This window comes from Nocardia miyunensis NBRC 108239 (assembly GCF_001613065.1).
Classification (GTDB): Bacteria; Actinomycetota; Actinomycetes; order Mycobacteriales; family Mycobacteriaceae; genus Nocardia; species Nocardia miyunensis.
This window is the reverse complement of the sequence record NZ_BDBQ01000100.1, coordinates 1-57,249: the sequence shown is the minus strand read 5'-3', so window position 1 is coordinate 57,249 and position 57,249 is coordinate 1. Positions and strand designations below refer to the sequence as shown.

Below are 57,249 nucleotides of genomic sequence, written 5' to 3'. Positions count from 1 at the left end.
GATTCCGGTTCAGGAAGGCATCGAGCGCGGGCTGATCCGCGTTCGCGATCTGCGCCACGCGATCGACCACCCGGGAGAGGTGATCCACCGAGCCGAGCAGCGAATCCTTGTTCCGTTGCAACCCTTCGAATATCCCGCGCGTCGAATCGATGACGGTGGTGAGATTGCCGCTCTGCGCGGCGAGGCCGTTCACGATCGTGGTGAGGTTCGTGATCACCTGTCCCAGAACCTGATCGGGTCCGGCGAAGGATCGCGCGAGCTCGGTGGTCTCGGCGACCAGGGCGGTGAGCGATCCATTGTCGCCCTGCAGCGCCTTGATCAAGGCCTCGGTAATGTTGTCCACCGCGCTGCGGTCCAGGGTGCCGAACAGCGGCTCGAATCCCTTCAGCAGCTTGGAGATGTCGAACGACGGTTCGGTGTTGCGCGCCGGGATCACCGCTCCCGGGCGAAGCGCCGCCGGGGATCCGCGCGTCCCCCGGGCCAGACCCAGATACCGCTGGCCGATGAGGTTCTGGTATGTCACCGAAACGACAGTCGTGCCGAAAAGCTTTTGATCACGCTGGATTTCGAATCCCACCCGGGCGAGGTTGCCGTCGAGCTCGATCGAGTCCACCCGGCCCACCCGCACCCCGGCCATCCGGACATCGTCACCGGTGCTCAAGCCCGAGACGTCGGTGAACATGGCCGAGTATTTCGCCGTCGCACCGCTCACTCCGCGTTCGAGCGTGACGATGACCGTCCACGACAGCAGCACCGACACGACGACGAAGACGAGCAGCACCAACAGAGACCGTCGGTAACTCACCGCGAACCTCCGCTCGGCTCCGGGGCCACCGCGACGGTCGTCCCACGTGCCAGCGGCCCGAACAGGATGTCGGCGGCAGCATTGGGCGGCCCGCCGAGTATGTCGGCGATCTGCCGCTGCTCCGCCGCGCTGCCGACCGGACCGATATCGGTCACCGCCCAGTTGGCGGGCCGGAATCGATTGGGCTGCAGGATATTCGGTAGCTGGCCCGGGGCAGGAGCCGTCACCGGCGCGGTCGAGCAACTAGCCCCGGCCAGACTCCCGTAGCGCGGGCAGTCGGCCCGGGTGTACTGCCGGTTCGGGGTCAGCTGGACGATCACCTTCGCGGTCACCCGCTGGACGCGCTGGTCGAAGGTCTGATCGAATTTCCCGCTCATCCCGATGACCGATCTGCTGATCTGCGGGAAATGACTCGCGCCGTCCCCCAGGACGTCGAGTGCGGGTGACAGGTGGGTGGTGATGAAGATCAGCCGATCACTGTTGTGCTCCAAGGCATTTCCGACCGTGTCGAAGGTATGTGCTCCGCCGGTGAGCAGATCGGTGAGCTGCCCGCGCTCCCGCGCGACGGTCAGCATCGGCCCGATGGCGTGGTGCAGCGTGTCCAGCAGCTCCGGCGCGGCCATCTGTACCTCGCGCAATGACGTCGACAGGGCGTCCAGAGTCGACGGCGCCGCCTGTACCGAAATCACCTTGTTCAGCTCGATGACGATCTGGCGTAGCTGAGCCCCCGCGTCCTCGAGCGACTTTCCTCGCCCCGAGGTGGCCTCGGCGAGGGTTTCCAGCATTCCGACGGCGGTATCGGTCTGATCCCGGCCGACCGCGGCCAGGATCCGGCGCAGCTGATCCAGCGAGGTCTGCAGGCGCACGGTGGCCTGGCTGTGATCCTGCTGGATCCGCGCGTTGCTGGTCACCGCCGCCGCCGACCCGTTGTAGAGCAACTGGATCGACGGCACGGCGAACACATTGCTCGGCACCACGCGAGCGGTCACCGAACGCGGAATCTGCCCGGCGTACTGCGGACTGAGCTGGATATGCACGTCGTTCATCCCCGACTCGGCAGCCGGACTGACCCCGGTCACCAGCCCGACTCGAACGCCCAGATATTTCACATCCGATTTCGCCGGCAGCCCGTCCCCGACGTCGGCCATCACGGCGGTGATGGGCACGGTCCGGCGGAACGCACCGCGCGAGACCGCGACCATCGCCGTTGCCACAGCCGCCACGACGACCAGGAAACAGATGCCGCTGAGCAACAGGCGCGATGGCGATGGCCCCCGCCCGTCGGGCTCGAACAGGATGGACACCGCTCACTCGCCCCCGTGCCCGCAACACCCGATCATGACGCCGGCCCCCCGAGCGAAATCGCCAGTGTCGGACAGGCATCCACGGCCATGTGCACCTTCGGTTCGATGTCCTCGGCCGGACTCGAATCCACGACCGTGGCCAGATCGTCGTCGCCGACCTCGAATACGGTCGGCGCGATACTTGCGCACAGTGCGTGACCTTCACACCTGTGCCGATCGATATGTATCTCCATTACTCCTCCGAATACCGATCCGCCGGCCGCTCAGATGTACAGGCCACCGTTGACGCCGATGAGCTGTCCGGTGACGAAACCCGCACTCTCCGAACACAAGTAAGCGCACGCGGCCGCGACATCGTCGGGTGTGCCGACCCGCCGCACCGGTGTCATCGGTGCGATGACCTCGACGCCGGGGAAGAATCCCGCGTCGGTCGCCTGCTGCGCCATCGGCGTATCGATGATCGAGGGCGGAATACTGTTGACCGTAATGCCTTTCGGTGACAGCTCGGCCGCCAGCGCCTTCGTCAGGCCGATCACACCGCCCTTGGAGGCGACGTAGTGCGCCATATTCTTGGCTCCGGACTGCGCACTGGACGAGGAGATCGTCACGATGCGCCCCCAGCCCGCCGCGACCATGTCCGGAACGGCCGCTTGAATGCAGGAGAACGTCCCGTTCAGATTCACCGCCAGCACACGATTCCACTGTTCCCGGGTGATCTCCTCGAAAGCGGTGTACTGCTCCACTCCGGCACTGGTGACCACGATCTGGATCGGCCCGAAATCCTTGCGCACCAAGCGAACCGCCGCATCCACGGAGTCGGCGTCGGCCACGTCCACATGATAGGCGACCGCGCGCAGACCGGCCGCGACCAATTCGGCGGCCGCTTTCTCCGCGGCCTCCCCGCTCAGGTCGAACAGCGCTACCCGGTGGGATTCCTGCGCAAGCTTTCGCGCAATCGCCAGACCGATGCCCGAAGCAGCACCGGTAACAATTGCCACGCGTGACGGAATTTCGCTGCCATTCGTCTCGACCATCCCTGTTCCTCGCTCGTCATCTTCTCGCTCAGCCGACCGGAGTGAATTCGATGTGCAACGAGCTCAGGCCCCGCAGGACGTAGGTCGGCTCGTATTCGAAATTGCGTGCGTCCGCCGGGCCGTGCTCGGTCTCCGAAACTCGGATGTCCCGCATCCGATGCAGGATCCGTTCGAAGCTGACCCGAGATTCCATACGCGCCAACGGACCTCCCGGACAGGTGTGGATACCCCGGGCGAACGAGATGTGCTCGCGGGCATTGGGACGATCGAGGACGAAATCGCCCGGATCGTCGAACCGGGACGGATCGCGATTCGCGGCCCCGGGCAGAACCATCACCATGCTGCCCGCCGGAACCTCGACACCGCCCAGGCTGGTGTCCTGGCACGCCAGCCGGAAATCGGTTTTGACCGGCGCTTCCAGGCGCAGGCATTCCTCGACGAAACTGCCGATGCGTTCGGTGTCCTCGCGCAACGCCTGCTGAATGTCCGGGTTCTCCGCGAGCACCCGCAGACCGGCGGTCATCAGCTTGGCGGTGGTCTCCTGCCCGGCGGCGAACAGGAAGGACGCCAGGTGCACCAGGTCGGCGACCTCCGGCAGCGAGCCGTCCGGGAATCGCGCGGAAGCCAAGGCGGACAACACATCTCCGCGCGGAGCCCGGCGGCGTTCCGCGAGGTAGCCGGTGAAACGTTCGGCCAGGAATTCCAGCGGATTGTCGACCATCACCTCGTCGTCGATCGCGCCCGGCGGCGTGGTGTTGGACAGCACCCGCCGGAAATCGGTGTAGTCCTCCTCCGGCACGCCGAGCAGATTGGCGATCACCAGCATCGCGAAGGGCTGCGCGTAGTTGCGCAGGAATTCGGTCTTGCCCTGCTCGACGAATTCGTCGAGTAGGCGGTCGGCCTGCACCCACATGAACTCCTCGTTCTCCCGCAATCGCCGCGGCGTGAACAAAGCTTTGAGCAGGTCACGGTGCATGGTGTGCTTCGGCTGGTCGAAGGTGACCATGTGCTCGTGCAGCGGGAACGCCTCGCGATGTTTTTCGATCAACGCGCCGATATCGCCGTCGGCGGGATCGAACGGCAGGCCTGGAAACGGCCCGGTCGGGGCGATGCAACTCGAGAATGTCCCGTGATTGCGGTAGACCTCCACGGCGGCGTCGTACCCGGTCACCGCCAGCACACCATGGTGCGGCTCGCGCGCCACCGGACAGCGCGACCGCAGCGACTCGAAGTACGGGTAAGGGTTGTCGACAATCGATTTGTCGGTGAAGAAGTCGATCTCATCGAACATGCTCACGACGGACTCCTGGTGAAGAGGCAGCATCGGCACGGTCGCCGGACGTCGCGGTCTGCTTCGCCTCGGACGCTCCCCGCGCCCTGATGCTAATCAAGTGCTCAGCAATGCTGAGCACATGCTTAGCACACCAGGGAATAGGTGGTCAAGGTCTCGAGCCCCGACCAGGGCCTACGCCGGATGCGCGAAAGTTATTCGTCCACAACAGTTTCCGCTGGTGGGTCGCCCAGACGGGCCAGATGCTCACGCACGAAGGACAGCGTTTCCGCGTGCGCGGTCGTCATCCCGAGCGCGCCTTCCAGAGCCATCGTCCGGGACACTCCCGCCATCACGAAGGCGACCACCTCCGGGGGCCAGATGTCCGGATCGATGCGGTATCGCGGCAGTACGGCCCGCACGATTTCGATCTCCGTCTCGCGAAAACGGCTCGAATAGTCGACCAGCGCGTCACGAATCACCTTGCGGTGGTTGGCGAGTGCGACGAACTCCATCGTGAGCGCCCCGCTGGAGGCCGCGTCGAGGTCGAACTTCCATAGTGCGCGCAGCGGATTCTCCGCCGCCAGGATGGTGGCCTGGCGGCGGAGCCCCTCCTCGGCCCGCCGCTGGAAGACCGCGAGGAACAGATCGTCCATGGTCCGGAAGTAGTAGTAGACCAGCTGGTACTTCAGCCCCGCCTTACGCGCGACATTGCGCGAACTGACCGCGGCATAGCCCTCCTCGAGCATGAGCTGTTCCGCCGCATCCAGCAGCACCGTCCGGTTCTTCGCGTCCGGCGAACCGATCCGCCGTGTCGATGCCATCATCCGACCTCCGAATTCCACGTCACCGCAGTCCATGATCGCGGCGCACACCCGACCGCGTTCAGCCGGGCACCCGACAGCCACATTTCCGGCATGGTGTCTTATCCGTCGTAGCACGGGCCGGCTGCGCGGTGGTGATGTCGGCAACGCCGTGTCCTGGCCTGCGCGACAGGTACTCGGACACTGCCGAAACATCACCGGCGTCGGAGATCAGCCCGACGTAACCGTCCGGCCGGATCAGCACGAGGGTACGTTCGCCCGCGCCATAGGCATCCGTGAGGTGGCCCTCGGTATCGGTGATGTCATCGGGCCCGTTGGGCTGTCCGGCAACGTGGAAAATCCTGAGGTCGAAGTGGGTGTCGATCTCGCGCTTCCCCGAAGCTCAGCAGCGTGAAGCGGCCGCCGCGCGTCAGGTCGAACAGCCGGTGTGTGCCGTTCATCGTTCGTAGCCCGGTCGCATCGGGCGCGCGGTCACCTGCGCGAAGTCCGGCGGTCTCGTCACAGTCCTCGCGCGGCAAGGCGGAGTCGCGGTAGCCGATGGCGAGTTGCATCGTGTCCGCATCGCCGCGGGTGACCAGGCCTTTCTGCGCGATCGTCTGCCCGAGCCGAGTGCTTGAGAGCGCGAGCACACCGGCCGCGACCGGACGCAGCAAGTGCGTCTACGCAACCGCTGCGGGCATCGAGCTCATCACCGGTCTCGATTCCGCACTGGCCGAGCTGAACGAGACGATTTTCGCTCCGCTGAGCAAGGCCGAAAGAGCCGCTCTGCGAGCCTTGCTCGACAAGATCGACGCACAGCTCGCGTAGTCGCCCAAGCAGTGAGCTCGCGCCACCGGCCTGCTCAGACGAGATCCGCCGACGGCACGGGGATTTCGGAGCGGGCGGGGTCCCCGTCAGCGCCCGTTCCCGGCCACAGCCCGGCGCACGGGAGCGGCGGCAGGTCGGGATTCAGGTCGTGATCGATGGTGACCGACGCGTCGGGATGGGTGCGCATGCGCTCGGCGAATTCCTCGGCGACCGCATGGGGGCATTGATAGTCCAGATGGATTCCCACCGAACCGAACTCGATGTGCACGTGCCGCCGTGAGGTGCTCAGCACATAGCGGCCCGAATCGACGAGCACCTGCAACGCCGATTGCCGCGCCGCGCATTCGGTACCCGCGCAGGTCCGGTGCCGCTGCATGACGAGGTGGGCATCGTCGACGGTCAGATCATCTCGCAGGATCGCGCAGGCGATCCCTGGCCCGGGCAGCGACTCGAGCGGGTCGACGTCCGATCCGTCCTGCACGCCGACAGGCGTGGCGACGACGTCCGCGTGCTCGATCGTCGTGGCGGTCGTCCGCGGCACGTGCGGGCTTCCCGAACTTTGATGACTCATATCGTTCTCTGGCAAGGTGACCGGCTCTGCACACTCCGCGGAGTGTGGTCCCGGCAGGTATAGCGAAGCAGGCTACACCGGTGCCGTAGAGCTGTCCAGACAGGAGTCCATCAGACTTTCGCCCCATTGGCGGACCGGTTGGTATCGAACCGAACCCACAATACCCACATCATCCCGGATCCCGACAACCGCATCCCACTCCGTGGAACGGAGAGCGTCGGCAGCCCGCGGTTCTACAACTTCCATCCCCGAAAGGTCGGGCACGCCATCCCCGCCGCCTGGGAGGCCGCCTCCCCCGCAGATCCTGCACCGCATCCTGGGTGACGAGATCCACTCGCCCGCAGTGGCCGAGGCCGCGGAGCTGGCGCGCACGCACTCCTGGCAGGCGGCCTCGATCCCTGCGAGGCCCTGGTCCTATTCGCGGCCGACGGCAAAGTCACCCCCGAGCGCGTCCCGCCGCACGCAGCTGGACCGAGCCGGAGTGGCATTCGGCCACCACCAGTCTCCACCACCGCGGCCTGCTCGACGACTCCGGCGCCCTCACCCCCGACGGCCACGCCCTGCATGCCTGGGTCGAGCACCGCACCGATCAAGCTTCCCGGCAGCCACGGACCACCCTGTGACCCACCGAAACCGAACGCCTGGCGGATCTGATCCACACCCCCTCGTCCCCACCATCGCCAACAGCGACGCCTTCGCCGAAGACAACCCCATGGGTCTGCCGAAGCCGGCCTGAACCAGCCCCCACAGCACCAGCGCGGCCGCGGAATACCCCGCGCCGCACCAACAGCAGCCCACCCAACCCCATATTCCGTATGCCCAAGTGGTACTGATTGCGCCGAGAGCGGAGCCGAGGGAATAGCAGGCCATATAGGCCCCGATGACACTACCGGCACGATTCGGATGCGCACCGGTCACCATGTGCTGGCTGCTGACGTGGACGGCCTGAACGGCGAAATCGAGCAGGACGATACCCACGACGAGCACCCATAGATTCGTCTCGGCTTTCGCGATGAGCACCCAGGAGAGCGTGAGCAGTGCCAGCGCCGCACCGGTAATCGCCTGTGCCCGACCGTAATCGGCCCATCGGCCCGCGCGGGCGGCCCCGGCGGCTCCGGCGAGACCGGCAAGACCGAACAAGCCGATCCGCGCGGTACCGAGGTGCCAGGGCGCCGCGCCGAGTGGAAGAGCCAGCCCGCTCCAGAGCGTCCCGAAGGACGCGAACAACAGTAAGGCGACCGCCCCTCGGCTCAGCAGCAGATGATCCGCGCGCACCAGCCGACCCATCGATGCCATCACCCCGACGTAGCGCAAGCCCGAAGTCCGCCGGTCCGCGTCGAGCATCACGCGCACGATGACAGCCAACGCCCCACAGAGCACCGCCAGCAGTGCGTACACCACCCGCCATCCGAGGACCTCCCCCAGGAATCCGGCCACCACGCGCGCCCCGAGAATGCCGATGACCACGCCCGAGGTGACCGCACCGATAGCTCTCCCCCGCTCACTCGGTTCGGAGACAGCGGCGACATATGCGACGGTCACCTGCACCACGACCGCGAACAACCCCGCGACCAGCAGGCCCGCCATCGCCACCGCAGCGTTCGGCGCAACGGCCGCGATCGATGCCCCGACAGCCGTGAGTACCAGATGCACGGTGATGAGCCGACGACGATCCGATACGTCACCGAGCGGAACCAGCAGCACGAGACCAGCGAGATAGCCGATCTGACCGACCGCGACCAGCCAGCCAGCCGACCCGCGCGCCATTCCGAGGGCATTGCTCGCGACCTCGAGTACCGGCTGGATCGCGTAGATCGTCGACACGGCCACCGCGCACACCAGCGCCAGGACCAATCGCTGAGATCGCGTGATTCCCACCGCCACCACACCTCCCAATTAAGTAGCAAAATGCAACTTTTCGAGAGAGTAGGGCATAATAGTTTCAAATTGCAACTGATTGAGAGGTTGTCGATGATCGCAGCGCTCGGTTCCGACCGCGAGTGGACCGATCCCACCTGCCCTGTCGCGCGGACCGTGGACCTGGTGGGGGACCGGTGGAGTCTGATGATCGTGCGAGAGGCCATAGACGGAGCCGCATCCTTCACCGAATTCCATCAGCGACTCGGCATCGCCCGGAACATTCTCACCGATCGGCTGCGCCGGCTCGTCGAGTACGGAATCCTCACCGCGAGCGCCACTTCCGGTGGCAAGCGGCGCACATATGCGCTCACCGAGGCCGGACAGGACCTGTTCACCATCGTGGTGGCATTGCGTCAGTGGGGAGAACGGCACACCTTCACCGACGACGAAGCCCGCTCGACACTCGTCGACGACGAGGGCGGCCCACTCGACGAACTGCGCCCCCGGAACCGCGATGGCAAGCCCGTCACCGCTCTGACCAGCCGAGTCCGGAAGGCAGGTGCGGACTCGACCGGTCAGGAAGGGGCGTAATCGGCTGCGCGGCGGCCGATTCGGGCGGGACTGTTACTGTCCTGCCGTCGCCACTGTGCCGCCACTTCCCTAATCTCTTGTGGCACAATCGAAGCCGGGCTTCCTAGGCTGGGGGAAGAGTTCTAGGGAGTCGATGGTGAAGCAGCGGTTTGCATTTCTCTTGATAGCGGTCGTCGTCGCTGCTTCGACATTCGACTACAGCCGCAGCTCGGGGCATTACGGGCTGGTGGTCGTGGGTGGGTTGTTCGCCCTGTTCCTGTTGGTGGACAAGGTCACCGGCTGACCGGTTTCTAATTCTCGGTCTCGAACAGCTGGGGAAGCCCATCGGACACGCGGTCGGGGAACTGCGGAACACGTTTGGACAGAAACGCATCCACTCCCTCGCGCACATCGTCCGAGACACCGCGCACGTAGATGCCGATCGACTCGGCGCGATGGGCGACCTCCGGACTGTCGGCGCCGAGCATGCGCCACATCATCTGACGGGTCAACGCCACCGATACCGGCGCGGTGCCCTCGACCAGTTCCCGGGCCACCTCGATCGCGCGATCGAGCACCCGTTCGGCGGGCACGACCTCGCGGACCAGACCGCGTTCCAGAGCCTCGGCCGCGGGTACCATCCGGGCGCTCAGCGTCCACTCCAGAGCCGTGGACACACCCACCACGCGCGGTAGGAACCAGGTCGAGCACGCCTCCGGAACCAGGCCGCGCCGGGTGAATACGAACCCGAATTTGGCTGTGTCCGAGGCGATTCTGATATCGGCGGGCAGCGTCATGGTGACGCCGACACCGGCGGCGGGACCGTTGATCGCGACGATCACCGGCTTGTGCGAGCGGTAGATCCGCAGCGACACCCGGCCGCCCTGATCGGCGGGCGCGCCACCGGTACCCGGATCGCCTTCGAGGACGAAGGTATCGCCTCCGGCGGCCAGGTCGGCCCCGGCGCAGAATGCGCGCCCGGTGCCGGTGATCACCACCGCGCGCACGGTGTCGTCCGCGTCGGTCTCGTCGAATACCGCGATCAGGCGTTCACCCATCTCGTCGGTGAACGCATTGAGCCGGTCGGGCCGATTCAGCCGCACGACGGCGATCTCGCCGTCCCGCTCGAGCAGCACCGGGTCGCTGTCGGCCTGCACGCTGTTCTCCGAACTCATCGCACCTTCTCGAATCGTATTGTGACATCACGGTATTCGTCGCGGATCGCGGTCTTGGCCAGCTTGCCGCTGGGTAGCCGCGGCAGCGGTTCGTCGCGGATCACCACGTAGCGCGGCACCTTGTAGTCGGCGACCAGTTGGTTGCAGTGCTCGACGATCGCCGCCACGTCCACGTCACCGCTGACGGTCACGATGGCCGCCGGAGTCTCACCGAACCGCTCGTCGGTCGCGGCGATCACCGCCACCTCCTCGACGCCGTCCAGATCGGCGATGACGCGCTCGATCTCCACCGGCGAGATATTGATCCCACCGGTGATGATCAGGTCCTTCATCCGGTCGACGAAGGTGACCCGGCCGCCTTCGTCCCGCTTGCCCAGATCGCCGCTGTGCAGCCAGCCGTCCCGCAGCGCTTCCGCCGTGGTCGCCGGGTCGTTCCAGTAGCCGGGCGTGACACCCGGTCCGCGCACGACGATCTCGCCCTCCTCGCCCGGATCGGCCGCACTGCCGTCCGGACGTACGACCCGCACCTCGGTGAAGATCGAACCCGACCCGCAACTGTCGGGATGGGTGAACGCCTCGGCCCGGGTGGTCGCGGTGGCCACGCCGCCCGCCTCGGTCATGCCGTAGATCTGACGCAGCGCGACCCCCTTGTCCGCCCACGCCTTCAACAGCGCGGGCGAGACCGCGGCCCCACCGATGATGGCGGTGCGCAGCGAGGACATATCGGCTTCCGCGAATTCCGCGCTCCTGGCGACAGATTCCCACATCAGCGGAACCCCGAACATCGCGTTGACCTGGTGACGACCGATCAGTTCGGCCGCGCGGCCGGGCTTGAACTCCTTCTCCACGATCAGCGTGTTTCCGAGCACGACGCTCATCAGCACGCCCCAGACCAGTCCGGGGGTGAACACCAGGGGCAGCAACAGCAACGAGGTGCAGCCGGGCCGGAACCCCTCCTCGGTGAGCGTCGCCTCGAACACGATGCTCAGCAACGTTCGGTTGGTGCAGATGACGCCCTTGGACAGTCCGGTCGAGCCACTGGTGAACAGCAGAGCGACGGGCTCCTCGGGCCCGACGTCGATGCGGAAGTCGTCCCGCTCGCCCGAACGCAGTTCGGCGAAGTCGTCGAAGCTCAGGGCGCGGAAATCCGAGCCCAGCTGCCGAGTCTGCTCGATCCGCTCGGCGAACTCCGCGGGCGCGATCGTGAGCACAGCGCCGGAATCGTCGAGCACCTTGCGCAGTTCGGCCGGGGTCAGGCGCGGGTTCAGTGGGACGACCACCGCGCCCGCCTTGAGCACACCGAGAGCGAGCACGGGCCAGGTGAGCGAGTTCGGGCCCAGCACACCGACGCGGTCCCCCGGCGCGATCCCGGATTCGGCGATCCGGCGCGCCACCCGGCTCGACCAGTCCTGGAGCTCCCGATAGGTGAGCGTCTCGTCGTCGACGATCAGCGCGGGCCGGCTCGGTTCGGTTTCGGCCCACCAGTACAGGGCCGAGGCGATTGTCGCAGCCATCGTTGTCCTTCGCGTAGTGAAATGGCTTCGGGCATGGTGGGTTTCGAAAAGTCCGGTACGCCACCAGCCGGGACGGCCGGCGATCCGGCGTCGGGATTCTGGATGATTCGAGATGTGTGGACATCGGGTTCCGGCGAAGCGGTTTCGCGGCATGCCCGAGTGTGACCCACACTACATGCGCTTACATATTACGTCAATCGTTATTTGTCTTATGTTTCACGCAGGATTGCCGCGGCCCGGCGAATCCGGCGCACCACCGTCACTGCCCGGTCCACTTCGGCGCCCGCTTGGCGGCGAAAGCCCGCGGCCCCTCCTTCGCATCCTCACTGCTCATGACGATCCGAGCGGCGTCGCGATTGAGTTTCCAATCCTCCTCCGCCCATCCGGTGTGCGCCGCAGCGCTCTCGTGCATCACACGTTTGCTCTGCTGCACCGCCACGGGCGCGTTCGCGGCGATGACCGCGGCCAGCTCGCGCGCGGCGGCCAGGGCTCCCCCGGCCGGGGCGACGGAATTGACCAGGCCGAGTTCATAGGCTCGCGCGGCCGAGATCGGCTGTCCGGTCAACGCGATCTCCGCGGCGATCTTCGGCGGCACCTGCCGGTGGATGCGCAGCACACCGCCCGCGGCGGCCATCAGTCCGCGCCGGACCTCGGGCAGCCCCAGCGACGCCTGCTCATCGATGACGGCCAGATCCGCCGTCAGCACGATCTCGGTGCCACCGCCCATCGCGAATCCGTTCACCGCCGCGATCACCGGCTTGGAGATCCAGTGCCGCACGATCCCGGCGAAATCCCACTCCCGGTGGTCCGGATCGTGGACCTTGCGCCCGGCCGCGATCTCCTTCAGGTCCGCGCCGGCGCAGAACGCCCGGCCCGCGCCGGTGATGATGACGACCCGCACCTGCGGATCCTGCGCCGCTCGTTCGAGAGCCGCGCCCGCCGCAACGGAAACGGCCGCATTCACGGCATTGAGGGCATCGGGGCGATTCAGGGTCACCACGGCGACGTGATCGCTCACCTCGTACAGGGCGGCGGGTTCGGCTTGGGACAACAGTGTCTCCTGACGTGTGGGCTGGGGTGGTGGTCTACAGATCCAGGATGATCCGGGGTGTGCAACTGCGCGAGACGCAGATCATCATCGCGTCGTTCGCGGCCTTTTCGTCGTCGGTGAGCACGGAATCGCGGTGATCAGGCCGACCGGCCAGGACGGCCACCTCGCAGGTTCCGCAGGTGCCCTCCCGGCAGGAGAAGTCGACATTCACACCGCGACGCTCCAGCGCGTCGAGCACGGATTCGGATTCCTCGACCGTGACCACCTCTCCGGTACTCGCCAGTTCCACCTCGAACGAGGTCACCGGCGCGTCCGGATCGATTTCGCGTGGCGTGAAACGTTCGACGTGCAGCGTGAGATCGCGTGCGCGGCAGGCATTTTCGATCGCCTGCAACAGCGGCTCCGGGCCGCAGCAGTAGACCGCGGCACCGGGCTCGAGCGCGTCGAGCGCCGCGTCCAGGTCGAGCAGTCCGTATTCGTCCTGGGGGCGTACGTCGACCCGGTCCGGATGGGTCGCGGCCAGATCACCGGCGAATGCCATGCTCGTGCGCGCGCGACCGCCGTACAGCAGCCGCCACGGACGGCGCTGCTGGTCGACCGCGCGCAACATCGGCACCAGCGGGGTGATGCCGATCCCGCCCGCGACGAACAGGTAGGACTCGGCCGTGGACAGCCCGAATGCGTTGCGCGGCCCGTCGATCGGGATCAGGTCGCCGACCTCGAGCTTGTCGTGGACGTAGGCCGAGCCGCCGCGACCGTTCGGGTCGTGCAGGACGGCCACGGTCAGCGACCGCCGATCGGCCGGATCACCGCACAGCGAGTACTGGCGGGTGATGTCGCCCAGCACGAGATCGATGTGTGCACCGGGTTCCCATTCGGGCACCTCGCCGCCGTCGGCGTCGGCCAGCGTCACCGCGACCACACCGGCGGCCACGGACTCCTTGCCGATAACCCGCATCCGGCGGGGTGTCCGATCTTCGCTCATCAACCCTATCCGTCCACTGGAACAACAGTCACTAAATCTTAAGCCATTAGATTTACTGAGTGCAATACCCAGCTAGACGGCTGCAGCAACCTGCCTATAGCATGTATAAACCTACAGTCTTTAGCTAGTTGGCGTTGCGAGGAGGAGCTACCGCATGGACACCACGGACCACCCCGCCGGATCGGTGCTGGATCTGTTCGGACTCACCGGGCGCGTGGCCGTGGTGACCGGAGCCGGGACCGGGCTCGGAGCGGGCTTCGCCCGCGCGCTCGCCGAGGCGGGCGCGGACGTCGTGATCGCGGCCCGCCGCCGCGACAAACTCGAGCAGGTCGCCGAAACCGTCACGGCCGTCGGCCGCCGGTGCCTGGTCGTGCCGACCGACGTCACCGATCCCACACAGTGCGACGCGCTCGCGCAGGCAGCCGTCGACGAGTTCGGCCGCCTGGACATCCTGGTCAACAACGCCGGGGTCAGCCATGTCGCTCCCGCCACCCACGAGGATCCACAGGACTACCGAAACGTCCTGGAGGTCAACCTGTTCGGCGCGTACTGGGCGGCGCAGGCGTGCGCCCGGGTCATGCGGCCCGGATCCAGCATCGTGAACGTCGCGAGCATGCTCGGCCTGATCAAATCCGTTCTGCCGCAGGCCGCGTACGCCTCGAGCAAGGCCGGGCTGATCGGGCTGACCCGCGATCTGTCGCACCAGTGGTCCGGACGCAAGGGCATCCGCGTCAACGCGATCGCGCCCGGCTTCGTCGAAACCGACATGATCGGTGAGATGTCCGAGGCGACCCTGGCCGAATTCCTCCGGAACTGTTCGCTGGGCCGGACCGGTACCCAGCGCGAGATCGACGCGGCGGTGGTGTTCCTGGCTTCACCCGCATCCGGATATGTGACCGGATCCACCCTCGCCGTCGACGGCGGCACGTCCGGGCACTGACCACAGGAGAACCAATGAGCGATCTCACCACCGTCGTCCGATTGCCCGGTGACGGCGTCACCCTCGTCGCCGACCGGCGTCCCGCCCAGCGCGCCGACGCGCTGGGCACCGTCCTGCTGCTGCACGGCGGCGGCCAGACCCGCCATTCGTGGCAGCGCACCGGAACGCGGTTGACCGAGCACGGATGGCACGCGGTGAACGTGGACGCGCGCGGGCACGGGGACAGCGATTGGGCCGCCGACGGCGATTACTCGCTCATCGCGCACGCGCGCGATGTGGTCGCGATGGTCCCCGAACTCGACGGACCCGTCGTCATGGTCGGCGCGTCGATGGGCGGCATGGCCGCACTGCTCGCCCAAGGGGGGCATCCGTACCTCGCGCACGCGCTGGTCCTGGTCGACATCACTCCCAAATCCGAACCCGCCGGGGTCGACCGGATCACCACGTTCATGCGCGACGGACTGGCCGGATTCGATTCCCTCGAGGCCGCCGCGGCGGCCGTCGCCGCCTACAACCCGCACCGGCGGCGGCCACCACGCCCCGAGGGGCTGCGCAAGAACCTGCGCCTGCGGGAGGGCCGGTGGTACTGGCACTGGGATCCGCGCATGATCAACCATCGCGACAACGCCCCCGACCGCGCGGCGACGCGGGAGCAATGGGCGAGCACGGCCGCGCGCCGTATCACGGTGCCCACCTTGCTGATTCGCGGCGCGCAATCCGATGTGGTGAGTTCCGAAGGAGTGCGGGACCTGCTGACGCTGATTCCCGGCGCACGTCATATCGATGTCGGCGGAGCCGGGCACATGGTCGGCGGGGACGACAACGATGTACTCACCGAGGGCCTGCTCGAATTTCTCGACGAGGCGGTGGTGAATCACCGTCCGGGACCGGTCACCCGATACCATCGACCGTGAAGGCACCAGGGTGATCACCCTGGTGCGAACCGACTGGAAAGCCGCAAATGCCCCGACCTTCACAACCTCTGATCAGCCGCTCCGCAGTGATAGAGGCATCCATCGAGATCATCGACTCGGAGGGTCTCGAGGCATTCAGTCTGCCCAAACTCGCCAAATACATCGGCGTGAGCGCGCCCTCGCTGTATCACCATTTCGCGGACCGGTCGGCCATTCTCGCCTCCGTGGCACGCCATATCGCCGGCGCCTGGCCGACCCCCCGCCGCAAGCCCGGCCCGGACTGGCCCGAATACTTCGTGCAGCTGGCGCTGAATTTCCGCCGGTCGATTCTGCGCCATCCCAACGCGGCACCCATTCTGCTGCAATACCTTCCGCGTGATCTGCTCATCGGCACCTACGAGGAGACCGCTCGTTTCCTCGAGGCATCGGGCGTGCCGACGCATCTGCACGTGCAGATCCTGGACGGCATGGAACGGCTGAGCCTGGGCACCGCCCTGACCGATGCGATGCGCGGCCCGAGTACTCGCACCACGATCTTCCCCAATGTCGATCCCGCCTCGCAGCCGATCCTGGCCCGCGCGCTCTCGGAGAACACACTGACCTCCAAGGGCCTGTACGAGGAGATGGTCCGCAGTTTCCTGTACGGCGTGATGCGCCACGAGAATGCGCGAGCCGCCGAGCAATCGGACGACGCCGCCGTCCCCGCGGTATAGGGCACCGGTCCGAGGCCGCACCGCACCGGAATCGGGGTGCGTCAGCCGTACGATCCGAAACGCAACTGCCGGTGCCGGTCGGTAATCCGACCGGCACCGGCAGTTCGTATCTGCGGGATCCGTCGACCTGCTACTGCGCCGGAGCGGGCATGTGCACCGTCTTGGTCTCGAAGAACTCCTCGAGCCCCTCGACGCCGCCCTCGCGTCCCATACCGGACTGCTTGTAACCGCCGAACGGCAGGGTGAAGTCGATCACCGCACCGTTCACGCTCACGGTTCCGGTCCGAATCCGTTGCGCCAGAGCGTAACCCCGGTCCAGGTCCTCGGTGTAGACCGCGCCGGACAGACCGTAGACCGATTCGTTGGCGATCGCGACGGCCTCGTCCTCGTCCTCGTAGGTGATCACCGAGATGACCGGACCGAACACCTCCTCCTGCGCGATGCGCATATCGTTGCGCACGCCGTCGAGCAGGGTCGGCGCTACGAAGTAGCCCTGCGAGACGCCCTCGGGAGCCGCTCCCCCGACCACGATCCGCGCGCCGTCCGCGACGGCGGTGTCGATATAGCCCTGCACCCGGTCGCGGTGCCGCGCACCGGCCAGCGGGCCGAGGAAGTTCTGCGGCTCCCACGGATTGCCCATCGGCAGCGCACCGTAGGCGGCCGCCAGCGCCGCGACCACCTCGTCGTGCCGCTGCCGCGAGACCAGCACCCTGGTCAGCGCGATACATGCCTGACCGGACTGCATGCAGCCGCCCATCGGCAGGGATTGCAGGACATGGTTCAGATCGGCGTCGTCCAGCACGATCGCCGCGGACTTTCCGCCCAATTCCAGCGAGACGCGGGCGATCCGGTCGCTGGCCAGGGCCGCGATGCGCCGCCCGGCGGCCGTGGAACCGGTGAAGGTGATGTGATCGACGTCCGGATTGGTGACCAGGGTCTCGGAGACGTCCCGATCGGCGATCAGCACGCTGACCACGCCCTCGGGCAGACGGCCCTCCGCGACGAGTTCGGCGATCACGTCGGCGAACACCGCCGGTGACAGCGGCGCGTCCGGTGCGCCCTTCAGGATGACCGAACATCCCGCGGCCAGGGCCGGGGCGACCTTGAAGGCGATGGTGCCGATCGGGCCGTTCCACGGAATGATCGCCGCGACGACGCCGGTGGGCTCGCGCAGGATCCGGGACACCCCGCCGTCCGCGCGGACACGGTCCTCGCGCTGTTCGAAGCCGCGCGCCTCGGCGGCCACCGCGTGGAACAGCCCCGCACTCATCTGCTGGGTCATGCCGCTGACGGTGACCGGGACGCCGACCTCGATTACGCCGATGGGGGTGAGCTCATCGATGCGCTGTTCGAGCCGGGTACCGATCTCGTCGACCACATCGGCTCGTTCGGCCATGGTCTTACCCGACCAAACGCCGGAATCGAAACTGCGCCGGGCGGCCTCGACCGCGCGGGCGACGTCTTCGGTTGTGGCGCTACGGATTCGGGCGGCACGCTGTTCGGTCCACGGGTCGATCAGATCGATCCATTCCTCGCCGGTCGAGTCGACCCAGCGGCCTCCGATGAAGACCTGTTCGCGGTCGGCGACCGCGGGTGTGGCGACAGCCGTGTCGGTGGTGGTCATCGAGATATCCCCTTTTTCAGCGGTTGTTGTAGCCGGCGTCGACGGGCAGCGTGACTCCGGTGATGTATCGGGCCTCGTCGGAGGCGAGGAAGGCCAGTGCGTTGCTGATGTCGATCGCCTCGATCAGCTCCACCGGCATCGGGTTCTTGTACGCCTCGTCGTTGGCGACCTCGGGGTGGGAGTTCACGAACGCGCCGTATTCGGCGTTGGCGACCATCGGGGTGTTCACACCGGTCGGGTGGATCGTGTTGACCCGGATGAAGTGCTTGGCCAGCTGCTTGGAGTACAGCCGCATCAGCCCGACGACACCGTGCTTGGCGGCGGAGTAGCCCGCCTGTCCGGGAAAGGTGTTCAGGCCCATACTCGTCAGTCCGGCCGCCGAGCTGGTGATCGTGATCGAGCCGCCCTTGCCGCGCTCGACCATCGGCGGGGCGGCCACCTCGAGGGTGTGCCACACGCCGGTGAGCATGGTATCGACGGCGTCGTGCCACGCCTGCGGTTCACTGCCCTGGTCGATCACCGGCATGATGCCCGCGTTGGCGACGACTATGTCGACGAATCCGAACTGCTGCACGCCCGCGTCGTAGGCCCGCTGCACGTCGGCCCGGTCGCGCACGTCGCCGATCGTGGTGACGATGCTCCCGCCGGCCTCCTTGACCAGGCGAGTGGTCTCGGCGAGGTCCTCTTCGGTGGCCATCGGATAGAACACCGACGGGATCTGCGCGCAGATGTCCATGCCGACGATCGCCGCGCCCTCCTGCGCCAGGCGCACGGCGTGCGAACGGCCCTGCCCACGTGCGACACCGGTGATGAAAGCGACTTTGCCTTCGAGACGTTTCATGAAATTCCTTCTCTAACTGACGTTTCCGAACGCCCGCCGGATTCGCCGCGGGAATGCCCGGGAAGTCGAGGCGTAACCGTGCGAAGCGGTTCGCGTCGACCGTGGACCCGGCTCGGCCATGCCGAGCGGCTGTGAATGGCGTCACACCACCGTAGCGTCCACACGCCTTCAGGTCAACGATTGACAGATATCGTCATTTATATCTTGTATCGCTTAATCCTGACGACCTATCGAGCGCCTACCTGCACATATACCGAAGCAAACCTATTGCCTATCGATACTCGACAGGCCATAGGTTTGCCTAGGATAAACCTATCTACTGTAGTTTTTCCGCGGTTTCGGCCAACAGCGCCGGATCATCGGCCGGTGGTTGCAGGACTCCGTCGCGAACCAGTGCGTCGATCTCCGCTTCGGACATGCCGAGCAGCTCGGTACAGATCTCCCGCGTCTGCTGGCCCGGCAGCGGGGCCGGGCGGGTCGGTGGGTCGGCGATCTCCGCGAATCGCGCGGCACGGGCCGTTGCGGGCAGATCCGTGGTCAGCAGGTCGTGCTCGACGAGGGTGTAGGTCTCGCGGGCGGTCAGGTGCGGGTCGGTGAGCAACTGCGGCAGTCGCAGCATCGGGCCCGCCGGAACACCGGCGGCCTGCAACTCGGCGGCCGCCTGCTGTGGATCACGCGTGCGCGCCCACTCCGCCAGCGCCGTGTCCGCCTCGTCGCGGTGCCGGATCCGTTGCGCCACAGTCGAGAAGCGCTCGTCATCGGCGAGATCGCGGCGGCCCAGGACCTCGCACAGGCTCCGCCACTGCGCGTCGTCGGCGATGGTGACCACGCACCATTCGTCGTCACCGGCGCAGGCGTAGACACCACTGGGGGCGCAATACGGATCCGCGTTGCCCGGCGCTACCACCGACCCCGGTTCGAGCCCCTCGGCGACGAGCTGGGTGCCCAGTTGGACGAGCGCGGTATCAGCCTGTGCCACTTGGATATTCGCGCCGCGGCCGCTGCGGCGGCGGGCGATCAGCGCGGCCAGGACCGCACCGGCGGTGATATGCGCGGCGATGTGGTCCGGATAGACGGTCTGCCCGTCGCACAGCAGTTCCGCGTTGTCCGGATAGCGCCACAGCGCCGACACCCCGCACGAGGCGCGAACCAGCGGACCGTATCCCAGCCGGGTGTGCCACGGCCCGGTCGCGCCGAAGGCGCTCGATTCGGACACCACGATGCCCGGATTGATCTCGGACAGGGATTCGTAGGACAGACCCATCGCCGCGAGGGTGCCCGGCTTGAAGTTGGCCAGCACCACATCCGCCTCGGCGGCCAGCCGCCGGAACAGCTTCGCGCCCTCCGGCCGCCGCAGGTCCACGCCCAGGCTCCGCTTGTTGCGATGCCCCCAGGCCACCGAGGCGGCCAGGGCCGCACCGCGTTTGGATTGGCGCAGACCGTCCGGGAAGTTCGCGTTCTCGATCTTGATCACGTCCGCGCCGTAATCGGCGAACTGCCTGCTGAGTTCCGCGCCGAAGACGATCACGCCCAGATCCAGCACCCGCAGACCGGCCAGCGGAGCGGCCGAGGGGTCGCCGGTACCCGTGCTCGCGGCCGGGCCTCGCGGCGGCACGATCTTGTCGTGCTCACCGGGTTGCGGTGCGCGCGTGCGGATTCCGGCTCGCACACCGCCGATGCCGACGTACCCCGAGGGCACTTTCGCGCGCGTCCCCGGCACGATCTCCGTGTCCACGAGCGCGCCCGAAGCCTCGAAATGCGGCGTGGTCAGCACCTCGGCCAGGGTGTGCACCCCGCCGACCGGCACACCGCGACGCGCGCCCTGCTCGACCAGCTCGGCCTGTGTCTGAGTGGCGAACAGCTCACCGATCAGCGGGTGGAGCCGATCGGCGGCCGCGAACCGCGCGGGGATCGTGTCGTATTTCGGATCGGCGAATTCGGCAGGCGCGCCGAGCCATTCGAACATGCCCCGCCACTGCCGCTTGGCCAGCAGGCAGATCCGCACGTGCCCGTCCTTGCAAGCGAACACGGGATAGAAGTCCGCGGCGTTGGGCCGCCCGCGCGGGAAGTCCTCCGAACGTCCGGCGGCCGCGGACCCCTGGGTGCCGAAACCCGGATCGAAGCCGTGCACCACCGCCTCGAACGCCGAAACGTCAACCGTCTCACCGCGTCCCGTTTCCAGTCGGCGGCGGTAAGCCAGCAGGGTCGCCCACACCGCGTGCGCGCCAACGGTTTCCTCGACCAGGCCCGCGGGCGGCAACAGCGGGTCGGCACCGGGAGCGCCCGAGCGGGACAGCACACCCGAGAGCGCGTACAGCACCTGTTCGGTGGCGACCCACTCCCGATACGGCCCGGTCTGCCCGAAGCCGGTGATCGAGGTCCACACCAAACCCGGTATGGCAGAACGTATCTCGGCCGCGCTCACGCCCAGTTCGGCCAGGCGTCCCGGCGCGGCGGATTCCACGACGATATCCGCGCCGCGGGCCAGTTCCCGGAACCGCTCGACCCCGGCCGCGGTGGCCAGGTCGACGGTAATGCCCAGTTTGTTGGCATTGCGCAAGGCGAACGCGATACTCGTCCCGGCGACCGTCGGGGCCGCCGCGCGCGAGCGCGATCCGCCTGGCGGTTCGACGCGGATCACCTCCGCGCCGAGATCGGCCAGATACCGGCCGCAGGATTCGCCCAGACCATCGGTGAGGTCCAGAACGCGGGTGCCCTCCAGCGGAAGTGTCATCGTTGGCTCCGTTCGATCGGTGTCCGGCGCTTCAGCGGGTGCCGAAATACACCGACTTGGTGCGGTAGTACGGCGCGAGTCCCTCCGGGCCGAGTTCGCGGCCCAGACCGGAGGATTTGACGCCGCCGAACGGGGCATCCAGATCCAGCAGATAGTGGTTGACGCCGAAGCTGCCGCTCTCGACGCGGTCGGCGATGGCCAGACCACGCTCCTCGTCGGTGGTCCACACCGTGCCGCCCAGGCCGTACAGGGAGTCGTTGGCAATGGCGATCGCCTCGTCCTCGGTGTCGAACGGCGTGATGGTCAGCACCGGGCCGAAGATCTCCTCCTGGGCGATGCGCGCGGCGTTGTCGACCCCCTCGAACACGGTCGGTTCGACATACCAGCCCACCGGCTGCTCGTCGGGAACGCCGCCACCGGTGGTGATCCGGTAACCGTCGGTGCGCCCGGACTCGACGTAGCTCAGGACGCGCTCGCGCTGCGCCGCGCTGACCAGCGGCCCGATCTGGGTGGCCCGGTCCAGCGGATCACCGATTTTCAGCGAACGGACCGTTTCGGTGACCACGTCGACCACCTCGTCGTATCGCGAACGCGGCGCGAGGATCCGCGTTCCGGCGTGGCAGGTCTGGCCGTTGTTCACCAGCGAGACCTCGAGCAGCTTGGCCGCGAACTCGTCGAGATCGGCGTCGGTGGTGACGATGGACGCCGATTTGCCGCCGAGTTCCAGCGTTACCGGCCGCAGCAACCGGCCGCACACCTCGCCGATCGCGCGCCCGGCCGGGGTGGACCCGGTGAACGCCACCTTGTCCACATCCGGGTGTTCGACCAGGTACGCCCCCGCCTCCCGGTCGGCGGGCACGATGTTCAGCACACCGGGCGGGAGTCCCGCCTCGACCGCCGCCTCGGCGAAAACATAAGCGTCCAAAGCAGTTTCGGGCGAGGGCTTGAGCACGACGGTGCAGCCCGCGGCGAGCGCGGGTCCCAGCTTCATCGCCGCGAGCGACTGCGGATAGTTCCACGGCGTGATGGCGGCCACCACACCGACCGGTTCCCGGCGGACGACCGTCCGGCCGCCGAATACGCTGGGCCGCACATCATCTCGCGTCGCCTCGCGGATCAGGCGGGCGTAGTAGCCGATCATCAGTGCCGGGGCGTAGCCGTTGACGCTGATAGACGTCGAGATCGGCATGCCGTTCTCGCGGCTGGCCAGCGCCGCGGTCTGCTTGGCGCGCGACTTCAACGCGGCAGCGAAGCGATCGAGGTGATCGGCGCGCTCGGCGTCGTCGAGGGCACGCCAGGTCGCCAGCGCCCGGCGTGCGGCCGCCACGGCCGCGTCGATGTCGGCGGGGGCGGCCAATGCCGCTGTGCCGAGCGTCTTCTCGGTGGCGGCCTCGATGACGTCGTACGCGGCGTTCGTGGTCGGCGTGGTCCAGTCCCCGTCGATGAACAGGGTGGGCCGGTCGTGCGTGGTGTCCATTGTCGGTCCTCGAGGTCAGAGGGTGTCTTCGTGCCCGAACAGGGTGGAGCTGACCAGCGGGGCCATCGGGCCGCCGATGAACAGCGAGAGTCGTGCTCCCGGAACGGGATTGGTGGAGGTGCCGCGAATCTGGCGGACCGCCTCGACGGCCAGTCCCATACCGTTGACGAAGTTGTCGGCGATATTGCCGCCGCTGGTGTTCACCGGGAGCTTCCCGATTCCGGCGGTGAGATTGTCGGCGGTGAGGATCTCCCCGGCCGCCGGGCCCGCGGGGGCGAAGCCGTGATCGATCAGGGCGGCGATGGCCGGGCCGCTGAAGTTCTCGTACACCTGGACCACGTCGACGTCGTCAGGGGTCAGACCAGCCGCGGACCACAACCGTTCCGCGACTCCGGGCCGTCCGGGACGGCCCGCGAATCCGGCGCTGGTGTAGAGGTCGTCGTTATCGATGAGCGAGGAATATCCGCCCGGTGCGCCTTGGGCTCCGGCCAGCACGTACGCCGCGTCCGGGCGGATGCTGCGGGCGCGTTCACCGGAGACCAGGACCAGCGCGACCGCCCCGTCGCTCTCGCGCGAGCAGTCGAACAGGTGGAACGGCTCGGTGATCATGCGCGAGGATTCGTAGCTCTCCTCATCCAGCGGCCTGCCGTAGCCGGCGGCGGTCGGATTGTTCTGCGCGTGCCGGTAGGCGGCGAGCACCAGCGCACGCATCGCGTCGCGGGGCACCCCGTCGTGTTCGAGCAGCCGCTGGGTGCGCAGTGCGCAGATCTGCGCCGGGGAACCGATGCCGTGTGCGAGGTAGTGCGGCCCGTAGAAGTACTTCGCGTAACCGAGGCGGCCCGTATTCTCCTGTGCCATAGAGCGATACACCACGACGGTCTCGGCCTGGCCGGTGGCGATCGCGATGGCGGCATTGTTGATCGCGGCCGCGACGGTGCCGCCGCCACCGCCCCACATCATGTTGGACCAGCGCACGTCCCGGACGCCGAGCGCACCGCCGAGTATCGCGCCGTCGTACCCACCGCCGGCGTAGGAGACGAAGCCGTCCAGCTCGCTCGGTGAGATTCCGGCGTCGGCGCAGGCCGAGACGATGGCCTCGAGGGTCATCCGCATTTCGCCGTGCGGGGCCTGGCCTCGCTTGTAATGCAACTCGGCCGTACCGACCACCGCGGCCGCGCCGCGCAACGTCGCGTTCATTCGCGCACCCCTTCGGTATCGACGCGGCGCCACCGCAGCAGGGGCCACGTCGCTCCGGGATCGAGTTCGATATGTCCGGTGACTTGGTCGCCGATCCGCACGTTCTCGGGCGCATCGTCCACGAGCAGCCCCAGCACCCTTCGGTTTCCGGCTCCCGGCAGTTCCACCAGCACCGTCACGTACGGCACCCGGTCGGCCAGTTCGGCGATGAAGGGGTAGTGACTGCGGGCCCAGGCGTAGACGGTGCCGACCGGCTCGACCCGCTCCCAGATCGGATCGAAGGTATGGCAGGTCGCGCAGATCCACTGCGGGCCCCAGATCCATTCCCGGCAGTTGCCGCATCGCTGCAACCGCAGTTCGCCTTCGGCCAAGCCCTCCCAGTAGGGCCGGTCCAGGCCGTCGGCGGCGGGCCCCCACGGTAGTTCGAGGGTCGGCGTCTCGCTCATGCCGATTCCCCGGACACCGGGAAGTTCTGCAGCGCGGCGGCTTTCCACACGCCCTCGTGCAGTTCCCAGATCGAGCGCAGGCCGATCACGCCCTTCGGCGTGTCGTAGACCGTCTCCCCGATCTGCTTGCCGCCCTCGGCACGCACGTCCTGGATCCGGAAGCTGTTCACCGTGCCGCGCGGAACGGTCACGCCCTCGAACACCGCGGGGATGTTCTCCTGCACCATATCGGCCAGGGCGCCCTTGAAATCGCCGCTGGCGACCTTGCCGACGTGCCGCTCGTACAGTTCGCGGAAGTCTTGATCAGACATTCGAGTTCTCCTCGCTTCCCAGGTGACGGCGTGCGTCGCCAGTGTTTTTACCTTAAGTCTTTAGGTTTATGCGGTCAATCCTCGACCGCGACCGGGTGCGCTGACCCGTCAATCGTCGGAGAACCGGAACTCGCCCTCGGCTTCGACCACGACCGGCTCGTCGGCGGCCTCCGTACTCGCCAGCCGGGCCAGCACCTCGGCCGCACGCGTCGAGGCGAGTGTGCGTCCGCCGTCCGGCGTGCGAGCGGCCAGGAACCCGAGTTCCGGTTCACCCGATCGGTCGTAGACGACCGTCCACGACTCGGACACCGCCGGGCCCGCGTAGTCGGGATGCGCGCGGACGGTGGGCTCACGGTCCACCTGCTCCTGCACGTCGACGCGGCGGAAACCCTCGCTCGGCGGTTCGGTGCGATACACCCCGAACGCGTGTTTGGTCAGATAGCCGCCGTTGGCGGTGAGCAATCCGTAGTCGCCGGGCGACTGCCGCAACCGGGTGGCCAGCGTCGCGATCCCGTGCGTGCTGTAGTTGTTCCACGGCCCGCCAGCGAAGGTGAGTCCGCCGGTCACGGTGAGCGGGCGGTCGGGATCGTCGGTGGGAAGGCCGAGTTCGAGCGCAGCGACCTGGACCGCGGACGGGAAGCAGGAGTACACGTCGATGTGGGCGATATCGTCCGTGCCGACACCGGCCAGCTCGAGCACCCGCGCACCCGCGTGCCGGATCGCGGGCGAACGGTCCAGCGCACCGCGTTCGGCGATGTCGTAGGTGTCGTGCGCCTCGGTACCCGCCTGCGGGAAGACCCAGTTGTCCCGCGAAATCCCCAGTCGCTCAGCCGTTTCCACCGAACACATCAGCACCGCCGCGCCCTGCTCGACCATATTGTTGGAGTTCAGCAGTTTGGTGTAGAGCGAGGTGATCTGCCGGTTGCTCTCGCCGGGGGTGATGATCTCCGAGGCGGTGTAGGCCCGCTGGGTCCAGGCGTACGGGTTGGTCGCGGCGACCTCGCTGAAGCGGGACCACAGCGCGCCGATCGCCTCGCGGTGCTTCTCGGTCGAGCGCCCCGCCGAGATGCGCAACGCCTGCTCGAACAGCGGATAAATGTAGGCGGGCCGGTCCAGCCCGGCGCGCCGCTCGGCCTCCGACCGCATCGGTACCTCGGGCACCAGCATCGGGGCCGCCGGAACCGACTCGTCCTGCTCGGTCCAGTGTGGACGCAATCCCTTCGCGCGCAGAGCCATTCGTGTGCGCCAGGATTCCGCGCCGCCGATCAGTACGACATCGCAGCGTCCGGCCGCGATATCCTCCGCGGCCTGATTGACCAGCACCTGCGGCGTGCTGCCGCCGCTGCCGGTGTAGCCGGTGTGCCGGGGTGTTGCCCCGATCCATGCGCCGACCAGCGCGCCCGGATCGCGATACCGCCATGAGAGCAGCCCCACGATCCGCACCGAGTCCACGAGTTCGAGCAGGCGAGTGCTGCCCGCCTCGGCCGCGGCGCGGGTGGCCGCGTCGGCGATCAGCGCGGCTGGCTCACGCGCGCCGTCGCGCTCGTTGATCTGGCCGCCGCCGACCAGTATCGGAGTCCGGGGATCCAGGCTCATGAGCGCACCGCCTCGAGGATCCGCTCCCGCGACTGCGGCCGGGGCCAGCCGCCGAGAATGAGCGTGGTCAAAACTGTTGGCTTCCAACGTTTCACGATGTCCTCACAGATCTTGTCGACGGGTCCGACGAGCGCGACGTCCTCCACCATCGCGGTGGGCACCGCCTGTGCGGCCAGGTCGGCGCGTCCGGCCAGATAGAGCCGCTGGACCTCGGCGCACGCCTCGCCCCAGCCCATCCGGACGAATACGTCGTTGTGGAAATTCGCCCCCTTGGCGCCCATTCCGCCCGCGTACAGCGCCACGACCGGTTTGAGGCGTGCGGCCGCGCGCTCGACGTCCTCATCCTCGGACAGCCAGCACACATTGGCCACCTCGAAGTCCTCGGCGGTGCGGCGAGCGCCCTCGCGGGCGAAACCCTCGGCGAGAGCGGCGCGGTAGAAGTCGTCGGTCTTCGGCGAGAACCACAGCGGCGTCCAGCCGTCGGCGATCTCCGCGGCCAGCGCGACGTTCTTGGGTCCTTCGGCTCCCATGTAGACCGGGATGTCCGAGCGCAACGGATGCACGATGGACTTCAGCGGCTTGCCCAGGCCGGTTCCGCCCTGGTAGGGCAGCTGAAAGTGCTTGCCCTCGAACGTGACCGGCTCCTCGCGCCGCCACACCGACCGCATGATCGAGACGTATTCGCGAGTGCGTTCCAGCGGACGCGGATAGGACTGGCCGTACCAGCCCTCGACCACCTGCGGGCCGGATGCGCCGATGCCCAGAATCAGCCGTCCACCGCTGAGATGGTCGATGGTCTGGGCGGCCATCGCCAACGCCGTGGGCGTGCGCGCGGAGATCTGGCACACCGAGGTCCCCAGCGCGATGCGGCTGGTCCGCGCGCCCCACCAGGCCAGCGGCGTCAGCGCGTCCGAGCCGTAGGACTCCGCGGTCCAGAAGCTGTCCACGCCCGACGCCTCGGCCTCGGCGATGGTCTGTTCCATCCGCCGGGGCGGGTGCGAACCCCAGTATCCGGCCATCACACCGACCTTCACCGCATCCACCCGCCATTCGTTGCTGTCGTCAAAGCTGTTGTCCTGTCAGTGATTCCGGTAGACCGGCGGGCGCTTCTCGAGGAACGAGTGCACCGCTTCGCGATGGTCGCGGGTCGTGGCGGCCAGGATCTGGGTCCGGTTCTCCAGATCGATCGCCGCGCGCAGGCTCGGCACCTCGAGGTTGGACCACATCACCTCCTTGGTCATCCACACCCCGAACGGGCTGTTGCGGGCGATCGCCTCCGCGGTGTCCAGTGCCGCGTCGAGCAGGTTGTCAGCGGGCTCGATTGAAGACACCAGCCCGATCCGCTCGGCCTCCGCGGCGTCGACCGAACGCCCGGTGAGCAGAATCTGTGCGGCCCTGGCGAATCCGATCATCCGAGGCAGCAGCCAGCTGATGCCGATATCACAATTGGACAGCCCGCGCTGGATGAATGAGGCGTGGAACTTCGCGTCCTGGGCGATGATCCGGATATCGGTCATCAGCGCCAGCGCCATGCCGCCGCCCGCCGCCGCGCCGTTGATCGCCGCGATGACCGGCGGACGGGCACCGCGGAACGCCTCGACCAAGGACGCGATGTGCTGTTGCACGCGTAATCCCGCCTGCGCTCGGCCCTCCCCTTCGGACGCGTCGGGCGGGGTGCCGTAACCGCGCAGATCGAGGCCGGCGCAGAAGGCGCGGCCGGTGCCGGTCAGGACGATCGCCCGAACCTCCGCATCGTGGCGCACCTCGGCCAGCACGGTGTGCAGCGCCTCGATGAGTTCGGCGTTCATCGCGTTGAGCGCCTCCGGTCGGTTCATCCGGATCAGCAGGATGCCGGGGCGGGGACGCTCGGTCTGGATCACATCGGACATGTGTCGACTTCCTCGAATCGTCGGCGACGGGTTGCCCAAAGGGCTTTACCGTAGACCATAAAGCTAATACCTTTAGATTAATAACTCAAGGTCGGAGCGGAATCGAAAGACTGGTGAAGATGATGGAGCTGAACGGCAAGGTCGCCGTGGTTACCGGTGGGGCGAGCGGGATCGGGGCCGCGACGTGCGCGCTGCTGGCACGGTCCCGCGCGCGGGTCGTAGTGACCGACGTCGACGACGCACGAGGCGAGGCGGTGGCCGCCGAACTCGGCGAAAACGCCCTCTACCTGCATGCCGATGTCACCCGGGAGCAGGACTTCGCCGCGGCGATCCGTACCGCGACCGAGCGGTTCGGACGGTTGGACGCCATGGTGAACAACGCCGGGCGGGTCGGCGCGTGGACCTACCTCGAGGACATCACGCTCGAGGAGTGGGACGCCACGTTCGCGGTGCTGGCCCGCAGCGCGTTCCTGGGAACCAAACACGCCGCTCGCGTCATGCGCGAACAGGGGTCCGGCGCGATCGTGAACATCTCCTCGGTGGCGGGGCTGCGGACCGGGTTCGGCCCGCATCCCTACGGTGCGTCCAAGGCCGCGATCCTGCAGATGACCCGCAGTGCCGCACGGGAACTCGCACCGCTGGGCGTCCGCGTCAACGCCGTGACCCCCGGTGGCATCGCCACCCGGATCCAGGGGCACGGCGCGGGTCTCGAGGGCGAGGCCCTCGATGCCAGTATCGATAACGTCCGACAGGGATTGCGAACCTTCCAGCCGATCCCGCGAGCGGGCGAGGGTGCGGACATCGCCGGAGCCATCGCCTATCTCGTCTCCGACGCGGCCTCGTTCGTCACCGGGCAGAACATCGTCGTGGACGGCGGGCTGACCCTCGGCAAGGGATGGCCGTCGAACTACCGCGCCGAGGCCGACGCCACCGCGCAGAGCCGCCGCCCGGACTGAGTCCGCGGAGCCCGGCGCGGCCGGTGGTGGTCGCGATTCGCGATCCTCCACCTCGCGCCGGGCGGCCGGGCTCAGATACCGACCGGCCCGCCGAGCCAGACGCCGACCTCCTCGCCGGAGACGTGCTTCCCGTCATCGCTCACCAGGAAAGACACCGTGGCCGCGATGGATTCGGGCGGTATGCTCGGCCAGGTCGCGGACAGGGTTTCCGTCGCCTTCGATCCGCCCGAGGCGATGATGTCGGTCTCGACGAAACCCGGCATGACCGCGTTGACGGTCACGCCGCGCCGGGCCACCTCCTGCGCCATCGCGCGGGTCATGCCCGCCAGTCCCGCCTTGGCGGCCGCGTAGGCGCTCATCCCGGGCGAGGGCCGTCGCCCGCCCGACGGGCTGGTAACGAAAACAACTCTGCCCCAGCCTTTTTCGTACATCGCGGGCAGGGCCGCGTGGGTGCAGTAGAACGCGCCGCTGAGGTTGACCCCGATCACCCGATCCCAGTCCTGCGGCGATTGCTGCCGCGCCGAACCGAACAGGTTCATCCCGGCATTGTTGACCAGCACGGTCGGCGCGCCGAGTTCGGCGGTAGCCTGCTCGATCAAGTGCGTGGCCTGGGCGGAATCGCCGACGTCGGCGCGGATCGCCACGGCCCGGCCGCCCTCGGCGACGATCTTGTCCGCGACCTCCCGCGCCGGTCCCTCGCTCGCCGAATAGTTCACGGCCACGGCGAATCCGTCGGCGGCCAGGCGGCGCGCGATCGCGGCCCCGATCCCCCGCCCGGCGCCGGTGACCACCGCGACGCGATCCTGCTCGTCCGGAGTCGAATTCGTCATCGCCGCAACCACTTCCGATCATCCGACGGCATACCGATAGTCATCTGGTCGACCTCTTTCTGTTGTTGTCCTTCTGGACGGCCGCCGACCCGGGCGGCAACGGAGGCCACCCGGGTCGGCGAGTTCTACGGGATCGGCGGCAGTCGCGAATCCATTGTTGCCGCAAGAGCATTCATCGTTCCAGCATGCTTTCTGCCGGGATCCCGCGATATCCGGGTACCCGGATTCCTGCCCCGAGCACGGCGGTACGGCTCGAACGCCATTGCACTCCTAGCCGGTCGCGGCGACCCCGTCGACCGGGATGGCATCGGCGGGAGCCTGCGGAAACTGCTTGCGCAACAGCGGCTTGGCCATCTTCCCGGAGAACGTCCGCGGCAGCGGCTCCCCCAGCGCGACAGCGTGTTTGGGCCGTTTGAACTTCGCGAGTTCCGCCCCGGCGAGCAGCGCGATATCCGCGACGACATCCGCGGCCGGGCGCTCGCTGTGGAAGACCACCATGGGCACCTCGCCCCACCGATCGTCCCGCACACCGATCACCGCGAGGTCCTCGACGCCCTCGATGCGGTGCAGCACCTTCTCGATCTCGGCGGGATAGACGTTGAGACCGCCGGAGATCAGCATGTCCTTGCTGCGGTCGACGATCTTGAGGAAGCCGCCCTCGTCCTGTAGGCCCAGATCGCCGGTGCGTAACCAGCCGTCCACCAGCGTCGACGCGGTCGCCTCGGGCTTGTTCCAGTACTCCCGCATCACGTGCTCACCGCGCACCAGGATCTCGCCCACCTCACCGGCCGGGGTGTCCACGCCGGGGTCGCCGATCTTGACCTGCGTGCCCACCAGCGCCAGTCCGGCATAGCCGGGACGGGACAGCGCCTCCTGGTAGGTCAGCGACGAGACCATGCCCGACGCCTCGGTGAGCCCGTACACCTGGGTGAGCGGAATGCCGTGATCGCGATAGAACTCCACCAGGTCCAGGCCGACCGGGGCTCCGCCGGTTCCGGCGAAGGTGAACTTCGCGAGTTTGCGCGAGCCGAAGTCGGGCAGAGTGGTCATCCGCTCCCAGATCACCGGCACCACCGTTGTCGCGGTGATCTGTTCGCGCTCGATCGTGTCCAGGGCGATCACGGGATCGTATTCGCGCAGGAGCACCATCGTGGCTCCGGGAACGACGACCAGCTGCATGAAGATCGACAGCACCGATCCGGTGTAGACCAGCGGCGCGGCGCACAACACGCGGTCGCGGGCGGTGAAGCCCTGGGTGACGGTCTGCGCGATGCCCGGGGCCATGGCACTGCGGTGCGTGATCACCGCCCCCTTCTGCACCCCGGTCGTGCCGGAGGTATAGCAGATGAAGGCCGCGTCGTCACCGGCGATGTTCACCCGCGGCGCGGTGCCGGGATCGATCAGGCTGTCGTAGGGCCGATGCGCGCTGCCGCCGATCGCGTAGATCTCGAACGGGATCTGCTCGGCCGCGACCTCCAGCAGCGGGGCGAACCCGTCTTCGACGATCACCACGCGCGGTGCGGAATCCACCACCATCGGCGCGAGTTCCGGTGCCGTGAGCCGGAAATTGAGCGGAACGCTGATCGCGCCGAGCTTGAGCGTGGCGAGGATGACGTGCGCCAGCTCGGGCCGGTTGAGCATCATGACCGCGACGCGGTCGCCCTTGCCGACGCCCCGCGCGGCCAGTCCGCGGGCGAGGGCGTCGGTGACCGCATCGAGCTCGGCCCAGGTCTCGGCGGTGTCGCCGAACACGATCGCCTGCTGATGAGAGCGGGTCTTACCCCAATAACGCGTCAGATCCGCGAGATTCATTTCGAATTCCTCCTCGTTGGCCGACTGCTCGGCCGCGAGCACCGGCGGATGTGACCGCCCTCACTGCGTGTCGCCAAACCTAACAGCTTTAGATTTATTCCGCAATACCCCGGCAAGCTCCCCATACTGGCTATCCGAACGCATGAAAATGACACCCACACAACATCTTTCGTGTGAGTGTCGTTCTCCCCGGCAGTGGCTCAGCCGGTAGGTTCCGTGTCCTTCGCATACAGGTGGCGATCGGCCGCCGCGGCGATGCGCGCATCGTCGTATCCGGCCACCTCGCGCAGCACCCGCTCGGTGTCGGCACCGGCCCGGGGCGGCAGTGCGGGGGCGAACTTCTCCCCGGCCACCCGCACCGGACTCACCACGAATTCGAGCTCACCCACCCCGGCGTAGTCGACGCGATAGGTGTTGTCCCTGGCCCGGAAGTGCGGATCGTCGAGCATCTCGGTCACGGTGTTGACCGGACCCCCGGCGATGCCGTGCTCGAGGAACAGCTCCACCCATTCGTCCCGGGTGCGCTGGGCGAAGATCTCCCGCAACTCCCGCCACACGTGCTCGGCCCGCTGCGGCGCGCCCTCGTCGGCGCTGGTCAGATCCACCTCGACCAGATCCTCGCGGCCGACGGCGATCAGGAAGTTCCGCCAGAACTTCTCCACGTGCGAGCCGAACAGCACGGCCTTGCCGTCGCTGGTCCGATACGCCTCGAGCCGCGGCCAGTCCGGCAAGCGCCCGTCCGGCAACCAGGTCGGCCGGTGCATCGAGCGTTCCCGGTTCAACTCCGCGTCGGACAGATCCGGCATCCAGGCCGCCGCCACGTCGATACCGGAAACCTCCACTCGGGCACCGACCCCGGTGGCGTTCGCGCGGTGCAGTGCCGCCAGCAATCCCATCGCCCCGTACGCTCCGAGTGCGTACATCGCGATGGGCGGGCTGGTCGAACCGGCGATCCCGGTCATCGGCGGCTCGTCGGGCGTGCCGACCTCGCGCAGACCGGCGTACCCGTCGAAAACCGGTCCACCGGTACCCAGGCTGCGATACGGCCCGTCGGTGCCCATCCCGGATACCGTGCACAGCACGATCTTCGGGTTCACCTCCCGCAGCCGATCGAATCCGATGCCGAGCCAGTCCAGGTAGCCGCCGCGCATGCCCTCGATCACCGCGTCGCAGGATCGGGCCAGGTCCATGAATGCCTGTTTGCCCTCGTCCGAGCGCAGATCCAGGGCCACCGACCGCTTCCCGCGGTTCCACCGCAGATGCATGAACGACGGGCCGTCCGGATCGCCGATCGCGCGGCTGCCGCCCACCCGCACCGGATCGCCCAGCGGTCCGGATTCGACCTTGATCACCTCCGCGCCGAGATCGGCCAGGTGCCCGCCGAGCGAGGCCGGGGCCAGCTGTGCCACCTCGAGCACGCGTACGCCGTTCAGCAGGGAGAATCCACTCATCCGACGACCTCTTTCAATTCCTTCGAAATATTGTGCGTCTGTTCAGGTTTCAGCTCGATCCACAATCCTTCGGCCTCCACCAGCAGGACGTCGCCGTGGTGCAGCGTCCCGTACATGAACCGTTTGCGACCCTGCTGTTCGACCAGGCGCGCGGCCAGTGTCAGCTCGGTGTGCAACGGCGTGGGGGCGCGGAAGGAGACCTCGAGCCGGGCGGTGCGGGCCCACGGGCGGTGGTGGTTGGCCAGCCGCGCCATGATCTCGTCGAAGATCAGCGGGGCCACACCGCCGTTCATCGCGTAGCGGCCCGAGTGGAAACGCTCGACCCGCACCCGCCCGATCGCGGTGGTGTCGGTGATCCGGTCCAGCTGGATCGGCGGGGCCAGGGCTTGGCCGTGCCCGGCGCACTCCCAGCGTTTACCCGAGATCTGCTCGTCCTCGTCGACCTCGAATTCGGCCATGGCCGTGGCGATCTCACGCAGTCTCGCGGCCGACTCGGCAGCCGCGCGCGGCGTCGGCTTGCTTCGCGCGACCGCCTCCTGAGCGGCTCGCAGCGCCTCGATCAACTCGGTGTACTCGTCCTGCGCGGCGATGGTCGGGACGAACGGGTCCGCCCAGGTCGGATTCCAGATATCGGCGCTCATACCTCACCCGTGGTCTTCGCGGCCGGCCTGTTCGCGAAGAAGGTCGAGAACATATCGCCGATCGCCTGCTGTTCGAGCGTCGAGCGCACGGCCGCGTTCTCGTGCTCGTACCGAGCGCGCAGACTGTGGCCGGGGCCCTCGAGCAGTAGTCGTTTGATCTGCCGCAGCCCCTCGGGCGGTTGTGCGGCAATCTCTTTCGCGATTCGCACCGCCGCCTCGCCCACATCCGGCTCGTACCGGCTCAGCAGGCCCATCCCGTAAGCCTCCGCGCCGGGCACAGCCCGTGCGGTCATCAGCAGGTCACGGATGTGCGCGCCGCCGATGAGAGCGTCCAGCAACCAGCTCAGATTCACGCCGCCGTATCTGGCGGCGCTGACCGCCATGGTGGTTTCCGGACCGCCGACGCGCAGATCCGAACACGCCGCGTACATGGTTCCCGCGCCGTAGGCGAGGCCGTGGACAGCCGCCACGGTCGGTTTGGGGAAGCTCAGATACCGCCACAGCATGTCCTCCCGCTCGGCCATCGAGGCCCGCGCGAGTTCAGGCGGCATCGCCTCGAGCTCCTTGAGGTCGTACCCGGCGCAGAACGCCCGCTCGCCCGCACCCGCCAGGATCACCACGCGGATCGAATCCTCTTGCGCGGCATCGGACATCGCGGTGTCCAGTGCGCGTTGCAGGGCGATCGAGATGGCGTTGTGCGCGTGTGGGCGATCGAACGTCAGCCGGAGCACGCCGGGGGCCGGGGTGTCCCGGCGCAGTTCCTCCTCGGCCATGACCCGCTACCGGGCCGCGACCGGCTGGGCGGCCCGCTCGGACTCGAGCCGCGCGACGTCATCGGCGACCATCTTGTGAAAAACCTGTCCCGGCAATTCGTTTCGCCCGTAGATCAGCTCCTCGACCTGACCGTGCGCCGCGTTGTCGGTGATCGTCTTGGTGACGAACCAATCCTCGGCGTGCAACGTCTCCATCAGCAGATCCCAATTCTTCTGCAGGATCCGCTCCTCGCGCGGCGTCTGCGGCTTGCTCGGGGACAGCAGGCGGATGGTGCAGTAGCTGACGTTGGGATCCTGCGCGTCCGGCACGATCGTCCAGATCTCGAAGTGGTTGGGCTCGGTCACCAGCATGGTCCCCGGATAGATCGTGTAGTTCGCCAGCGAGTAGTCCCGCACGTCGAACGAATCCGGGTCGGCGTCGCGCACCTCGGTAATCGCCTTGCGCGCCACCACGAGTCGCCACGAGCGGCCGACCGGATCGAAGGCGGTGATATTGCCCTCGAGGTAGTTGCACACCGTCTTGGTGTGCAACTGGCACAGGTGATACGAATCCTGCACCCCGTCCACGGCGATCTTCCAGTTCATGTCCAGCCGCCAGGTCTCCTTGCGCACCTGATATGACCCGCCCATCCCCGTGTCGGCGACCTCCGCGTCGTGCTTGTCCCCCAGCACCGCGGCGATGTCGAGGGTTTCGCCAACGGTCGGCACCACCCAGACCAGTCCGTGCCGGACCTCGCACGGGAATTCGACCAGGCCGTACTCGCCGCGATCCATCCCGTCGAACCCCTCGGCGTGCGGCATCCCGCGCAGCGAGCCGTCCTTGCCGTAGGACCAGTTGTGATACGGGCAGGCGAACACGCGCTTGCAGCCGGACTCGGAGAATTCGACTTTGGCCCCGCGGTGCCGGCACACGTTGGAGAACGCCTTGACGCTGCCGTCGCTCTGCTTGACCACCAGCAGCGGTGTCCCGATCAGCTCGGTGGTCAGGAAGTCACCGGCCTTCCGCAACTCGTCGACGTGCGCCACGATGTGCGGGAATCGCCGCACCACCGCTCGTTCCTTGTCCGCCAGCTCGGGATCGTCGAATACCGAAAATGACACGCGGAGAAGGTCTTCCGCGTAGTCGGTGGTGTTGTTGTCCACGTGGGCGATGAGCCGCTGCGTGAGCCTGATCTTCTCGTCGCGCTCCATCATCCGAGAGTGGCACACGAGACAATGGTTGTCTAGTGTCTTATCTAAAGCTTTTCGATTTCCCGACTACTTGGTATCGTGTTTCGGTGACTGCACACGGCACGCACATCGAGCTCCCAGCCGATACCCGATCGGCCATCCTCGCCGCGGCCGAGTCCTGTTTCGCCCGCCTCGGCATCGCGAACACCACCATGGAGGACGTCGCCAAGGCCGCGTCGAGTTCGCGCGCGACGGTGTATCGCTACTTCGCCGACCGTGACGCGCTGGTGACCGAATCGGTGGTCCGGCGCGCCCGCGCGAACATGGATTCCGCCCGCGAGTTCATCGCCCGGCACCCGACCATCTCCGAGCGCATCGTCGAGGGCATCTGTGAGGACGTACGCCGCGGCCGACGCGATCCGATGATGCACCGACTGGTCTCACCTGCGGAAATGGTGCTGGCCGCGCGCCTGCTCACCGAGACCGGCCGCGCGGTCGAGCTGACCTACGAACTGTGGGAGCCGATTCTCACTCGGGCGCGCGCCGCGGGCGACATCCGCGCCGATCTCGACATCCGGCTGCTGTGCGAGTGGATCTCGGAGCTGGAGATGTACTACATCGCTCGCGGCTCGACCCGTGAGGCCGAGGACCTCGATACGGTCCGCGCGCGACTACGTACATTCCTGCTTCCCGCACTGCTCCCCTGACTCGTCCGCGACGGTCCGACGTGGCTGGATCGATGCCCCCGATCGAGCGAATACGGTCCGCGACCGCCGACCGAGAAGTACGCTCCCTAACCTATGATCGATAGGTTAACCAATCTGGTCGACCACCGCGTCACTCCCGGGAGGCGTGTCATGACGCCGAAGCGCAACACCCGATCCGGCCGCCGAGCCTCCGGTCGCCGCACCCGTTTGCGCACTGCGCTCGCGATCGGAGCCGCGGCCGCGAGCATCTGCGTCGGCACATCGCCTGCCCTCGCGCAATCGCCGCAATATGGTCCGCCACAATCGAATTGGGAATCAGCGGTGGCGTATTCGGTGTCCGCACCGGAAGCGCTCCCGCCCGGCATGAACGACTTCGGCTGCCACCCCACCTCGGCCCATCCCAGGCCACTGGTCCTGATCAACGGCGCATTCCTGAACGCCTACGCGAACTGGGCGATGTACTCACCCCGGCTGCACGCGGCAGGTTATTGCGTCTTCGGCCTGGATTACGGCGGACCGGCAGGCGGACCGTTCCACCAGATGGGCGATATGCGCGCTTCCGCCGCGGAGATCGGCCGGTTCATCGATCGGGTCCGTGCGGCCACCCACACCGATCAGGTCGATCTCGTGGGCTATTCCGAGGGCGGGCTGGCACCGCTCTACTACCTCAACGTGCTGGGCGGCTCACCGCGGGTGCACACCATGATCAGCCTCGACTCGCCGGTGCGTGGTTTGAGCGGCTATGGCGTGCTGGCCGAACTGTCGGCTCTCCCGGGTGGCCCGCAGGCACTCGGCTCGGTCCTGCCGGCCGCCGCGGACGGTGCAGCGGGTTCGGCCTTCGTCAGCGAAATGTCCCGCAACGGCTTCACCCGCCCGAGCCTCCGATACGTGAGCATCACCTCCCGTGCCGACCTGGTCGTCACCCCCGGCGAAGCCCGCCTGCCCGAAGCCCCCAACGTCACCAACGTCATCACCCAGGACTCCTGCCCGCAGGACCAGGTCTTCCACGGTTCGGTGATCTACGACGACATCACACTGCAACTGGTCCTCAACGCACTGGACCCGCAGCACGCCGTGCCGCCGATATGTCACGTTGTCCTGCCACTCGTCAACTGAATCAGGACTGTTCGATTTCCCGGATCTCCCGGAAACGCGCTCACCCAGCTGGGTCGAGACGTTCCGAGCCGGGGTCGCACAGTGCGGCCTCATGAACGAGCGTTCACAGTCCTCCACCTGCTCGAGGAAATCCGGATATCGAACCAGGGTTCGCCCGCGGATATCCGAGGCTCGGTGAGTTGCTCGCCACGGTTCCGATCGGCGGCGGCGGGTTCCTGCCCGTCCCAGACGCGCCGGGCATCAGGATCCATCGTCGACATGTTCGTGGCCGGGATCCGTACCGCCCATGGTACGAACTCCGACCGCGAACTGCCTTACCGGCGTGGCTTACCGCGACGGTTTCACTTCGGGGCGGTGGCGCCGTCCAAGGCGTTGCCGATGCCGCCGATGTCGGTGATGGTCCAGTTGTCGTGGCTGTCCAGGGTCAGCTGATAGGTCGCGGTCGACTGGATGCCCTCGGGGGCCTGGCTGTTCTTGGTCAGCACGCTGACGAAGCAGTCCACGGAGTAGATGCCGTTGTTGTCCGAACGCACCTTGGCCGCAACGGGTTTGGCCGTGGACACCCACTGCAGCGGGGTGATGATCTGCTCCATCGAACCCGCCGCCTGGGTCAACCGGTTGGACAGTTCCGGGCTGGTGCCCTTGGTCAGGCGCGAGCGCCAGGAGGCCAGATCTTGGAAGTTCATCTCCGCGGCGGCGGTGGCGTAGTCGAGTGCGACCTGTTCGGCGTGCGCGGTCCCCGCCTGCTCCGCACGCCCGGCGGCGATCTGATCGGACTTGTCGCTCAGCTGCCAGCCCAGCACCGCGACCGCGACGGCCAGCGCGAGGACCAGCGCGCCGACGACAACGGTTTTCAGCTGGATCGAAGAGTTCCCCGTCCGTCGTCCACGCCGCAGCGCGGCGGACAGCGCCTTGGAACGACGGCGCGACTCGTCCGCGACGGGCGCGGATTCCGTGGTGCCGCTGGATGATTCGGTGTCGGGATCGGTGGCGGATTCGGGGTCGGTGCGCACGGAAGTGGAGCGGTTCATGGAAGCCTTCTTCGAACGGGGATGGTCAGGGAAATCGCTGTCGTCGCGGAGCAGGGGCTACCTCCCCGGTGGTCGCAGGTGCACGGTGATCGCGTCGCCCGAGGAGGTCGAGGCGATCGCGTTGTCCAGCAGCCGCCCGACATCCACCGTCGACATCGACGCCGCCCCGGCCCGCACGCCGGGCAGCAGGTCCACGCCGAGGGTGTGCAGATCTTCGGAACTCTTGTCCAGGAACGCCTGCAACTGATCGATCAGCGGGGCGGCCCCGTCGCGGATACCGGTCAGCGGGCCGAAGGACGCGGCGAAGTCGATCCCGCCGAGCACATCGTTGAATCCCGACCCGAACTGCGCCAATTGCGGTGTGGCCCCGGCGAGGTCGGCGGGGACGGTACCGGTGCCTTCCAGCAGCGGCTGCAACTTCGTCAGCAACTGCGTCAGGTTGTCCGATCGCCGGGTCAGGGTCTGGGCGAGCAGCTGGCCCGCACGCGACAGGTCGTTCAGGACATACGAATCATCGGGCAGCGCCACATCGACGGTCCGGAAGATCTCCCGGACCCGATCGGGCTCGATCTGCTCGAGCATCCGGGTCAGCCGGGCCGACAATTCCTGGAATGTGGTCGGCACGACCACATGGGCGGCGGGCACGGCCGCCCCGTTCGTCAGGTATGGGCCGGATTCGGTCGCCGGAAGCACCGCCAGATATGCCTCGCCCAGCGCCGAGAGATTGTCGACCCGGAAACTGCTCTCCGACGGGATGCGGTAGCCATCGTCGTAGTTCCAAGCGATCTTCACCTGGTCCGGCGTGGGGTCGATACCGGTGACGTGCCCGATCGCGACGCCGCGCAACAGCACCCGGGAGCCGACCACCAGGCCGTTGGTGTCGGGAACCGACATACTGGCGGTGCGAACGTGTTGCAGCAGACCGGTATCCAGGCCGATGTGGTTCAGATACACGAACGAGGACACGGCCAGCGCCGCCATGCCCGCGACGGATGCGATTGTCTTCAGGCTCATTTCACCGCTCCCAGCATGCGCAGCAGATTCTGGACGTCCCCGACGATCTGGTCCCCCTTGTCCGTCTCGATCGAGCGGATGTCGACCGAGGGATTCTGCGCGAACGGCAGCAACGTGGTGCGCAGGAAGTCCGACACCTTCGCGGTATCCGCGGGTGCGCGGTCCCAGATGCCGCGGCCGACCGCGCCGGTCTCGGCCAGGGAATTCAGCATGGGCACCATCCACAGCCCGCCCTCGTACACGCTGCCGACCGAGGGCAGGATCTGGCTGATGTAGGACACGATGTTGACCGCCGTGCGACGCCAGTAGTGCACGGTCGGTTGCCCGAACAGCGTTGCCAGGGTCTGCCCCCTGGCGTCGATCGAGGCGCCGGTCGCGCTGAAACCGTTGAGCATGCGGTCGATCTCATGGGTGTCACCGGACAGATCACGCATGTCCCCGGCGACGACGTTCGCCAGCCGCTGCACGTTGCGAGGCTTGGGCATGACGGTATTGATCCCGGTCATGGCGTTCTCGATCTGCTGGATGCTGCCGCCGTTGACGAAATACGCCATGACCGCCATGGTGTCCTCGAGCTGCGGCGGCGAGCTGGTGTGATCGACGCTCACCGTGCCTCCGGGCGGCAGGTAAGGGCCCTGCACCACCGGCCCGTGATCGAGCGCGATGTAGGTATCACCCAGCAGGGTGTTCTGGCGGATGACCGCGCGCACGTCGGCGGGGATCTTCGTCCCCTCCTTGACCTCGGCGCTGACGTCGACGATTTTCCCTGCGACGGTGAGCTTCTCGACCTGCCCGACGCGCAGTCCGTCCATCATCACATCGGCTCCGGTGGGCAGATTCATGGTGCTGGCGAACTGCATCCCGAGCTGATAACCCGCCCCGACGCCGCCGCGGACCGAAGGCAGATCGTCCGGGCCCACCGCCGAGCACGCGCAGGTGGCCAGCAGGCTGCACCCGAGCACCGTCGCCACGGCGCCGGTCTTCCATCGTGTGGTCGTCTTCATCGTTGACCTTTCGCGAGCACCATGTCCAGCAGTCCCGTGACCGGCACCCGCACATGCCCCTGAACGGTCGAGCAGCTGCCGGGACGCGTACGGTTCGCCTCCTCGCACAACTCGGGAGCCACCGGGGAATCGGCCTGGACGGTCGGCGGGCGGTAGTCGATCACCATCCCGCCGTTGCCCGTCGACTGCTGCCGCAGTGTCGCGGCGATCGACGGAATCGAATCCAACAGTCCGGCAATGTCTTTCGATCGGCTGGCGGCCAGGTGGACGGCATCGGCGACCGGGCCCTGCAACAGTGGCCAGAGCAGGTCGCCGTTGTTGGTCTGCACATCGTGCAGCACGTTCACCAGCCAGCCGACGCCCACGCAGACGTCCACCACACCGGGCCACAGATCGATCCCCGCGCCGACGACCTCGGGCATCTGATCCAGGATGGATTTCATCGCGGGCCACCGCTGTAGCGCGGCGTCGGTCAGCGGTGCCATGTTCTGGATGATGGATCCGATATCGGCCATCAGCCTGTCCGGGCTCTGCGCTGCCGCGGAGGCGTGCAGCATCATCGACCGCGCGTTGTCGCCCTGCCCGCGCAGCGCCTGTTCGAAGCCGGACACGGCCTTCTGGAAGCTCTCCCGGTTGTCGTCCGGACTCAGCGCGTTGATGAAATCCGCTGCCGAGCCCGCGATTTCGGAGATGCTCTTGGGCGTGAAGCTGTGCTCCTCCGGAATGCACTGCCCGGCAGCGAGTTCCGGGCCGGTTCGATAGTTGCCCACCAGTTCCACACTGCGGTCGGCGAGGATCGACTTGGAACGGGTGACCGCGCGGACGCCGACGGGGAACCGCCGACCGCCGTCCAGGGTGAAACTCACCTCGACGTGATCGCCCCGCGGTTGGATCCGGTCCACGCGGCCCACCTGCAATCCCATCTGGGTCACCGGATTACCCGCGTACAGGCCCACCGCGTCGGGCATCTCCGCGCAGAACCCCGAATGCGATTGCGGGCCTTCCGGATCCACGACGGCGAAGCCAAGGCCGCCCACCAGTGCGAGTGCCAGCACCCCACCGGTGCCGATCAGATACTTCCTCCGAATTGTCATCTCAGCACGTCCGCCCGGGAAGAGGAACACAGATATTCGAGGCCAGCACGGTGCCGCCGGCGATCGTCGCCAAACCCTGCGGGGTCAGCCATGCCGCGAGCTGGGCGCGCAGTCCCTGTAGTTTGTCGATAGCCGGGCCCATATTCGCCTGGAAACTCTCGATCGACTTACGCACCTGGTCCACCGCGCCGTGCACCTGATCCTTGTGGTCCAGGTAGAACTTCATCTCCGGCTGCACCCGCATCAGGACGTCACCCAGCAGGGCATAGGCTTCGTTGAACCCGACGTGCGCGTTGTTGTAAGTGGATACGACCAGATCGATTTGACGGATCAGGTCGAACACGAAATCCCGGCTGCCGTTGAACGTCTTCATGTACTCCGAGGCCAGACCGGTGATCTGCTCGACCTGCGTGCGCTGGCGGTCCATCACGGCCGAGATGCTGTTCATCCCGGCGATCAGCGACCCGACCGACGTCGAATTGTGTTGCAGCGCTTCGGCGACCTGATCGATATTGGCGTTCACGGTGCCGCCCTGCACCTGGTCGGTCACATGCGGTGCGGCCTGGAGCACGTCACCGATCGAATACGGGACGCTGACGTGGTCGACCGGGATCACGCGCGAGCCCAGCGGCGAATCACCCAGTGGCACAACAGTTACCGCGTAACCGCCGACCGGGGTGAGCATGCGGACCTCGACGCGCGAATCGTCGCCGATCAATGTGTCGTCCGAGACCTGCGCCTCGACCAGTACGGTATCCGGCTGGAAGGACACCTTGGTCAGCTTGCCGACGGTGATCCCGGCGACCCGGACTTCCTCGCCCGTCGACAGCGTCGAGGCGTCGGTGGTCTGGAACGATACCGTGCGCTGCCCGGCGGGATGGATGTAGAACAGGGTGGTCGCGCCCAGGGCGGCGACGGCGGTGACCACGACCACCGTCCCGAGCAGAATCTCACTGGCGGTCACCCGCCGAATCAGAGCGCCCAGCGCACCGCGCCACGGCCCGCTCGTCATCACTTCCGGCATACCACGACCTCGCTCCCGTTCAGCAAAACCTTGACCTCCGTGGGCAATTGGGCGATCCCATGACTGCAGTTCATCGCTGCGGGCGCGGCCGACGTCTGCGGCAATTGCAGCCCGGCGAACGTCACCGGCAGCAGCCGCAGCGCCTCCGCGGCCTGCGGCAGCGAGGCGAACGCGTGGCTGAGTATCTTGTCGACATCCACACCGCGCGCGAAGCCGAGCTCGATGAGCAACTGGTGGACCGGGGTGAGGAATTCGGGTCCGAATTTCGCCGTCTTCGGGAATTGGCTCAGCACGGTCATCGCCTTGGCGATCGGAAAACTCAGCGATTTCATGAATTCCATGACCTCCGGCGACTTTCCGCCCATCGAATCGGAGATCCGCAAGAGATTCGTGACCAATACGGAGATGACCTGTTCCCGGTCGTGCGCGAGATCGGTGAGCCGCTGCACGCTGTCGAGCATGGGCGCCAGACCCGATCCGTCGCCCTGCAACAGGGTGATCGCGTTCTGCATGAAGGTATTGATCTCGTTGGTGCTCATCGTGCTCAGCACCGGTTGCAGACCGTTGAACAACTGGGTGATGTCGAACGAAGGCCGGGTCCGATCGGTGCCGAGCTTGTGGACCGGGTGGCCCGGCCGGTCCGGCTCCTGCAGATCCACATATCGGATCCCGGTGAGGTTCTGGTACTTCACGGCCAGCACCGAGTTGTCCAGCAATCGGTACGGATGCTCGAGCGAGAAACTCACCTCGGCGATGCTCGCGCCGTTCTTCCGGATGAGCTTGATCGCCGAAACCTTCCCTACCCGAACGCCTTTCGTGCGGATATCGCCGTTGACGTGCAGGCCGGACGCATCGGTGAACTCGGCGGTGTAACTGTCGGTGTCACCGTGCACCGGATTCTTGATGGCGCTGAGGATGATCGAGAACAGTACGACCGCCACGACCGCGGCGACGCCGAGCTTGCCCAGCGTGACGAACAGTTTGGTGCGTGGGCTCATCGGTGTTCCTCCCCGGCCGGTGCGGTCGGAATTCCGGTCAGCGCCAGCGGCGTGGCGAACATCGGCAGATCGTCCACGACGATGCGCAGACTCAGCGTCTTGTGCCCGTTGCTGCCGCGGAAGGCCGCGTTGTACCGGTCGATCAGTGTCATCAGCTTGTCGGGAGCCTTGCCGCCGCCGAGCATGTGCGGCATGGCGTCACCCATCGCCTGCACGAGCTGGGTAACCGGGGTCAGCTGCGACCCGTGCGAGGCGAGCAAGTGACCGGCCTTGCCGAACAGGCTGTTGGCCGCCAGTCCCAGACCCTCGTCGGTCTTGTCCATGAACGCGTCGTCCACGCCGACCGAACCGTCGGGCCGACGATTGTAGGAACTGTTGTACACGTTGTAGAGGGCGTCGACCGCCTGATCACCGAAAGCCGGTAGGACAGCGAGGATGTCGTCGGCCCGGCGCATCAGTTCGGTCGGCATCGTCTGCTGGGTGGCGGCCACCCGATCGGCCAAGATGATTCCCGATTGGATGAGCGGGGTCAGCCCGTCGGTGTACCGCACGACCTTGTTCAGGGTGGTCACCATCGACTGGGTCAGCGTGCCGTCGACCGCGACCGAACCCTTCTCCAGCATCGTGGACATGGTGAAGTCACCGGCGGGCGTCTTGTCCAGCGTGCTGCCGGACACCAGCCGATTCCCCTCGGGGTGGGCGATCAGATCGACCGCGCTGATGCCGAAATAGTTCTGCGGGCGGAAATCCAGGTCGAAATCGTCGGTCAGGCGCGCGGAGATGCCGGACCGCAGTTGCAGGCTCATCCGCACCGTGCCCGGATCGGTCTTCTCCAAGCCGGTGACCTCACCGATCTCCGCGCCGTGCAGAATCACCTTCGTCCCGGTGCCGACGCCCGGACCGACATAGGGCACTTGAACATTCAGCGCCAGGCCGGACGGCTCGTGGTAGGTCGGGTACACCCACATCGTGGCCGCCAGCACGACGGCGACCGTGGCCGCGACCCCGGCGGCCGCGATGTTCACGATGCGTTTCTGATCGCGGTCGGTGCCGCGCAGGAAATCCTGATTGCGTGTCTTGGCCATCGCCCTATCCTTTGAAAACCAGCAGGGGGCTCAGGCCCCAGATCACCACTGTCATCGCGAAATTCAGCACGACGATCGCCACCAGGCTCGCCCGGATCGCCCGGCCCGACGCGGCGCCGACGCCCGCGGGCCCGCCGGAGGCGAAATAGCCGTAGTAGCAATGGATCAGCGTGACCACCGCGCAGAACGACACCGCCTTGATCACCGAGGCCCCCAGATCCGGCCAGCTCAGGAACTGCGCGAAATAGTGGTCGTAGGTGCCGTGCGGCTGATGGTGGAAGACCTTGACGATGATCCCGCCGGTGAAGAAGGCGACCACCAGCGCCATCAGATATCCGGGCAGCACCACGAGCATGCCGCCGATGAGCCGGGTGCCCACCACGAACGGAATCGCCCGCAGCCCCATGGATTCGGTGGCGTCGATCTCCTCGGAGATGCGCATCGCGCCGATCTCGGCGGTCATCCGGCAGCCGGCCTGGGCGGCGAAGCCGATGCCGGTGATGATCGGGGCGATGACGCGAATATTGCCGAAGGATCCGATGATTCCGGTCAACGCGCCGAAGCCCAGCAGATCGAAGGCCATGAACGCCTCGATCGCCACCACCGCGCCGACGGCCACGCCGAGGAAGAACATCAGGCTGACCACACCGCCGTCGACGATGAGCGAGCCACTGCCCCAGGCCATGTTGTTCATCGTCTTGACGGTCTGTTTGCGATAGTGGCGAACGGTGACCGGCAGCAGCGCGACGGTCTTGACGATGAACACGGCCACTTGGCCGATCTCCCCGACCATGTCGCTCACGCTGCGCCCGATTGCGCGAAGCGGGCGAGCGGCCAAGGCGGGCAACGCATTCGAGTAGTTCGAAGGTGTACTCATCATCACGCCAATCGCGCCGGGAAGAACATCATCTGCAGCTGACTGATCAGCAGATTCGTCATGAAGATGCAGAACACGCTCAGCACGACCGAGGCGTTGACGGCGTTCGCCACACCCTTCGGGCCGCCCTTGGCCTCGAGACCGCGCAGGCTCGCGATCAACACCACGATGGCGGCGAAGACCAGCGATTTGAGCACCGAGAACGCCAGATCGGTCGGGGTGGCGAACGCGCCGAAGGACTGCCAGAAGCTGCCCGGCACAACGTTGTTCACGTTCGCCGAGATGACCAGGCCCGCGAAGACGCCCGCGCCGACGATGATGATGATGCACAGCACCGGGGCGATCACGATCATCGCGACGAAGCGCGGCATCACCAGGCGTTCGATCGGGTCCACGCCCATCACCCGCATCGCATCGATCTCCTCGCGGATCGAGCGGGCGCCCAGGTCCGAGGCGATCGCGGAGGCCGCCGCGCCGCTCATCAGCAGACCGGCCGCCATCGGCGCACCCTGGCCGACGACGCCCAGGCCGCTGGCCGCGCCCGCCAGCGAGTTGGCCCCAACCTGATTCATGATGCCGCCGACCTCGACCGACACCTCCGCGCCGATCGGTATCGCCATCAGCAGCGCGGGCAGCGCGGTCACCTTGAGCAGCAACCACATCTGGTCGACCAGCTCGTACACCGGCATACGCAGCCGCACGGTGTCCACGACCGTGTAGCGCACCACCGCGGCGGTCAGATGGGCAGACCGGCCCAGGGTTGCCAGGCTGTCGCGCGGCGCTCGCCGCAGATGTGCCACCACCCGTTGTATGCGGGACGGCGTCACCGGTGGCGACTCGTCGAGACGATCGTGCGATGGACCGCCGGGGCCGGATACTGCGTGGGCGATCATCGGTGCCTGCGTGATACTCATCGGTGGCACCTCCCTCCATGGATGTCGGCGCATGCGACAGCTGCGCCGCTCTAACCGATTTCTGGTGCTGATTGTGTGCGGAATTCCCGGCAGTGCGCCCAGGCGTCACCGACGGTGAAATTACTTGCTACGCAACGGATTTATAGAACCGAATACCGATTTCTCATGCGCCGCGTGATCGGCGCCGCGCCCTGCGCAGATTCGAGGGCCGGAAGAACGATCGCAGTATTCCCGATCGGTTCGGCGACATTGCCTTCGAGCGTCATTGTTCGATACTCCGATTTCACGAGACCGCATTCGCTCGCGCAGTACGGCGAGCGGTGGAGCCACCGGCACTCCCGGAATACCGACCCGGCACATCGGTTGTGATCCGAATCTCCCTGAGGCGCACCACGTGTCGTGGCTCACATAGAACATACTTCGTTTTACGCGTTACGTCAATCGTCTTTTGTAACGCAGCCTGCTCGACGGTTCAGCGATCCGCCAGGTCCGAGACCGCATGGCCCACACCGAAACTCGCCTCCACCGCAGTGCGAGCCGCGGGGGTGAGCGTGTGCAGCATCTCGCGCACCCGGTTCTGGCGGCGGGTCACCGCCTGCCGGAACGGCATCCCGGGAGTGGCCTGCATCTGCGGGATGATGCCCTCGATCTCATCCACCCCACCCGCGTGATGACCGGCATCGACCAGCGCCTGTTCGCGCTCTATCTGCGCCTCGTCCTTCTCCTCGGACATGCCGATCGGGCCGACCATGCGGCCGTTGAGGAACTGCTTCACCACGGGCTCGTCGGAGGTCAGCAGTACCTCGCGCGGTCCGAACATGACCAGTTCACGGCGGAACAGCATCCCGATATTGTCCGGCACCGTGCGCGCGAGATTGATGTTGTGCGTGACGATCAGGAACGTCGCATCGATCTGCGCGTTGATATCCAGGAACAACTGACTGATGTAAGTGGTGCGCACCGGATCCAGGCCCGAGTCCGGCTCGTCCACGAGAATGATCTCCGGATCGAGCACCAGCGCACGCGCCAGCCCGGCACGCTTGCGCATCCCACCGGAGATCTCGCCGGGCAACTTGTCCTCCGCACCGAGCAGACCGGTCAACTCGAGCTTCTCGAATACGATCCTTCGGATCTCGGACTCGTTCTTGCGGGTGTGTTCGCGCAGCGGGAACGCGACATTGTCGAACAGGCTCATCGAGCCGAACAGCGCACCGTCCTGGAACAGCACGCCGAAGAGCTTGCGGATCTCGTACAGCTGCGACGTCGAGCACTGCATGATGTCGGTGCCGTCGACGTGGATCGATCCACACTCCGGACGCAACAGACCGATCAGCGATTTGAGGAACACCGATTTGCCCGTCCCCGAGGGACCGAGCAGGACACTGACCTCCCCGGGCGGCAGCGTCAGGCTGACTTCACGCCAGATCGTCTGGGCACCAAAGCTTTTGGTGATTCCGGCAGTGCTGACTTCGACGCCCATGTTCTCTCCTCGGCCGAGCATGCGCGCATGGACCAGCGCGCCAACGGACAACCAGCTCGGCCTGGCCGGCAGAGCCGGAACCGCGAACGAGCTGTGATACAAACTACGGTAGACGTCAGACGTCAGACGTTAGACGGATCACACAATTCGTGCAATGATATCTCTCAGCTTTCGATCAGCGAAGGCTTTCGAACAAGCCCGGGCTACCAACTCTGCGGAGCCGGGCGGCGCAGCTGCCCGAACCATGCTGGCCTACAGGCGAATCTGCGATCCCAGGGAGTTATCCGATGCGATCACATCGTCGTGCGCAGTCGAGAAATACGAATCGATCCACGCCCGCGCGCCCAGCGGCCCTGGTCTCCGCGCTCGCGGTCACCGGACTGCTGGTCGCGGGATCCTCGAGCGCCGGGAGCGAGCCCGCGCCACCGCCGACCCGGAGCACCGCGAGCCCGGAATTCACTGCGCTGCAACGCGATCTCCGTGCGAAGCCGAGCGGTCCCGCGCTGGTGCCCGCGGTCGTGCCGACGCTGCGCCCGCACCCGGCCGCCCAGGAACCGAGCACCCAACCCGATGACGCACCACCGGTGCAGCCCGTCGCGGCTACCCCCGCCGACGCAGCCACACCCGCGCCCGGCAGTGCGGCCGCCGCGATCCCCGAACCGGTGCTGGCCGCGTACCGCAATGCCGAGCTGATTCTCCGACAAACACAGCCCGGTTGCGGTCTCACCTGGAATGTCCTGGCCGGTATCGGCCGGATCGAGTCCGGCCACGCGCGCTCGGGCAATGTCGACGCACACGGCAGAACGGTGTCACCGATTCTGGGTCCGGCACTGGACGGAACCCTGCCCGGCAATGAGATCATCCGGGCCACAAGCGGTTACGTCCGCGCCATCGGGCCCATGCAGTTCCTGCCGAGCACCTGGCAACGCTGGGCCTCCGACGGAAACGGCGACGGCATCACGGATCCGAACAATATCTACGATGCCGCACTCGCCGCCGGACGATATCTGTGCGCGGACGGCGCGAACCTCAGCGATCCGCAACAACGCCTGAACGCGGTCCTGCGCTACAACCACTCGATGGCCTACGCGTCGAATGTGCTGACCTGGTCGCGAATCTACGCAGGTACGCAAGCCGGTCCCGCCGATGTCGTTCCGTCCGTACCCGAGACGTCGACCGTCGGACCGGACGACGGCGCGGCGGCATCACCCGATGAGCACGTCCAAGCGGTCGTAACCTCGAACCCCAAGCCCGGCAACGCATTCCCCACACCGGCACCGATGATCTATATCCCGGGACTTCCCCCGATTCCCTGTGGCATCCTCTGCCCTCCGCCACCTTCTGGTCGGTAAATGGCCGTCCGCTTCATCAGCAAGCTGTCCCTTGCGAGACGATGGTCCCGGTCGGACCTGCACCATGGGTGCCGCCCAGGACCCGATCACCGGATCGGTCGTCCCACGGGTGCGTCGGGTCGAGTTTGCGGGCCTGTGGTCCGTTGGAGAGATTCACCGCGAGCGAGTTCTGGCGGGCGGTTCCGCACCGGGTCGACGCTTCACGGCCTGCTGCGTCGCGAGGGCGGTCACAGCGAATCGGCGATGTCCGGACATCCTCTGCCCCAACAGGATTCACCGTATTGCGCGGCGGTGGCCCCCTCATATCGGCCACCGCCCACACCCGTGCGAGACCGGCGCGCCAGCCGGGCCGGTCATCGCGATCGGAGCACGCGGGTAGAACTCACTTGCCCGCGAAGGCGGGAACCTCGTCCCACTCCCCGATCTGATAGCACGCGTGCGCCTCCTCCTGCTCGAAGGACAACATGCGGCACAGCCGGACCGCGCCGTGATCGTCGGGGTCGATCCGCATCAGCACCACTTGCGCGCCGGTATCGGCGAGTTCGCGCAGGGCGGCGGTGATCAGCGCCTCGCCGAGTCCGCCGCCGCGGATCTCCGGGCCCACGATCAACGCACGCACCCACGCCGCACGCAACTCCAGGTACCGCACCTGCCGTGGTTCGAACCAGACTGCTCCCGCTGGACGATCGCTGCCTGCCGAGGCGATCACCACCCGGCCGGTGCGATCGGCGAACTCGGTGCGGAACTGTTCGAACTGCGCCTGGATCAGGCCTTCTCGCGCGAGCGCGTCGCGCACCTTCGCCACGATCGCGTCGTCGGTGAGGTCCATCGGGCCCGCGACGGATATTCCGCCGGGAAATTCGGCCGGGGCCAAGGGTGTCGCGAACGGCCCGGCCAGGTGCCGCGCCATCGTCCACAGCCGGGCGATCGGTTCGATGCCGAAACGGCGGGTCAACCGCTCGGAGGCGGGGTGGCTGCCGTACGCCCAGCAACGCAGCGATCCCGCGCCCAGCCCACACCACCCCTCGGGGGCGGTCACGTCCAGCCCGAGTTCCTCGACCAGCAGGGTCGTGATGCCGCGTGAGCGGTAGTCGGGATGCACGGTGTACCGCACGGTCCCCTGCCCCTGGGCGTCGATCGACAGATGCAGATAGGCCACCAGCACCATCGGCGCGTCGTCGCGGATGCTCAGATCGCGCCGCGCCTTGATCGGCAGATGCCACACCGACTGCTCGGCGGTGGACACCGACTCGATGTCGCGCCGCTCCACGACCGAGAACCCAGCTTCCTCGTCGTACCGCGCGGCGGCCTCGACCAGCGCCGCCGCCTCGGCACGATCCTCGTCGCCGAGTCGGCGACACCAGGTGTAGTCGATCATCGTCTGCCCTTCCTATATGCCGCCGGTTTACAGATAAACCTACATGAGTTAGATTTAAGAAGCTATATTTACAGCTCAGGACGTTACACCGAGTGCATCAATACGCCTCGGACCATGCAATTCGATATTGGAGACAGCCCATGACCGAGGTCGGCGCCCCGCGCGAGGAACGGATCCGTCGCGCCCTGACACACCTGCGCAACGACACCACCGACGAGTTCGGCCATGTCACCTGGTTCGAGCCCAAGGAGTTCACCGATCCGACCGTCGCCCAGCACGAACGCGACCTGATCTTCGGCCGGGTGCCCTCGATCGTCGCGCACGGATCCGAGATCCCCCGCGCCGGTGACTTCTTCACCCTGCAGATGCCGCGCAACAAGGTCATCGTCGTCCGCCAGCGGGACGGCGGCGTGAAGGCCCTGGTCAATCTGTGCCGTCATCGCGGGGCCCTGCTGGAGAAGGAGGAGAAGGGCCGGTGCCGGCTGTTCTCCTGCCCGTATCACCGCTGGTCCTACGATATGGACGGCAGCCTGCGAACCATCACCCGCGACAACACCTTCGGCGAGCCCGAGCGCGAGACGCTGGGCCTTATCGAACTGCCGACCGAGGAACGTCACGGCTTCATCTGGGTGGTCGACGAGGCCGACGCCGAAATCGACGTCGCGGCCTGGCTCGGCCCGGAGATGGACGCCATCCTGGGCTCCTACGATCTGGGCTCGAAGGTCTGCGTGCAGGCCGAGGGCTTCGACGAGCCGGTCAACTGGAAGATCATGCAGGACGCCTTCCTGGACGGCTATCACATCCAGTACGCGCACCCCAACACCGCCGCGAAGCACATCCACACCAATGTGATGGCGTTCGACGACTTCGGGCGGCATTGCCGGTTCATCGCCCCGCGCAAGTCGATCGATCGCTGGATCGAGGAGGATCCGGGCGAGCGCAGCCTGGCCAACGACGTCACCGAGACGCATTTCCTGCTGCCCAACAGCACCCTGCTGCGCCAGCCCGACCACTTCCAGCTGCTGACCTTCCGGCCGCATCCCACCGAACCGCAGCGCAGCCGCATGGAGATGCGCCTGATCGTCCCGCCGGTCGAGCAGACCACCATGACCGAGGAGAAGTGGACTCGGCTGTGGGACAAGAACTGGCAGATCCTGCTCGACGTGCTGCACGCCGAGGACTTCCCGCTGCTGCGGGACTCCCAGCGCGGCATGACCAGCGCCAGCGCGGGCCGAATGGTGCTGGGGCAGAACGAAGTTGCCAACCAGGTCTTCCGCCGGGAGACCCAGAGACTGCTGACGCAGAAATGACCACGCCGCGCAGGCTTACCCGCCTGGGCACAGGAGGAGTGCAGTGAAAACAGATTTGTTCGAGTCCGACCACGAGCTGTTCCGGCAGACCGTCCGCGGCTTCGTCGAACGCCACGTCATCCCGAAGATGGAGAAGTGGGACGCCGACCGCCTCATCGATCGCGACACCTGGCTGGCGGCGGGTCAGCAGGGCCTGCTGGGCCTGGCGGTGCCGGAGGAGTTCGGCGGGCCCGGTGAGACCGACTACCGGTTCCGGGTCGTGATCCAGACCGAGATCGCCCGGGTGGGCGCGTCGGCGTTGCAGTCGGGCTTCTCCACCAATGACGACATCGTGCTGAACTACCTTCTGCGGCACGCGAATTCCGAGCAGAAGAGCCGCTGGCTGTCCGGTTTCGTCACCGGCGAGACCATCGGCGCGATAGCGATGACCGAGCCGGGCGCGGGCAGCGACCTGCGGGCGGCACAGACCACCGCGGTCCGCGACGGCGACGAGTGGGTCATCAATGGTTCCAAGACGTTCATCACCAGCGGCATGCTGGCTGATCTGGTCATCGTCTTCGCGGTGACCGATCGCGATCTGGGTTCGCGCGGCTTCAGCCTCTTCGTCGTCGAGGACGGCACTCCCGGCTTCACCCGCGGACGCAAACTCGACAAGGTCGGCCTGCACGCCCAGGACACCGCGGAACTGTTCTTCGACAATGTCCGCATCCCGGCCGGGAATCTGCTGGGCGAGGTCGGCGGCGGATTCGGCTACCTGATGCAGAGCCTGCCGCTCGAGCGTCTCGGAATCGGCATCGCCGGACAGGTTTCCGCCGAGGCGGTCTTCGATTGGACGCTGGACTACGTCAAGGACCGCCGGGCGTTCGGCAAGCACATCGGCGAGTTCCAGGGCCTCGGGTTCACCCTGGCCGAATTGCAGACCTCGATCGAGGTGTCCCGCGCCTACATCGATCGCTGTGTGCGCGAATACAATTCGGGCACGCTGACCGCGGTCGACGCGGCCAAGGCCAAGCTCTGGGGGTCCGAACTACAGGGCAAGGTGATCGACGCCGGTGTCCAGATGCACGGCGGATACGGCTACATGATGGAGTACCCGGTCGCCAAGGCCTACATCGACGCCCGCATTCAGCGCATCTACGGCGGGACGAACGAGATCATGAAAGAGATCATCCATCGCGATCTCATGCGCTCCTGACAGCACGGCCGGCGCGGTCGCCCGCGCCGGCCATTCCCCTCGTGCCGAAATGTATTTCGTATCCTCACCCGCGCTCGCCGGGCGCGAGCGCACCCGCGTGCACACCGGCGGCGGACAGCATCTCACCGATGTCGACGAATTTCACCCGGGGACGACCGCCAACGCGACCCGCCCGGCGTTCGGCCGCATCGATGGCTTTCCACTCGCGCGCGCCCAGGCGTTCCGGTCGCCGCTGCTCGAGCACGGCGTCCAGTTCCGCGCGCGAGCGGTCCGGAGTCCGGAGCCGACCAGCGGCGAAGTCCTCCAGCAGAGCACGCACGGTCTCCTGCGAGCAGTACCGGTTGGTGCCGATCACCCCCGACGGACCGCGTTTGATCCAGCCCGTCACATAGGTTCCCGGTATCGGATCGGCTCCGTCGGCATCGAGCACGCGGCCGTCGCGGTGCGGGATCGTTCCGTCGGAGTCGCGGAAAGGCAAGCCCGGCACCGCGATCCCGCGATAGCCGACCGAACCGAACACCACACCGCACGGCAGCACCTCGGCAACGCCGATCCGCCCTTGATCGGTCCGGGTGAATTCGACCGCGTCGACGGCACGCTCACCGCGAAAGCTATTGGGCCGCAGGAAGTATCGGAATTCGATGCGGCGATCGCCGGAACTCGCGGCACGTTCGGCCAATTCCCTGGCGACCTGGCTCTTGTGCCGGATCACCGAGTCCAGCCCGTCCGTGTCGAGCGGCGAATCGGCTTCGCGGATACGAACATCCACTCCCCCGACCTGTCCCAGGCCCAGCAGTTCGGGAGTGGTGAAGGCCGCGTGCTCGGGTCCGCGCCGTCCCACGACGACGACCTCGCGAATCCGGCTGGCCGCCAACGCATCCAGCGCGTGATCGGCGATATCGGTGCGCGCCAGCGCGGCGACGTCGGTGACCAGGATGCGGGCCACGTCGAGTGCGACATTGCCGTTGCCGATCACCACCGCGCGCTCGCCGGACAGGTCGAACACCCGGTCCGCGTGGTCGGGGTGGCCGTTGTACCAGCCGACGAAGTCGGTCGCGGTGTGCACACCGGCCAAGTGCTCGCCCGGTATGCCGAGGGTGCGCCCTTGCGACGCGCCGGTCGCGTAGATCACCGCGTGGTGGTGATCGAGCAGCTCGGCCGCGCTGATATGCGTGCCGACCTCGACGTTCAGCTCCAGCTTCAGCTGCTTTCTGCCGAGTGTCCGGGCGAAGGCGGTGGCGACCTGTTTGGTGTGCTGGTGATCGGGCGCGACCCCGTAGCGCACCAGCCCCAGCGGGGTGGGCAGCCGTTCGAACATGGTGATCTGGACGTCGATATCGCGACGCGCGGCCAGTTCCTCGGCCGCGTAGCAGGCCGAGGGACCCGATCCGACGATCGCGACCCGCAACGGCCCGCGATCGGTCACCTCGAGACGCGGTTCGGCCGGCACAGGCGGTGCCGCAGGTCGTTCGGTGCCGAAGTACGCGGCGTTGACCTCGAGATACGGTGCGGTCTCCGGCGTGAGATCCCCCGCGGGAACGATCGCGTCCACCGGGCACTCATCGATGCAGGCGCCGCAGTCGATGCAGGTCGCCGGGTCGATGTGCAGCAGTTCCGCGCGTCCGTAACCCTCCTCGCCCGGCCTCGGGCGAATGCAGTCGACGGGACAGACCTCGACGCATCCGGCGTCGTTGCAGCAGGGCTGCGTGATGACGTGTGCCACGGTTTCCTCCGGATCCACGGCTACTCGACCCGACCCACGGGGAGGCTGCCGTTACAGGTGACGCTATTTGTCCATTGTTATACGCTGCGTCGTGGGTCACACGCAATAGCGGAGCGATATTTCCCGGTGCCCTACTGACCACATCCCTTGCGCCGGAAACGATTCCGGCGACCCCGAAGAGAGGAAATCACCCATGACAACCGCAGTGATCGTCGATGCGATCCGTACCGCGTCCGGGAAAGGCAAGCCCGGCGGCCAACTCTCCGGACTACATCCGACCGAACTGCTCTCGGCCGTACTGCGCGGCCTGATCGATCGCACCGGAATCGACCCGGCACTGGTCGACGACGTCATCGGCGGCTGCGTCGGACAGGCGGGCGAACAGGCGCTCAACATCAGCCGCAACGCGGTGCTGGCCGCCGGATTCCCCGAGGCGGTCCCCGCCACGACGATCGACCGCCAGTGCGGCTCGAGTCAGCAGGCCGCCCACTTCGCCGCGCAGGGCGTCATCTCCGGCGCCTACGACATCGCCATCGCGTGCGGCGTGGAATCGATGAGCCGGGTGCCGATGGGCACCCCCAGCATGGGCAAGGACGCCTTCGGTCCCGGCGTCGCTGCCCGGTATCCCGAAGGTCTGGTGGGACAGGGGATTTCGGCCGAGCTGATCGCCGCCCGGTGGAAGTTCGACCGGACCTCCCTGGACGAGTTCTCCGCGCGGTCGCACGCCCGCGCGGCGGCGGCCGACTTCTCCGGCGAGATCCTGCCGATCGCCGTGGGCCCGGACTCGCAGGCCACCGTGGACGAGACCGTGCGGCCGTCCACCGATGTGGCGGGTCTGGCCCGGTTGAAGGCGTCGTTCCAGGACGAGCGCTTCAGCGAGCGGTTCCCGGAGATCGACTGGCGCATCACCCCGGGCAACTCCTCACCCCTGACCGACGGCGCATCGGCCGTGCTGATCATGAGCGAGGAGAAGGCCGCGGCGCTGGGCCTGCGCCCACGGGCCCGGTTCCACAGCTTCGCGGTGAGCGGTAGCGATCCGCTGCTCATGCTGACCGGCGTCATCCCGGCGACCCGCAAGGTCCTGGACAAGGCCGGTCTGAGCATCGATGCCATCGACACCTACGAGGTCAACGAGGCGTTCGCGCCGGTTCCGCTGGTCTGGCAGTACGAGTTCGGCGCCGATCCGGAGCGGTTGAACCCGCGCGGCGGCGCGATTGCGCTGGGCCATCCGCTCGGCGGCTCGGGCACCCGGCTGCTGACCACGATGCTCAACCACCTCGAGCAGACCGGCGGCCGCTACGGCCTGCAGACCATGTGTGAGGGCGGCGGCATGGCCAACGCCACCATCATCGAACGGCTGTAGGACCGGTCGAACGTGCGGGGCACCGAAATTCGACGGCGCCCCGCACCGAGCGGCATTGGTGCGGCCGTGGATGTTTCGACGATTCCGGCCACTGAACGCGGCGCGGCCGCGAGACCGCGAGACGCGGCCTTCGTGAATTCAGCGGGGCGCCATGCGGATCGCGCCGTCCAGGCGGATCGTCTCGCCGTTGAGCATCGGGTTCTCCACGATGTGCCGGGCCAGCGCCGCGTACTCGACCGGATCACCCAGGCGCGAGGGATGCGGCACCTGCGCGCCCAGCGAGACGAGGGCCTCGTCGGGCAGCGACTCGAACAACGGGGTACGGAACAGGCCCGGCGCGATGGTGACGACCCGGATGTTCACGCTCGCCAGATCACGTGCGATGGGCAGGGTCATGCCCACGATGCCGCCCTTGGACGCGGAATACGCGGCCTGACCGATCTGCCCGTCGAACGCGGCGACCGACGCGGTGTTGATGATCACCCCGCGCTCCTCACCA

Annotated in this window: 55 protein-coding genes (1 of these 55 only partly in view); 14 read left to right on the top strand and 41 right to left on the bottom strand. The window is 67.0% G+C overall.

Annotated elements, in window-relative coordinates; translation table 11 throughout:
* The 6 genes from NM2_RS38645 to NM2_RS38620 form a co-directional block, all read right to left on the bottom strand.
* Nucleotides 1–805 carry the 5' portion of an MCE family protein gene (locus tag NM2_RS38645; protein ID WP_067680136.1) on the bottom strand. The gene continues 233 nt to the left of window position 1, outside the view, so the window shows 805 of its 1,038 coding nt (coding positions 1–805); its start codon is at nt 803–805; its stop codon lies off the left edge, out of view.
* Nucleotides 802–2,109 carry an MlaD family protein gene (locus tag NM2_RS38640; RefSeq protein ID WP_067680133.1) on the bottom strand — a complete coding sequence of 436 codons (1,308 nt, stop codon included), beginning with the start codon at nt 2,107–2,109 and terminating at the stop codon, nt 802–804. Before NM2_RS38640 ends, NM2_RS38645 begins: the two co-directional genes overlap by 4 nt.
* Nucleotides 2,110–2,141: 32 nt before the next feature.
* Nucleotides 2,142–2,342 (bottom strand): ferredoxin, encoded by a 201-nt coding sequence (locus NM2_RS38635; protein WP_067680130.1) that lies wholly within the window; start codon nt 2,340–2,342, stop codon nt 2,142–2,144.
* 30 nt (nt 2,343–2,372) lie between these two features.
* Nucleotides 2,373–3,143: an SDR family NAD(P)-dependent oxidoreductase gene (locus NM2_RS38630; protein WP_067680127.1), complete on the bottom strand. Its 771-nt coding sequence runs from the start codon at nt 3,141–3,143 to the stop codon at nt 2,373–2,375.
* Nucleotides 3,144–3,171: 28 nt separating this feature from the next.
* Nucleotides 3,172–4,440, bottom strand: coding sequence for a cytochrome P450 (locus tag NM2_RS38625; protein WP_067680172.1), 1,269 nt, complete (start codon nt 4,438–4,440; stop codon nt 3,172–3,174).
* 188 nt (nt 4,441–4,628) lie between these two features.
* Entirely contained in the window at nt 4,629–5,237 is a 609-nt protein-coding gene (locus NM2_RS38620) for a TetR/AcrR family transcriptional regulator (RefSeq protein WP_067680169.1), read from the bottom strand.
* A gap of 552 nt (nt 5,238–5,789) precedes the next feature.
* Here NM2_RS38620 and NM2_RS38615 point away from each other — a divergent pair.
* On the top strand, nt 5,790–6,044 hold the full coding sequence (locus NM2_RS38615; protein ID WP_157121655.1) for a winged helix DNA-binding protein: 255 nt from the start codon (nt 5,790–5,792) through the stop codon (nt 6,042–6,044).
* Nucleotides 6,045–6,078: 34 nt separating this feature from the next.
* Here the strand turns inward: NM2_RS38615 and NM2_RS38610 are convergent, their stop codons facing one another.
* A complete protein-coding gene (locus NM2_RS38610; protein WP_067680121.1) occupies nt 6,079–6,585 on the bottom strand; it encodes a hypothetical protein in 507 nt (168 codons plus the stop codon).
* A gap of 350 nt (nt 6,586–6,935) precedes the next feature.
* On the opposite strand from NM2_RS38610, the gene NM2_RS53510 reads away from it, so the two are divergent.
* Nucleotides 6,936–7,238 carry a helix-turn-helix domain-containing protein gene (locus tag NM2_RS53510; RefSeq protein WP_439956966.1) on the top strand — a complete coding sequence of 101 codons (303 nt, stop codon included), beginning with the start codon at nt 6,936–6,938 and terminating at the stop codon, nt 7,236–7,238.
* Here the strand turns inward: NM2_RS53510 and NM2_RS38605 are convergent.
* Nucleotides 7,156–8,493, bottom strand: coding sequence for an MFS transporter (locus NM2_RS38605; protein ID WP_218026080.1), 1,338 nt, complete (start codon nt 8,491–8,493; stop codon nt 7,156–7,158). The two genes, NM2_RS53510 and NM2_RS38605, sit on opposite strands and share 83 nt — an antisense overlap.
* 93 nt (nt 8,494–8,586) lie before the next feature.
* Here NM2_RS38605 and NM2_RS38600 point away from each other — a divergent pair, with 93 nt between their 5' ends.
* Complete coding sequence (locus NM2_RS38600) at nt 8,587–9,066, top strand: winged helix-turn-helix transcriptional regulator (protein ID WP_067680115.1); 480 nt, start codon at nt 8,587–8,589, stop codon at nt 9,064–9,066.
* Between the two features lie 136 nt (nt 9,067–9,202).
* A complete protein-coding gene (locus tag NM2_RS49755; RefSeq protein ID WP_157121653.1) occupies nt 9,203–9,349 on the top strand; it encodes a hypothetical protein in 147 nt (48 codons plus the stop codon).
* A gap of 7 nt (nt 9,350–9,356) precedes the next feature.
* Here the strand turns inward: NM2_RS49755 and NM2_RS38595 are convergent, their stop codons facing one another.
* The 4 genes from NM2_RS38595 to NM2_RS38580 all read right to left on the bottom strand — a co-directional run bounded on the left by NM2_RS38595 (nt 9,357) and on the right by NM2_RS38580 (nt 13,770).
* Entirely contained in the window at nt 9,357–10,220 is an 864-nt protein-coding gene (locus NM2_RS38595; RefSeq protein ID WP_067680112.1) for an enoyl-CoA hydratase-related protein, read from the bottom strand.
* The gene (locus NM2_RS38590; protein ID WP_067680104.1) at nt 10,217–11,734 is read right to left on the bottom strand and encodes a class I adenylate-forming enzyme family protein; all 1,518 of its coding nucleotides are present in this window, start codon (nt 11,732–11,734) and stop codon (nt 10,217–10,219) included. Before NM2_RS38590 ends, NM2_RS38595 begins: the two co-directional genes overlap by 4 nt.
* Before the next feature lie 259 nt (nt 11,735–11,993).
* A complete protein-coding gene (locus NM2_RS38585) occupies nt 11,994–12,785 on the bottom strand; it encodes an enoyl-CoA hydratase-related protein (protein WP_067680101.1) in 792 nt (263 codons plus the stop codon).
* Between the two features lie 34 nt (nt 12,786–12,819).
* Nucleotides 12,820–13,770, bottom strand: a complete 951-nt coding sequence (locus NM2_RS38580) for a PDR/VanB family oxidoreductase (RefSeq protein ID WP_067680098.1) — start codon at nt 13,768–13,770, stop codon at nt 12,820–12,822.
* Between the two features lie 154 nt (nt 13,771–13,924).
* Between NM2_RS38580 and NM2_RS38575 the strand changes: the two genes are divergently transcribed.
* From NM2_RS38575 to NM2_RS38565, 3 genes are read left to right on the top strand one after another with little or no spacing between them, the layout of a single operon-like run.
* A complete protein-coding gene (locus NM2_RS38575; RefSeq protein WP_067680095.1) occupies nt 13,925–14,710 on the top strand; it encodes an SDR family NAD(P)-dependent oxidoreductase in 786 nt (261 codons plus the stop codon).
* Between the two features lie 14 nt (nt 14,711–14,724).
* Nucleotides 14,725–15,624 (top strand): alpha/beta fold hydrolase, encoded by a 900-nt coding sequence (locus NM2_RS38570; protein ID WP_067680092.1) that lies wholly within the window; start codon nt 14,725–14,727, stop codon nt 15,622–15,624.
* Nucleotides 15,625–15,671: 47 nt separating this feature from the next.
* Entirely contained in the window at nt 15,672–16,337 is a 666-nt protein-coding gene (locus NM2_RS38565) for a TetR family transcriptional regulator (protein ID WP_067680089.1), read from the top strand.
* Between the two features lie 130 nt (nt 16,338–16,467).
* Here the strand turns inward: NM2_RS38565 and NM2_RS38560 are convergent, their stop codons facing one another.
* From NM2_RS38560 to NM2_RS38515, 10 genes are all read right to left on the bottom strand, one after another.
* Entirely contained in the window at nt 16,468–17,961 is a 1,494-nt protein-coding gene (locus NM2_RS38560; RefSeq protein WP_067680086.1) for an aldehyde dehydrogenase, read from the bottom strand.
* A gap of 16 nt (nt 17,962–17,977) precedes the next feature.
* Nucleotides 17,978–18,802, bottom strand: a complete 825-nt coding sequence (locus NM2_RS38555; protein WP_067680083.1) for a mycofactocin-coupled SDR family oxidoreductase — start codon at nt 18,800–18,802, stop codon at nt 17,978–17,980.
* A 316-nt stretch (nt 18,803–19,118) separates the two neighbouring features.
* On the bottom strand, nt 19,119–21,536 hold the full coding sequence (locus NM2_RS38550) for a CaiB/BaiF CoA transferase family protein (RefSeq protein ID WP_067680080.1): 2,418 nt from the start codon (nt 21,534–21,536) through the stop codon (nt 19,119–19,121).
* Nucleotides 21,537–21,567: 31 nt separating this feature from the next.
* A complete protein-coding gene (locus NM2_RS38545; protein WP_067680077.1) occupies nt 21,568–23,013 on the bottom strand; it encodes an aldehyde dehydrogenase in 1,446 nt (481 codons plus the stop codon).
* Between the two features lie 15 nt (nt 23,014–23,028).
* Nucleotides 23,029–24,210 carry a thiolase C-terminal domain-containing protein gene (locus NM2_RS38540; RefSeq protein WP_067680074.1) on the bottom strand — a complete coding sequence of 394 codons (1,182 nt, stop codon included), beginning with the start codon at nt 24,208–24,210 and terminating at the stop codon, nt 23,029–23,031.
* Nucleotides 24,207–24,656 (bottom strand): Zn-ribbon domain-containing OB-fold protein, encoded by a 450-nt coding sequence (locus NM2_RS38535; protein WP_067680071.1) that lies wholly within the window; start codon nt 24,654–24,656, stop codon nt 24,207–24,209. Before NM2_RS38535 ends, NM2_RS38540 begins: the two co-directional genes overlap by 4 nt.
* A complete protein-coding gene (locus NM2_RS38530; protein WP_067680068.1) occupies nt 24,653–24,967 on the bottom strand; it encodes a hypothetical protein in 315 nt (104 codons plus the stop codon). The genes NM2_RS38535 and NM2_RS38530 overlap by 4 nt, the downstream gene beginning before the upstream one ends.
* A gap of 108 nt (nt 24,968–25,075) precedes the next feature.
* A complete protein-coding gene (locus NM2_RS38525) occupies nt 25,076–26,563 on the bottom strand; it encodes an acetyl-CoA acetyltransferase (RefSeq protein WP_067680065.1) in 1,488 nt (495 codons plus the stop codon).
* Complete coding sequence (locus NM2_RS38520) at nt 26,560–27,597, bottom strand: LLM class F420-dependent oxidoreductase (RefSeq protein WP_067680166.1); 1,038 nt, start codon at nt 27,595–27,597, stop codon at nt 26,560–26,562. The genes NM2_RS38525 and NM2_RS38520 overlap by 4 nt, the downstream gene beginning before the upstream one ends.
* 45 nt (nt 27,598–27,642) lie before the next feature.
* Nucleotides 27,643–28,452, bottom strand: a complete 810-nt coding sequence (locus NM2_RS38515) for an enoyl-CoA hydratase/isomerase family protein (protein ID WP_067680062.1) — start codon at nt 28,450–28,452, stop codon at nt 27,643–27,645.
* A 119-nt stretch (nt 28,453–28,571) separates the two neighbouring features.
* Between NM2_RS38515 and NM2_RS38510 the strand changes: the two genes are divergently transcribed.
* The gene (locus tag NM2_RS38510) at nt 28,572–29,408 is read left to right on the top strand and encodes a glucose 1-dehydrogenase (RefSeq protein ID WP_067680059.1); all 837 of its coding nucleotides are present in this window, start codon (nt 28,572–28,574) and stop codon (nt 29,406–29,408) included.
* A gap of 71 nt (nt 29,409–29,479) precedes the next feature.
* Here NM2_RS38510 and NM2_RS38505 read toward each other — a convergent pair whose 3' ends face one another.
* From NM2_RS38505 to NM2_RS38480, 6 genes are all read right to left on the bottom strand, one after another.
* On the bottom strand, nt 29,480–30,238 hold the full coding sequence (locus NM2_RS38505; protein ID WP_067680057.1) for an SDR family NAD(P)-dependent oxidoreductase: 759 nt from the start codon (nt 30,236–30,238) through the stop codon (nt 29,480–29,482).
* 270 nt (nt 30,239–30,508) lie between these two features.
* Nucleotides 30,509–32,050, bottom strand: a complete 1,542-nt coding sequence (locus NM2_RS38500) for a class I adenylate-forming enzyme family protein (protein WP_067680163.1) — start codon at nt 32,048–32,050, stop codon at nt 30,509–30,511.
* Between the two features lie 200 nt (nt 32,051–32,250).
* On the bottom strand, nt 32,251–33,501 hold the full coding sequence (locus NM2_RS38495; protein ID WP_067680054.1) for a CaiB/BaiF CoA transferase family protein: 1,251 nt from the start codon (nt 33,499–33,501) through the stop codon (nt 32,251–32,253).
* Nucleotides 33,498–34,142 (bottom strand): hotdog domain-containing protein, encoded by a 645-nt coding sequence (locus tag NM2_RS38490; protein WP_067680051.1) that lies wholly within the window; start codon nt 34,140–34,142, stop codon nt 33,498–33,500. The genes NM2_RS38495 and NM2_RS38490 overlap by 4 nt, the downstream gene beginning before the upstream one ends.
* Nucleotides 34,139–34,915, bottom strand: a complete 777-nt coding sequence (locus NM2_RS38485; protein ID WP_067680048.1) for an enoyl-CoA hydratase/isomerase family protein — start codon at nt 34,913–34,915, stop codon at nt 34,139–34,141. The genes NM2_RS38490 and NM2_RS38485 overlap by 4 nt, the downstream gene beginning before the upstream one ends.
* 6 nt (nt 34,916–34,921) lie before the next feature.
* Nucleotides 34,922–36,106: an aromatic ring-hydroxylating oxygenase subunit alpha gene (locus tag NM2_RS38480; protein ID WP_067680160.1), complete on the bottom strand. Its 1,185-nt coding sequence runs from the start codon at nt 36,104–36,106 to the stop codon at nt 34,922–34,924.
* Nucleotides 36,107–36,192: 86 nt separating this feature from the next.
* Between NM2_RS38480 and NM2_RS38475 the strand changes: the two genes are divergently transcribed.
* Both NM2_RS38475 and NM2_RS38470 read left to right on the top strand, forming a co-directional pair.
* On the top strand, nt 36,193–36,792 hold the full coding sequence (locus tag NM2_RS38475; protein WP_245718423.1) for a TetR/AcrR family transcriptional regulator: 600 nt from the start codon (nt 36,193–36,195) through the stop codon (nt 36,790–36,792).
* Nucleotides 36,793–37,125: 333 nt separating this feature from the next.
* On the top strand, nt 37,126–37,908 hold the full coding sequence (locus NM2_RS38470; protein WP_169816320.1) for an esterase/lipase family protein: 783 nt from the start codon (nt 37,126–37,128) through the stop codon (nt 37,906–37,908).
* A gap of 341 nt (nt 37,909–38,249) precedes the next feature.
* Here NM2_RS38470 and NM2_RS38465 read toward each other — a convergent pair whose 3' ends face one another.
* From NM2_RS38465 to NM2_RS38420, 10 genes are all read right to left on the bottom strand, one after another.
* Nucleotides 38,250–38,939 (bottom strand): hypothetical protein, encoded by a 690-nt coding sequence (locus NM2_RS38465; protein ID WP_245718422.1) that lies wholly within the window; start codon nt 38,937–38,939, stop codon nt 38,250–38,252.
* Between the two features lie 57 nt (nt 38,940–38,996).
* Nucleotides 38,997–39,953, bottom strand: coding sequence for an MlaD family protein (locus NM2_RS38460; protein WP_067680045.1), 957 nt, complete (start codon nt 39,951–39,953; stop codon nt 38,997–38,999).
* Nucleotides 39,950–40,957: an MlaD family protein gene (locus tag NM2_RS38455; protein ID WP_067680042.1), complete on the bottom strand. Its 1,008-nt coding sequence runs from the start codon at nt 40,955–40,957 to the stop codon at nt 39,950–39,952. Before NM2_RS38455 ends, NM2_RS38460 begins: the two co-directional genes overlap by 4 nt.
* A complete protein-coding gene (locus tag NM2_RS38450) occupies nt 40,954–42,051 on the bottom strand; it encodes an MlaD family protein (protein WP_067680039.1) in 1,098 nt (365 codons plus the stop codon). Before NM2_RS38450 ends, NM2_RS38455 begins: the two co-directional genes overlap by 4 nt.
* Nucleotide 42,052: 1 nt before the next feature.
* Complete coding sequence (locus NM2_RS38445; protein ID WP_084531999.1) at nt 42,053–43,075, bottom strand: MlaD family protein; 1,023 nt, start codon at nt 43,073–43,075, stop codon at nt 42,053–42,055.
* Nucleotides 43,063–44,073, bottom strand: a complete 1,011-nt coding sequence (locus tag NM2_RS38440) for an MlaD family protein (RefSeq protein ID WP_067680033.1) — start codon at nt 44,071–44,073, stop codon at nt 43,063–43,065. The genes NM2_RS38445 and NM2_RS38440 overlap by 13 nt, the downstream gene beginning before the upstream one ends.
* Nucleotides 44,070–45,158 carry an MlaD family protein gene (locus NM2_RS38435; protein ID WP_067680030.1) on the bottom strand — a complete coding sequence of 363 codons (1,089 nt, stop codon included), beginning with the start codon at nt 45,156–45,158 and terminating at the stop codon, nt 44,070–44,072. Before NM2_RS38435 ends, NM2_RS38440 begins: the two co-directional genes overlap by 4 nt.
* A 4-nt stretch (nt 45,159–45,162) precedes the next feature.
* Nucleotides 45,163–45,951, bottom strand: coding sequence for an MlaE family ABC transporter permease (locus NM2_RS38430; protein ID WP_245718425.1), 789 nt, complete (start codon nt 45,949–45,951; stop codon nt 45,163–45,165).
* Nucleotides 45,952–46,037: 86 nt separating this feature from the next.
* Nucleotides 46,038–46,949, bottom strand: a complete 912-nt coding sequence (locus NM2_RS38425) for an MlaE family ABC transporter permease (RefSeq protein WP_245718421.1) — start codon at nt 46,947–46,949, stop codon at nt 46,038–46,040.
* Between the two features lie 472 nt (nt 46,950–47,421).
* Nucleotides 47,422–48,429, bottom strand: coding sequence for an ABC transporter ATP-binding protein (locus NM2_RS38420; protein ID WP_067680145.1), 1,008 nt, complete (start codon nt 48,427–48,429; stop codon nt 47,422–47,424).
* 287 nt (nt 48,430–48,716) lie between these two features.
* On the opposite strand from NM2_RS38420, the gene NM2_RS38415 reads away from it, so the two are divergent.
* Nucleotides 48,717–49,781, top strand: coding sequence for a lytic transglycosylase domain-containing protein (locus NM2_RS38415; RefSeq protein WP_067680024.1), 1,065 nt, complete (start codon nt 48,717–48,719; stop codon nt 49,779–49,781).
* Nucleotides 49,782–50,163: 382 nt separating this feature from the next.
* Here the strand turns inward: NM2_RS38415 and NM2_RS38410 are convergent, their stop codons facing one another.
* The gene (locus tag NM2_RS38410) at nt 50,164–51,159 is read right to left on the bottom strand and encodes a GNAT family N-acetyltransferase (RefSeq protein WP_067680020.1); all 996 of its coding nucleotides are present in this window, start codon (nt 51,157–51,159) and stop codon (nt 50,164–50,166) included.
* Between the two features lie 140 nt (nt 51,160–51,299).
* Between NM2_RS38410 and NM2_RS38405 the strand changes: the two genes are divergently transcribed.
* Both NM2_RS38405 and NM2_RS38400 read left to right on the top strand, forming a co-directional pair.
* The gene (locus NM2_RS38405; protein WP_067680017.1) at nt 51,300–52,469 is read left to right on the top strand and encodes an aromatic ring-hydroxylating oxygenase subunit alpha; all 1,170 of its coding nucleotides are present in this window, start codon (nt 51,300–51,302) and stop codon (nt 52,467–52,469) included.
* Between the two features lie 43 nt (nt 52,470–52,512).
* A complete protein-coding gene (locus NM2_RS38400) occupies nt 52,513–53,664 on the top strand; it encodes an acyl-CoA dehydrogenase family protein (RefSeq protein WP_067680014.1) in 1,152 nt (383 codons plus the stop codon).
* A 64-nt stretch (nt 53,665–53,728) separates the two neighbouring features.
* Here the strand turns inward: NM2_RS38400 and NM2_RS38395 are convergent, their stop codons facing one another.
* On the bottom strand, nt 53,729–55,387 hold the full coding sequence (locus NM2_RS38395; protein WP_067680142.1) for an FAD-dependent oxidoreductase: 1,659 nt from the start codon (nt 55,385–55,387) through the stop codon (nt 53,729–53,731).
* Nucleotides 55,388–55,580: 193 nt separating this feature from the next.
* Here NM2_RS38395 and NM2_RS38390 point away from each other — a divergent pair, with 193 nt between their 5' ends.
* Nucleotides 55,581–56,750 (top strand): thiolase family protein, encoded by a 1,170-nt coding sequence (locus tag NM2_RS38390; RefSeq protein WP_067680011.1) that lies wholly within the window; start codon nt 55,581–55,583, stop codon nt 56,748–56,750.
* Between the two features lie 138 nt (nt 56,751–56,888).
* On the opposite strand, the gene NM2_RS38385 is transcribed toward NM2_RS38390, so the two are convergent.
* On the bottom strand, nt 56,889–57,249 hold a 361-nt coding region (locus NM2_RS38385; protein ID WP_157121651.1), incomplete at its 5' end, for an SDR family NAD(P)-dependent oxidoreductase.

Bases quoted from the DNA above. Each gene is read 5' to 3' on its own strand.
- NM2_RS38635 (WP_067680130.1), bottom strand. From the start codon at position 2,342: ATGGAGATACATATCGATCGGCACAGGTGTGAAGGTCACGCACTGTGC.
- NM2_RS38630 (WP_067680127.1), bottom strand. From the start codon at position 3,143: ATGGTCGAGACGAATGGCAGCGAAATTCCGTCACGCGTGGCAATTGTT.
- NM2_RS38620 (WP_067680169.1), bottom strand. From the start codon at position 5,237: ATGGCATCGACACGGCGGATCGGTTCGCCGGACGCGAAGAACCGGACG.
- NM2_RS38600 (WP_067680115.1), top strand. From the start codon at position 8,587: ATGATCGCAGCGCTCGGTTCCGACCGCGAGTGGACCGATCCCACCTGC.
- NM2_RS38595 (WP_067680112.1), bottom strand. From the start codon at position 10,220: ATGAGTTCGGAGAACAGCGTGCAGGCCGACAGCGACCCGGTGCTGCTC.
- NM2_RS38590 (WP_067680104.1), bottom strand. From the start codon at position 11,734: ATGGCTGCGACAATCGCCTCGGCCCTGTACTGGTGGGCCGAAACCGAA.
- NM2_RS38580 (WP_067680098.1), bottom strand. From the start codon at position 13,770: ATGAGCGAAGATCGGACACCCCGCCGGATGCGGGTTATCGGCAAGGAG.
- NM2_RS38575 (WP_067680095.1), top strand. From the start codon at position 13,925: ATGGACACCACGGACCACCCCGCCGGATCGGTGCTGGATCTGTTCGGA.
- NM2_RS38570 (WP_067680092.1), top strand. From the start codon at position 14,725: ATGAGCGATCTCACCACCGTCGTCCGATTGCCCGGTGACGGCGTCACC.
- NM2_RS38565 (WP_067680089.1), top strand. From the start codon at position 15,672: ATGCCCCGACCTTCACAACCTCTGATCAGCCGCTCCGCAGTGATAGAG.
- NM2_RS38560 (WP_067680086.1), bottom strand. From the start codon at position 17,961: ATGACCACCACCGACACGGCTGTCGCCACACCCGCGGTCGCCGACCGC.
- NM2_RS38555 (WP_067680083.1), bottom strand. From the start codon at position 18,802: ATGAAACGTCTCGAAGGCAAAGTCGCTTTCATCACCGGTGTCGCACGT.
- NM2_RS38550 (WP_067680080.1), bottom strand. From the start codon at position 21,536: ATGACACTTCCGCTGGAGGGCACCCGCGTTCTGGACCTCACCGATGGT.
- NM2_RS38545 (WP_067680077.1), bottom strand. From the start codon at position 23,013: ATGGACACCACGCACGACCGGCCCACCCTGTTCATCGACGGGGACTGG.
- NM2_RS38540 (WP_067680074.1), bottom strand. From the start codon at position 24,210: ATGAACGCGACGTTGCGCGGCGCGGCCGCGGTGGTCGGTACGGCCGAG.
- NM2_RS38535 (WP_067680071.1), bottom strand. From the start codon at position 24,656: ATGAGCGAGACGCCGACCCTCGAACTACCGTGGGGGCCCGCCGCCGAC.
- NM2_RS38530 (WP_067680068.1), bottom strand. From the start codon at position 24,967: ATGTCTGATCAAGACTTCCGCGAACTGTACGAGCGGCACGTCGGCAAG.
- NM2_RS38525 (WP_067680065.1), bottom strand. From the start codon at position 26,563: ATGAGCCTGGATCCCCGGACTCCGATACTGGTCGGCGGCGGCCAGATC.
- NM2_RS38515 (WP_067680062.1), bottom strand. From the start codon at position 28,452: ATGTCCGATGTGATCCAGACCGAGCGTCCCCGCCCCGGCATCCTGCTG.
- NM2_RS38510 (WP_067680059.1), top strand. From the start codon at position 28,572: ATGATGGAGCTGAACGGCAAGGTCGCCGTGGTTACCGGTGGGGCGAGC.
- NM2_RS38505 (WP_067680057.1), bottom strand. From the start codon at position 30,238: ATGACGAATTCGACTCCGGACGAGCAGGATCGCGTCGCGGTGGTCACC.
- NM2_RS38500 (WP_067680163.1), bottom strand. From the start codon at position 32,050: ATGAATCTCGCGGATCTGACGCGTTATTGGGGTAAGACCCGCTCTCAT.
- NM2_RS38495 (WP_067680054.1), bottom strand. From the start codon at position 33,501: ATGAGTGGATTCTCCCTGCTGAACGGCGTACGCGTGCTCGAGGTGGCA.
- NM2_RS38490 (WP_067680051.1), bottom strand. From the start codon at position 34,142: ATGAGCGCCGATATCTGGAATCCGACCTGGGCGGACCCGTTCGTCCCG.
- NM2_RS38485 (WP_067680048.1), bottom strand. From the start codon at position 34,915: ATGGCCGAGGAGGAACTGCGCCGGGACACCCCGGCCCCCGGCGTGCTC.
- NM2_RS38480 (WP_067680160.1), bottom strand. From the start codon at position 36,106: ATGGAGCGCGACGAGAAGATCAGGCTCACGCAGCGGCTCATCGCCCAC.
- NM2_RS38465 (WP_245718422.1), bottom strand. From the start codon at position 38,939: ATGAACCGCTCCACTTCCGTGCGCACCGACCCCGAATCCGCCACCGAT.
- NM2_RS38460 (WP_067680045.1), bottom strand. From the start codon at position 39,953: ATGAGCCTGAAGACAATCGCATCCGTCGCGGGCATGGCGGCGCTGGCC.
- NM2_RS38455 (WP_067680042.1), bottom strand. From the start codon at position 40,957: ATGAAGACGACCACACGATGGAAGACCGGCGCCGTGGCGACGGTGCTC.
- NM2_RS38450 (WP_067680039.1), bottom strand. From the start codon at position 42,051: ATGACAATTCGGAGGAAGTATCTGATCGGCACCGGTGGGGTGCTGGCA.
- NM2_RS38445 (WP_084531999.1), bottom strand. From the start codon at position 43,075: ATGCCGGAAGTGATGACGAGCGGGCCGTGGCGCGGTGCGCTGGGCGCT.
- NM2_RS38440 (WP_067680033.1), bottom strand. From the start codon at position 44,073: ATGAGCCCACGCACCAAACTGTTCGTCACGCTGGGCAAGCTCGGCGTC.
- NM2_RS38435 (WP_067680030.1), bottom strand. From the start codon at position 45,158: ATGGCCAAGACACGCAATCAGGATTTCCTGCGCGGCACCGACCGCGAT.
- NM2_RS38430 (WP_245718425.1), bottom strand. From the start codon at position 45,951: ATGGTCGGGGAGATCGGCCAAGTGGCCGTGTTCATCGTCAAGACCGTC.
- NM2_RS38425 (WP_245718421.1), bottom strand. From the start codon at position 46,949: ATGAGTATCACGCAGGCACCGATGATCGCCCACGCAGTATCCGGCCCC.
- NM2_RS38420 (WP_067680145.1), bottom strand. From the start codon at position 48,429: ATGGGCGTCGAAGTCAGCACTGCCGGAATCACCAAAAGCTTTGGTGCC.
- NM2_RS38415 (WP_067680024.1), top strand. From the start codon at position 48,717: ATGCGATCACATCGTCGTGCGCAGTCGAGAAATACGAATCGATCCACG.
- NM2_RS38410 (WP_067680020.1), bottom strand. From the start codon at position 51,159: ATGATCGACTACACCTGGTGTCGCCGACTCGGCGACGAGGATCGTGCC.
- NM2_RS38405 (WP_067680017.1), top strand. From the start codon at position 51,300: ATGACCGAGGTCGGCGCCCCGCGCGAGGAACGGATCCGTCGCGCCCTG.
- NM2_RS38390 (WP_067680011.1), top strand. From the start codon at position 55,581: ATGACAACCGCAGTGATCGTCGATGCGATCCGTACCGCGTCCGGGAAA.